General features: G+C 68.5%; 50 protein-coding genes and 1 tRNA gene (2 of these 51 cut by a window edge). 26 read left to right on the top strand and 25 right to left on the bottom strand.

Annotated features, from left to right (window positions below; translation table 11 throughout):
• Window positions 1-202, bottom strand: partial view of a GtrA family protein gene (locus ACQ260_RS15665; protein WP_432560401.1) — the beginning only. 305 nt of this gene lie to the left of the window's left edge; only the first 202 of its 507 coding nucleotides appear in the window; the start codon lies at window positions 200-202; its stop codon lies off the left edge, out of view.
• Between ACQ260_RS15665 and ACQ260_RS15660 the strand changes: the two genes are divergently transcribed.
• Window positions 195-926, top strand: coding sequence for a S41 family peptidase (locus tag ACQ260_RS15660; RefSeq protein WP_432560400.1), 732 nt, complete (start codon window positions 195-197; stop codon window positions 924-926). The two genes, ACQ260_RS15665 and ACQ260_RS15660, sit on opposite strands and share 8 nt — an antisense overlap.
• Before the next feature lie 980 nt (window positions 927-1906).
• Here the strand turns inward: ACQ260_RS15660 and ACQ260_RS15655 are convergent.
• On the bottom strand, window positions 1907-2497 hold the full coding sequence (locus ACQ260_RS15655; RefSeq protein ID WP_432560399.1) for a CDP-alcohol phosphatidyltransferase family protein: 591 nt from the start codon (window positions 2495-2497) through the stop codon (window positions 1907-1909).
• 120 nt (window positions 2498-2617) lie between these two features.
• Between ACQ260_RS15655 and ACQ260_RS15650 the strand changes: the two genes are divergently transcribed.
• From ACQ260_RS15650 to ACQ260_RS15635, 4 genes are read left to right on the top strand one after another with little or no spacing between them, the layout of a single operon-like run.
• Window positions 2618-3589 (top strand): zinc-dependent alcohol dehydrogenase, encoded by a 972-nt coding sequence (locus ACQ260_RS15650; protein ID WP_432560398.1) that lies wholly within the window; start codon window positions 2618-2620, stop codon window positions 3587-3589.
• Window positions 3590-3618: 29 nt separating this feature from the next.
• A complete protein-coding gene (locus ACQ260_RS15645; protein WP_432560397.1) occupies window positions 3619-3996 on the top strand; it encodes a 6-pyruvoyl trahydropterin synthase family protein in 378 nt (125 codons plus the stop codon).
• A gap of 10 nt (window positions 3997-4006) precedes the next feature.
• Window positions 4007-5167 carry a glycosyltransferase family 4 protein gene (locus ACQ260_RS15640; protein ID WP_432560396.1) on the top strand — a complete coding sequence of 387 codons (1161 nt, stop codon included), beginning with the start codon at window positions 4007-4009 and terminating at the stop codon, window positions 5165-5167.
• Window positions 5164-6003 carry a hypothetical protein gene (locus ACQ260_RS15635; protein ID WP_432560395.1) on the top strand — a complete coding sequence of 280 codons (840 nt, stop codon included), beginning with the start codon at window positions 5164-5166 and terminating at the stop codon, window positions 6001-6003. The genes ACQ260_RS15640 and ACQ260_RS15635 overlap by 4 nt, the downstream gene beginning before the upstream one ends.
• On the opposite strand, the gene ribA is transcribed toward ACQ260_RS15635, so the two are convergent.
• The 9 genes from ribA to ACQ260_RS15590 all read right to left on the bottom strand — a co-directional run bounded on the left by ribA (window position 5984) and on the right by ACQ260_RS15590 (window position 16722).
• A complete protein-coding gene (gene ribA, locus ACQ260_RS15630; RefSeq protein ID WP_432560394.1) occupies window positions 5984-7396 on the bottom strand; it encodes a GTP cyclohydrolase II in 1413 nt (470 codons plus the stop codon). The two genes, ACQ260_RS15635 and ribA, sit on opposite strands and share 20 nt — an antisense overlap.
• 62 nt (window positions 7397-7458) lie before the next feature.
• A complete protein-coding gene (locus ACQ260_RS15625; RefSeq protein WP_432560393.1) occupies window positions 7459-8196 on the bottom strand; it encodes an HAD family hydrolase in 738 nt (245 codons plus the stop codon).
• Window positions 8197-8234: 38 nt separating this feature from the next.
• Window positions 8235-9788 carry a SulP family inorganic anion transporter gene (locus ACQ260_RS15620; RefSeq protein ID WP_432560392.1) on the bottom strand — a complete coding sequence of 518 codons (1554 nt, stop codon included), beginning with the start codon at window positions 9786-9788 and terminating at the stop codon, window positions 8235-8237.
• A gap of 345 nt (window positions 9789-10133) precedes the next feature.
• The gene (locus ACQ260_RS15615; RefSeq protein ID WP_432560391.1) at window positions 10134-10754 is read right to left on the bottom strand and encodes a response regulator; all 621 of its coding nucleotides are present in this window, start codon (window positions 10752-10754) and stop codon (window positions 10134-10136) included.
• Window positions 10751-12007: a sensor histidine kinase gene (locus ACQ260_RS15610; protein WP_432560390.1), complete on the bottom strand. Its 1257-nt coding sequence runs from the start codon at window positions 12005-12007 to the stop codon at window positions 10751-10753. Before ACQ260_RS15610 ends, ACQ260_RS15615 begins: the two co-directional genes overlap by 4 nt.
• Before the next feature lie 5 nt (window positions 12008-12012).
• A complete protein-coding gene (locus ACQ260_RS15605; protein WP_432560389.1) occupies window positions 12013-12747 on the bottom strand; it encodes an ABC transporter permease in 735 nt (244 codons plus the stop codon).
• Window positions 12744-13796, bottom strand: coding sequence for an ABC transporter ATP-binding protein (locus tag ACQ260_RS15600; protein WP_432560388.1), 1053 nt, complete (start codon window positions 13794-13796; stop codon window positions 12744-12746). Before ACQ260_RS15600 ends, ACQ260_RS15605 begins: the two co-directional genes overlap by 4 nt.
• Before the next feature lie 1074 nt (window positions 13797-14870).
• Window positions 14871-15260: a thioredoxin family protein gene (locus ACQ260_RS15595; RefSeq protein ID WP_432560387.1), complete on the bottom strand. Its 390-nt coding sequence runs from the start codon at window positions 15258-15260 to the stop codon at window positions 14871-14873.
• Window positions 15261-15348: 88 nt separating this feature from the next.
• Complete coding sequence (locus ACQ260_RS15590) at window positions 15349-16722, bottom strand: rhodanese-like domain-containing protein (protein WP_432560386.1); 1374 nt, start codon at window positions 16720-16722, stop codon at window positions 15349-15351.
• Between the two features lie 169 nt (window positions 16723-16891).
• Here ACQ260_RS15590 and ACQ260_RS15585 point away from each other — a divergent pair, with 169 nt between their 5' ends.
• Window positions 16892-17743 (top strand): sulfite exporter TauE/SafE family protein, encoded by an 852-nt coding sequence (locus ACQ260_RS15585; RefSeq protein ID WP_432560385.1) that lies wholly within the window; start codon window positions 16892-16894, stop codon window positions 17741-17743.
• A 141-nt stretch (window positions 17744-17884) separates the two neighbouring features.
• Here the strand turns inward: ACQ260_RS15585 and ACQ260_RS15580 are convergent, their stop codons facing one another.
• The 4 genes from ACQ260_RS15580 to crcB form a co-directional block, all read right to left on the bottom strand.
• Window positions 17885-20407 (bottom strand): DUF2207 domain-containing protein, encoded by a 2523-nt coding sequence (locus ACQ260_RS15580; RefSeq protein ID WP_432560384.1) that lies wholly within the window; start codon window positions 20405-20407, stop codon window positions 17885-17887.
• Between the two features lie 125 nt (window positions 20408-20532).
• Window positions 20533-20616: transfer RNA gene (locus tag ACQ260_RS15575), tRNA-Leu, on the bottom strand.
• Between the two features lie 140 nt (window positions 20617-20756).
• Window positions 20757-21173, bottom strand: coding sequence for a fluoride efflux transporter FluC (locus ACQ260_RS15570; RefSeq protein ID WP_432560383.1), 417 nt, complete (start codon window positions 21171-21173; stop codon window positions 20757-20759).
• Entirely contained in the window at window positions 21173-21586 is a 414-nt protein-coding gene (gene crcB, locus ACQ260_RS15565; RefSeq protein ID WP_432560382.1) for a fluoride efflux transporter CrcB, read from the bottom strand. The genes ACQ260_RS15570 and crcB overlap by 1 nt, the downstream gene beginning before the upstream one ends.
• Before the next feature lie 245 nt (window positions 21587-21831).
• On the opposite strand from crcB, the gene ACQ260_RS15560 reads away from it, so the two are divergent.
• The 7 genes from ACQ260_RS15560 to ACQ260_RS15530 all read left to right on the top strand — a co-directional run bounded on the left by ACQ260_RS15560 (window position 21832) and on the right by ACQ260_RS15530 (window position 30190).
• On the top strand, window positions 21832-22542 hold the full coding sequence (locus tag ACQ260_RS15560; protein WP_432560381.1) for an FHA domain-containing protein: 711 nt from the start codon (window positions 21832-21834) through the stop codon (window positions 22540-22542).
• Complete coding sequence (locus ACQ260_RS15555) at window positions 22523-23026, top strand: FHA domain-containing protein FhaB/FipA (protein WP_432560380.1); 504 nt, start codon at window positions 22523-22525, stop codon at window positions 23024-23026. Before ACQ260_RS15560 ends, ACQ260_RS15555 begins: the two co-directional genes overlap by 20 nt.
• Before the next feature lie 3 nt (window positions 23027-23029).
• Window positions 23030-24601 carry a PP2C family protein-serine/threonine phosphatase gene (locus ACQ260_RS15550; protein WP_432560379.1) on the top strand — a complete coding sequence of 524 codons (1572 nt, stop codon included), beginning with the start codon at window positions 23030-23032 and terminating at the stop codon, window positions 24599-24601.
• Window positions 24601-25989 carry an FtsW/RodA/SpoVE family cell cycle protein gene (locus ACQ260_RS15545; protein ID WP_432560378.1) on the top strand — a complete coding sequence of 463 codons (1389 nt, stop codon included), beginning with the start codon at window positions 24601-24603 and terminating at the stop codon, window positions 25987-25989. The genes ACQ260_RS15550 and ACQ260_RS15545 overlap by 1 nt, the downstream gene beginning before the upstream one ends.
• Complete coding sequence (locus ACQ260_RS15540; protein ID WP_432560377.1) at window positions 25986-27425, top strand: peptidoglycan D,D-transpeptidase FtsI family protein; 1440 nt, start codon at window positions 25986-25988, stop codon at window positions 27423-27425. Before ACQ260_RS15545 ends, ACQ260_RS15540 begins: the two co-directional genes overlap by 4 nt.
• Window positions 27426-27759: 334 nt before the next feature.
• Window positions 27760-29532, top strand: a complete 1773-nt coding sequence (pknB, locus tag ACQ260_RS15535; protein WP_432560435.1) for a Stk1 family PASTA domain-containing Ser/Thr kinase — start codon at window positions 27760-27762, stop codon at window positions 29530-29532.
• A gap of 10 nt (window positions 29533-29542) precedes the next feature.
• A complete protein-coding gene (locus ACQ260_RS15530) occupies window positions 29543-30190 on the top strand; it encodes an aminodeoxychorismate/anthranilate synthase component II (protein ID WP_432560376.1) in 648 nt (215 codons plus the stop codon).
• Between the two features lie 36 nt (window positions 30191-30226).
• Here the strand turns inward: ACQ260_RS15530 and ACQ260_RS15525 are convergent, their stop codons facing one another.
• Window positions 30227-30988 (bottom strand): DUF881 domain-containing protein, encoded by a 762-nt coding sequence (locus ACQ260_RS15525; RefSeq protein ID WP_432560375.1) that lies wholly within the window; start codon window positions 30986-30988, stop codon window positions 30227-30229.
• A 68-nt stretch (window positions 30989-31056) separates the two neighbouring features.
• Here ACQ260_RS15525 and ACQ260_RS15520 point away from each other — a divergent pair, with 68 nt between their 5' ends.
• Window positions 31057-31389, top strand: coding sequence for a cell division protein CrgA (locus ACQ260_RS15520; protein ID WP_432560374.1), 333 nt, complete (start codon window positions 31057-31059; stop codon window positions 31387-31389).
• Between the two features lie 6 nt (window positions 31390-31395).
• On the opposite strand, the gene ACQ260_RS15515 is transcribed toward ACQ260_RS15520, so the two are convergent.
• Window positions 31396-32898, bottom strand: coding sequence for a glucose-6-phosphate dehydrogenase (locus tag ACQ260_RS15515; RefSeq protein ID WP_432560373.1), 1503 nt, complete (start codon window positions 32896-32898; stop codon window positions 31396-31398).
• Between the two features lie 198 nt (window positions 32899-33096).
• Complete coding sequence (lysS, locus tag ACQ260_RS15510; protein WP_432560434.1) at window positions 33097-34560, bottom strand: lysine--tRNA ligase; 1464 nt, start codon at window positions 34558-34560, stop codon at window positions 33097-33099.
• Window positions 34561-34688: 128 nt separating this feature from the next.
• Between lysS and ACQ260_RS15505 the strand changes: the two genes are divergently transcribed.
• Complete coding sequence (locus ACQ260_RS15505) at window positions 34689-35873, top strand: heavy metal-binding domain-containing protein (RefSeq protein ID WP_432560372.1); 1185 nt, start codon at window positions 34689-34691, stop codon at window positions 35871-35873.
• Between the two features lie 5 nt (window positions 35874-35878).
• Here the strand turns inward: ACQ260_RS15505 and ACQ260_RS15500 are convergent, their stop codons facing one another.
• A complete protein-coding gene (locus ACQ260_RS15500) occupies window positions 35879-36535 on the bottom strand; it encodes an HAD family hydrolase (RefSeq protein ID WP_432560371.1) in 657 nt (218 codons plus the stop codon).
• 163 nt (window positions 36536-36698) lie between these two features.
• Here ACQ260_RS15500 and ACQ260_RS15495 point away from each other — a divergent pair, with 163 nt between their 5' ends.
• From ACQ260_RS15495 to ACQ260_RS15480, 4 genes are all read left to right on the top strand, one after another.
• Window positions 36699-38024: a MinD/ParA family ATP-binding protein gene (locus ACQ260_RS15495; RefSeq protein ID WP_432560370.1), complete on the top strand. Its 1326-nt coding sequence runs from the start codon at window positions 36699-36701 to the stop codon at window positions 38022-38024.
• 69 nt (window positions 38025-38093) lie between these two features.
• Entirely contained in the window at window positions 38094-38726 is a 633-nt protein-coding gene (locus tag ACQ260_RS15490; RefSeq protein WP_432560369.1) for a TetR/AcrR family transcriptional regulator, read from the top strand.
• The gene (locus tag ACQ260_RS15485) at window positions 38711-40447 is read left to right on the top strand and encodes an ABC transporter ATP-binding protein (RefSeq protein WP_432560368.1); all 1737 of its coding nucleotides are present in this window, start codon (window positions 38711-38713) and stop codon (window positions 40445-40447) included. Before ACQ260_RS15490 ends, ACQ260_RS15485 begins: the two co-directional genes overlap by 16 nt.
• Complete coding sequence (locus ACQ260_RS15480) at window positions 40444-42435, top strand: ABC transporter ATP-binding protein (RefSeq protein WP_432560367.1); 1992 nt, start codon at window positions 40444-40446, stop codon at window positions 42433-42435. Before ACQ260_RS15485 ends, ACQ260_RS15480 begins: the two co-directional genes overlap by 4 nt.
• Before the next feature lie 48 nt (window positions 42436-42483).
• Here the strand turns inward: ACQ260_RS15480 and ACQ260_RS15475 are convergent, their stop codons facing one another.
• The gene (locus ACQ260_RS15475) at window positions 42484-42843 is read right to left on the bottom strand and encodes a BlaI/MecI/CopY family transcriptional regulator (protein WP_432560366.1); all 360 of its coding nucleotides are present in this window, start codon (window positions 42841-42843) and stop codon (window positions 42484-42486) included.
• Between the two features lie 116 nt (window positions 42844-42959).
• Here ACQ260_RS15475 and ACQ260_RS15470 point away from each other — a divergent pair, with 116 nt between their 5' ends.
• The 4 genes from ACQ260_RS15470 to cydC all read left to right on the top strand — a co-directional run bounded on the left by ACQ260_RS15470 (window position 42960) and on the right by cydC (window position 48975).
• Entirely contained in the window at window positions 42960-44468 is a 1509-nt protein-coding gene (locus ACQ260_RS15470; protein ID WP_432560365.1) for a cytochrome ubiquinol oxidase subunit I, read from the top strand.
• Between the two features lie 33 nt (window positions 44469-44501).
• Window positions 44502-45536 carry a cytochrome d ubiquinol oxidase subunit II gene (gene cydB / locus ACQ260_RS15465; RefSeq protein ID WP_432560364.1) on the top strand — a complete coding sequence of 345 codons (1035 nt, stop codon included), beginning with the start codon at window positions 44502-44504 and terminating at the stop codon, window positions 45534-45536.
• A gap of 116 nt (window positions 45537-45652) precedes the next feature.
• The gene (cydD, locus tag ACQ260_RS15460) at window positions 45653-47374 is read left to right on the top strand and encodes a thiol reductant ABC exporter subunit CydD (RefSeq protein WP_432560363.1); all 1722 of its coding nucleotides are present in this window, start codon (window positions 45653-45655) and stop codon (window positions 47372-47374) included.
• On the top strand, window positions 47374-48975 hold the full coding sequence (cydC, locus tag ACQ260_RS15455) for a thiol reductant ABC exporter subunit CydC (protein WP_432560362.1): 1602 nt from the start codon (window positions 47374-47376) through the stop codon (window positions 48973-48975). Before cydD ends, cydC begins: the two co-directional genes overlap by 1 nt.
• A 12-nt stretch (window positions 48976-48987) precedes the next feature.
• On the opposite strand, the gene ACQ260_RS15450 is transcribed toward cydC, so the two are convergent.
• Window positions 48988-49878, bottom strand: a complete 891-nt coding sequence (locus ACQ260_RS15450; protein WP_432560361.1) for a hypothetical protein — start codon at window positions 49876-49878, stop codon at window positions 48988-48990.
• A gap of 57 nt (window positions 49879-49935) precedes the next feature.
• Between ACQ260_RS15450 and ACQ260_RS15445 the strand changes: the two genes are divergently transcribed.
• Together ACQ260_RS15445 and ACQ260_RS15440 are read left to right on the top strand one after the other, a co-directional pair.
• Complete coding sequence (locus ACQ260_RS15445) at window positions 49936-50238, top strand: thiamine-binding protein (protein WP_432560360.1); 303 nt, start codon at window positions 49936-49938, stop codon at window positions 50236-50238.
• 53 nt (window positions 50239-50291) lie between these two features.
• On the top strand, window positions 50292-50813 hold the full coding sequence (locus ACQ260_RS15440; RefSeq protein WP_432560359.1) for a GNAT family N-acetyltransferase: 522 nt from the start codon (window positions 50292-50294) through the stop codon (window positions 50811-50813).
• A gap of 141 nt (window positions 50814-50954) precedes the next feature.
• Here ACQ260_RS15440 and ACQ260_RS15435 read toward each other — a convergent pair whose 3' ends face one another.
• The 4 genes from ACQ260_RS15435 to ACQ260_RS15420 form a co-directional block, all read right to left on the bottom strand.
• Window positions 50955-52154: a septal ring lytic transglycosylase RlpA family protein gene (locus ACQ260_RS15435; RefSeq protein WP_432560358.1), complete on the bottom strand. Its 1200-nt coding sequence runs from the start codon at window positions 52152-52154 to the stop codon at window positions 50955-50957.
• 109 nt (window positions 52155-52263) lie between these two features.
• Window positions 52264-54498, bottom strand: coding sequence for a heavy metal translocating P-type ATPase (locus tag ACQ260_RS15430; protein WP_432560357.1), 2235 nt, complete (start codon window positions 54496-54498; stop codon window positions 52264-52266).
• A gap of 178 nt (window positions 54499-54676) precedes the next feature.
• The gene (locus ACQ260_RS15425; RefSeq protein ID WP_432560356.1) at window positions 54677-54889 is read right to left on the bottom strand and encodes a heavy-metal-associated domain-containing protein; all 213 of its coding nucleotides are present in this window, start codon (window positions 54887-54889) and stop codon (window positions 54677-54679) included.
• A gap of 70 nt (window positions 54890-54959) precedes the next feature.
• Window positions 54960-55259, bottom strand: a complete 300-nt coding sequence (locus ACQ260_RS15420; protein ID WP_432560355.1) for a metal-sensitive transcriptional regulator — start codon at window positions 55257-55259, stop codon at window positions 54960-54962.
• Between the two features lie 540 nt (window positions 55260-55799).
• On the opposite strand from ACQ260_RS15420, the gene dnaB reads away from it, so the two are divergent.
• On the top strand, window positions 55800-56936 hold the 5' portion of the coding sequence (gene dnaB, locus ACQ260_RS15415; protein WP_432560433.1) for a replicative DNA helicase. The gene runs 177 nt beyond the window's last position; the window shows 1137 of its 1314 coding nt (coding positions 1-1137); it begins with the start codon at window positions 55800-55802; the stop codon falls past the right edge of the window.

Raw genomic sequence — 56936 nt, 5'->3', positions numbered from 1 at the left:
GCAGCCCGAGCACATCGAATCCGAGCGAGAGCACCAGCAGGTCAACCGAGTACGTGAACAAGCTCAGCGCGCCGAAGCCCACAGCCGTCGGCGGGATGATCCGCCGCAACGGACCCGGCAACACCCCGTGCACACGATCGCGCGCCCACGCGAAACGCAGCGCGGCTTTGCGCGGATGGATGCCAACGCTGGCCTTGCTCATCGGAACCTTCGGGGGTGCGGTCTCGGGACGGATCGATGGTACGCGCCCTGGCCTTGGGCTCAGACACCCCCAGCACGATCGGCCGCTGCGTCAGCACCGGTCACGGAAGATCACCACCCTGCGGCTGCCCGAGTTCGGGGCGCCTGGTGCAGATCTGCAGCAGGAGTATGCCGATGCCCTCGCCCGGGGCATCACCGACGCCGCGCCGCAGACCTGCGGTTGGATCGTGGACCTTCGCGACAACACGGGCGGGAACATGTACCCCATGCTGTCCGGGATCGCCCCGCTCCTGCCCAACGGCCCCGCAATGTCGTTCCGCCCGCGCACCGGGTCCGCCGTTGACGTCATGGTCCACGACAACGGCGCCGGCATGGGTGGCGAAGCCGAAATCAAGATCGACGCCACGACCAAGATCACCGACCAGCCGGTCGCCGTGCTCTTCAACGACATGACGGCCTCCAGTAGGGAGGCTGTCGCCACGGCCTTCCGGGGGCTTCCCAACGCGGCCTCGTTCGGTACGCCGACGGCCGGATACACCTCTGCGAACTCCGTCCACCGCCTGCCCGACGGAGCCGTGCTGGTGCTCACGGGCGCTGTCTATGTCGACCGCGCCGGGGTGGATCTGGCCGAGCAGCCGATGCCACCGGACCACCCGACCACCGCCGAGGAGGCGCCGACTGCGGCCCTGGCCTGGCTCCGCGAGCGGGGCTGCGCCGCGGCCTGAGCAACCCGCCAGCGGATCATGTCCACCGGGGGCGCGAGGCAATGAGCCTGCCCGCCAATTCTTCACCGTGCCTGGCGGCTGACGTCGCGAGGCCGCTCGTCAGCATTCGCCCCTGACAGCACGCTCAAGCGCGTCCGGGACGTGATGCCCGACCGGCTACTCGGCGCACCTGTCACAAACCGCACTTTCAGAGGGGTCCATGGACATAGTCTCCTCGGACCCCTCCGAAAATGCGGTTCGTTACGTGACCGCTCAGTACGGCACGCCCCCAACCCCGAGCACCGGGCGCAGGACCCCGGAGCATCCCCCGACGCCTCCCGTCAGACGGTGGCGCCGCGTCCCTCCAGGGCCGCGATACCCAGATAGCGTGCGTCGACCGGCCGTCACCGACCGCGAAGAGGTCGCCGACGATCCAGCGGAGCTACTTCTATCGCTACGACTCCAACGGGATTCCTAGGGCGGTCTGTTATCGGGACGCGCCCGCCAGCGCGCCACAGTGCCAGCCGTGGACGCCCCCGCCGAACAGCGACTGGCCCGACGACCCCCGCCAGTTGCTGGACCGCAATGGCCGAGTGACGGATCCGAACCCGAAGCGGACGTTCCCGCTGCCGGAGCCAGTGCCTACCCTGGTCCGGCCCACCCCCACCGGCACCTGTCCGCCCGGCACCGGCTTCAACCCCCGCAAGGGACGCTGCGTGACCTACTGCGAGGAGTTCCCCGGCGCACCGGACTGCAACCCACCTACGGGTGACTGATCCGCCGGCGCTGGGCTCCCGTGCGATGCCGTCCAACTGGTTGCGAGTGAATTTGGTGGGGGTATAACCCCACTGAAATCACTCACCAGCGGCGCGCGCTTGCTGGGTCACCCCCCGGAAGAGGCGGGTCAGGCCCCAGGAAGAGGCGGGTCAGGCCCCAGGAAGATCAGCCACGCCCCATGAAGAGGCACACCCCCGAACCGGCGCGGAGTCCTTGCTCCACGCTCACCGGCGCCGCTCCTGGAACAGAATGTCCCGCGCGAACGAGAACACCAGCAACGCAACCGCGACACCGGTGACCACTTGGGCGAGCCAGATCGGCACGAACGGCGCGAGCGCGACGATGAGCGCTACCCCTTGAAGTGCCGCGATCACTCGGCGCGACTGCCGGAACGGCAACTTCGCTCGCCACCACGGCCGCACGAGACCACCCAGACCGAACAGATAACGGGCAAGCCCGATCACGAGCGCCCACGGCGCGAACACCGAGACCGGAAGACAGGCGATCAGCAACACGGCTGCATCCACCTCCATGTCCCAGCGCGCACCCCGAGCCGTCACCGTGCCGGTCCGTCGAGCCACGGCACCGTCCACCGCATCGAGCGCGACAGTGGGCACGAGCAACAGGAACAGGATCCAGGACCTGGGCGGGAGCAGCCCGATCAACGTCAGGACCACCAGCACCGCGCAGACGACCCCCAGCCCCGCGCGAAAGACCGTCACCCAATCCGCGGGCGTGAGCGGCGCACATCGACGCGACGACGGAACGCCACCCTGCGTCCCCCACGCCGCTGGGGCTCCATCGGTCCGTCGCATCCAGCCATCATGCCGCCGGTGCCCAAGACCCCGACGTCAGCAGCGCCGGGAGCCGCCAGGATCCACCCCGTCCTCGACCCGCTCCGGCGCCGCCGGTGACCCGCAGGGAATAATGACGACATGGAGACTCGGGCGTACTGGATCACCGGACCCGGCCAGGGCGAGCTCCGCAGGGAGACCCTCCCGGCCACCGGGCCCGACCAGGCGCTCGTCCGCTCGCTGAAGTCCGGGGTCAGCCGCGGCACGGAGACTCTGATCCACCACGGCGGCGTTCCCACCGAGGTCCACGACCTCATGCGGGCACCGTTCCAGGAGGGGGATTTCCCGTGGCCGGTGAAGTACGGCTATCTCTCCGTCGGCCTCGTCGAACAGGGCCCGAGCCACCTCGAGGGCCGGCGCGTGTTCGCCCTCTATCCGCACCAGGAGCGCTACGTCGCGCCGACCGACGCGCTCACCCCGATCCCCGACGACGTGCCGAGTGACCGCGCCGTCCTCGCCGGCACCGTCGAGACCGCGATCAACGCGATCTGGGAGAGCAGCCCGCACTACGGGGACCGGGTCGCGGTCGTCGGGATGGGGATGGTCGGCGCCTGCATCACCGCGCTGCTGACCGAGTTCCCCCTCAGCCGGCTGCAACTCGTCGAGGTCGACCCGGCGACCCAGGCGCTCTGCGAACGGTTCGGCATCGAGTGGACGGCCCCCGAGGACGCCCTCGATGACTGCGACATCGTCATCCACTGTTCCGCTGCCGAGGCCGGCCTGCGGACCGCACTCCGCCTCGCCGGCGACGACGCGGACGTCGTGGAGGTGTCGTGGTTCGGCGACACCGAGCCCCGCGTACCCCTCGGCAACCACTTCCACGCCCGCCGCCTCAACCTCCGCGCGAGCCAGGTGGGCGGGATCGCGCGGTCGCGTCGCCATCGGCGTACGCACGCCGACCGACTCGCCCTCGCCCTCGAGGCCCTCACGGACCCGCGTTTCGATCTGCTGCTCGGCGAGGGCTGCCGGTTCGATGACCTGCCCGCGTTCATGGCGGACCTGACCGCCGGCGGCGCCGGTTCGGGCATGTGCCAGATTGTCGACTATTCCTAGCTTGATCCGCCCACCGGAAAGGATGACCCGTGTTCACCCTCACCGTCCGTGACCGGATGATGATCGCGCACAGCCTCGACCACCCCGGTTTCGGACCGGCGCGCAACCTGCACGGCTGCACGTACGTCGTCGAGACCACCTGGCACCGCCCCACCCTGGACGACATGGGCGTGGTCATGGACATCGGTGAGGCCACCGAGCAGCTCCACGCCGTGCTCGCCGATCTGGACTACAAGAACCTCGACGAGCTCGACATCTTCGCCGGCCGCCTCACCACCACCGAGTTCCTCGCGCAGCACATCGCCGAGCAACTCCGGACCCGCATCGACACCGGCCCGTTCGCCGCCCTCGAGGTGACCCTGCGCGAGCATCCGGACGCCTGGGCGAGCTATCGCCTGGAGTTCTGAGCGGGTGGGGGTGAGCGGGAGGTACGCCGGCGCCCTGCGCCTCGTCGTCCCCCAGCAGCAACAGATCAGCGGTGGCCGGGTCGTCAACACCGAACTCCGCGACGCTCTCGCCCGCGCCGGCTGGGAGATCGACGAGCGGGAGCTCGCCGGCGCCTGGCCCTGGCCGACCGCGGAGCAGCGCGCGGCCGTTCGGACCGCACTGACCACGCCCGTGGGCGATCCGGCATCCACCGCACCGGCCTCCCCGGCCCCGCTCGTCCTCGTTGACGGCCTCATCGGGTCCGCCTGCCCGGCGGAGATCGAGGCCGCGAGCGCTGCCGGCGTCCGCGTCGCCGTCCTCGTCCATCTCCCGCTCCCCGCGGAGACCGGCCTCTCCCCCGAGCAGCAGGAGAGCCTCGCCGCGCTGGAGCGGCGGGCGCTCGACGCCGCCGCTGCCGTGCTCACCACCAGCCACTGGGCGGCCCAGGATCTCCGGCGGCGCTATGGCCTGCCGGCCGTTCGCGTCCTCACGCCCGGCGCCCGGCGGCAGCCGCTCGCCGACGGCAGCGAGCCGCCGCAACTCCTCCTGCTCGGTGCGCTCACTCCCGTCAAGAACCACGCCACTGCGCTAGCCGCGCTCGGTACCCTGACCGACCTGCCTTGGCGGGCGTTGGTCGTCGGCGCGGGGAGGGTGGCGGGGGTACGCGAGACTCTGCGCCCCTCCGCTCTTGCCGAGCGCGTCACCTTGACCGGCGAGCTCACGGGGAATGCGCTCGACGACGTCTGGCGCGGCACCGATCTGCTCCTGGTGCCGTCGTGGACCGAGACCTTCGGGCTCGTCGTGACAGAAGCCCTGGCGCGTGGCATCCCCGCGGTGGTGTCCCGTGGCACCGGCGCCGTCGAGGCGTTGAGCGGGCATCCGGCAGCGGCCTCCGGCGGGACCGTCGGGGCGCTCGGCAACTCGGATCCGGCGCCGGCCAGACCCGTCGGGGAGTCCGGCAGGTCCGAGCTCGCGGGCGCCGTCGCCGACCCCGGTGATCCATCGGAGTGGACGGCCACCCTGCGCGGTTGGCTGACCGACACCGCTCGGCGTGACCGTTGGCGGCACCGCGCCCTGCGGCGCCGCACCGAGCTGCGCACGTGGGCCGACACGGCGGACGACCTCGTCCGCGTTATGGAGGAACTGACATGACCGAGCCCCGGCCGGGCGCGTCGCTGAACGTCCCCGAGCAGCGCGACGAGAACCGCGCCGATCCGTCCTGGCTGAGCACCCGCCGGGCGGCCGACGTCAGGGCCCGGGAGCCTGCACGGTTGTTGGTCCGCCAACTCGGTCACTATCTGGCGCCCGGTCCCGCGCACGGGATCGACGTGGGCACGGGGACGGGTGCGAATCACCAGTACCTCACCACTCACCTCCCCGTGCCGACCCACTGGACCGTGCTCGATCACGATCGGGACCTGCTCGACCACCCCGCCCATGGCCGTGCGACCAGGCTGGCCGGACAGATCGCAGACCTGGCGGGGCTGATCCCGCAGGCCACCACCGGCGCGGCCTTCCTCACGTGTTCAGCGCTGCTGGACGTGCTCCGCGAGCACGATGTGCAACAGCTCGCGGATGTCGTGCTGGAGTTGGGGATCCCCGCGCTGTTCAGCCTCTCGGTCACCGGCGCGGTGGCGATCCATCCGCACGATCCGCTGGACGACCGCATCACCGACGCGTTCAACGCTCACCAGCGCCGCGACGGCCGGCTCGGCCCGGACGCCCCGCGCTTCCTCGCGAGCCGACTCCCCGAGGGCCGTCTCCGGCAGGTCCGGACACCGTGGCGCCTGAGCGCCGACGGGGCGCGGTCGGATGCGGGGTTGATGCGGCAGTACCTCCGCGAACGCGCCGCCGTCGCCCTCGAGCAGGATCCCGACCTCGCCGACGCGATCCTCGCCTGGCTCCCGAAGCGGCTCGCGGAGGTCGACGCGGGCAGGCTGGCCGTCACCGTCGACCACGTCGATCAGCTCATTGCGCCGCCGCGTTGAGCATCAGCTCGGTGCAGATGTCATCGCCCATCCGGAAGTGCCGCGCGGGCCCGCGCAGGGCGTCCCGCAGCGCATCGGACCCCTCGAACCGCAACCCCGGCACACCGTCGCCGATCAGCACCGGCGCGGTGGTCAGATAGAGCCGCTCGATCAGGCCGGCAAACACGAACGCCGACACCAGCCGTCCCCCACCCTCGACCAGCACCCGGCCCAGCCCCCGCGCCCCCAACACGGCAAGAACCTCCGCCGGGTCGACGGGACCGGCGTGCGGCAGGCGTACCACCTCAACACCCCGCCCCGGACCCTCCGCAACCTCGACCTCCGGCCCGACGAACCACAGGGTCGGTGCCGCACCGTCGGCGAACACGTGCGCATCGAGCGGCACGCGACCCTGCGGGTCGATGACCACGCGCACGGGGTTCGGCCCCTCGCAGTCGCGGACCGTGAGCCGGCAATCATCGGCGAGCACGGTGTTCGCGCCCACCACGACCGCGTCGACGAGCGCCCGCATGCGGTGCAACCGCAGCCGGTCCTCCGGCCCCGTGACGAACTCGGCGTCGCCGGTCCGCGAGGCGATGAACCCGTCGAGGCTCTGCCCCAACTGGGCGATCACGAGCCGGGGGCCGGCGGTGACGAGGGGTCCGTACAACTCCACCAACTCGTTCCCCGGCAACATCGGCACCTCACCGCGCACCAGGTTCGCCCACACGTCGACCGGTTGGTCGTGACTCATCCGCTCGCGCTTGGTGGCGAGATAGCGGGCGTTCTCGGGGCGGTCGGCGATGGGTACGCTGACCCGCTCCAGCACGTCCACGCCCAGCAGCCGCAACGCCGTCTCCTTGGCAGGGTTGTTGGTCAACAGCCGCACGCTGGTGATGCCGAGATCGCGCAGAATCTGGGCGGATTGCTCATAGGTGCGCGCGTCACCCGGGTGGCCCAATTCCAGGTTCGCGTCGAGCGTGTCGCGGCCGAGATCCTGGAGGGCGTACGCACGCAGCTTCTCCACCAGGCCGATCCCCCGCCCCTCGTGGCCGCGGACATAGATCAGCAGCCCGCGACCGACCCGCGCGATCGTCGCGAGCGCGGCTTCCAACTGTTCGCCGCAGTCACACCGATATGACCCCAGCGCATCCCCCGTCAAGCACTCCGAGTGCACCCGCACCAACACGGGGTCCGTGTTCGGTCCGGCGGTCGACCTGCCGCCGTTCTTCCGGGTCGTCCCGGTGCCCGGCGTCACGTCGAGGCCCATGCTGAGGGCGAGATGCGCGGTGCCGAGTTCGTCCTCGAACGACACCAGGTCGAACACCCCGTGCCCGGTGGGGAGTCGCGTCTGGGCAACCCGCCGCACACCGACCACGGCTCGCCTCGATGTCGACAAATCCCTAGGAGTCATGATCGATTATCCCCCGGTCCGGAGCCCGCGACACAGCGGGTGGCCTTTGCCGGGCGGTCGGCTCAGCCGGTGAACGGCGGAGCGTGCAGCAGATCGGCCAGCTGATCGAGCACGGTCACGGCTCCTGCGGCGCGCAGTTCCGCGGCGCGATCGTGGGTCGCCGTCTCCCCCGTGATCCCGATGGCCCGCACGCCCGCCGCGTTCGCGGCCTGCATGTCGCTGATGGTGTCTCCGAGCATCGCGGTATCGGCGCACCCCGCCCCGTGGCCGGCCATCGCGGCCAGCAGCAGGTCCGGTCGCGGTTTGAGTTCCGCGATTCGACCTGGCCGGCGGGCCTGGACCGTGACGCCGGACTCGCGCCCGTCGTGGAGCCCGGCGCCAGCGAGAACCCGGCGTACCGCCTCCTCCGCATTGTTGCTCACCACCGCCAACCGGCCGCCGTGCGCGAGCCAGGTGTGGAGGGTGCGGATGGCGTGGGGGTACGCAGCCCGCACCCCGGCCGCGGCCACCTCCACCTCCGTGGCGAGGGCCTCGGCCTCAGCGGCGAGCTCGGGGTGACGGGCATGGATCTCGCGCAGCACCTGGACGTGGTCCGCGGCAGCCGCGGACCAGGCCACCCCGGTGCGCTCGGAACACCACCCCGCCAGTCGCCGCGCGAGCAGCAGGTGCTCGGGATCGGGCAGCAGGCGGACGAGCGGACCGTCGAAGTCGACCAGAAGCAGGCGGGCGCCATCGAGCGCAGCGTGCCAACGGACGCCGTCGAGCGCAGCGTGCCAACGGATGCCGTCGTGCCGAGCCATGTGACTCCTCTCCGCGCCTCGCGCAGGGGCGGCAGTGGCTAGTCCCCCTCGCCCAGCTTGCCCGCCAGGCGGTCGTAGCGCGAAGTGCTGTCCGGGTTCATCCCGACGATGGTGACGTGCTTGCCACGCGCCCGGTACTTCCGACTCACCGCATCCAACGCGGCCACCGTCGACGCGTCCCACAGGTGCGCGCGGCTCATGTCGATGACGATGTTCTTCGGGTCGCCCGAATAGTCGAACTGATAGACGAGATCGTTGGACGAGGCGAAGAACAACTCGCCCTCGACGGCATAGACCCGTTCGTCGTCGGCGTCGGAGGCGTCGAGCCGGGTGACGCTCGTGAAGTGGGCGACACGGCGCACGAACAGCAGCGCCGCGACCACCACGCCCACCAGAACGCCATAGGCCAGGTTGCCGGTCGCCACGGTGACGATCACCGTGCCTGCCATCACTGCTGTCTCGCTCAGTGGCATCCGACGCAGGGTGCGCGGGTCGACCGAGTGCCAGTCCATCGTGCCGATCGACACCATGATCATGACGGCGACGAGGGCGGCCATCGGGATGAGCCCGACGATGTCCCCGAGGCCGACGACCAGGATGAGCAGGAAGATGCCGGCAAGGAAGGTGGAGATCCGGGTGCGCGCGCCGGAGACCTTCACGTTGATCATCGTCTGACCGATCATCGCGCAGCCACCCATGCCGCCGAAGAAGCCGGTGACCACGTTGGCCACGCCCTGGCCCCAGGTCTCGCGGGTCTTGTTGGAGTGGGTGTCGGTCACGTCGTCCACGAGCTTCGCGGTCAGCAGCGACTCGATGATGCCGACAAGGGCCATCGCGAACGCGTACGGGCCGATCAGCCGCAACGTCTCCCACGTCCAGGGGACGTTCGGGATGAGCAGGCTGGGCAGGCTGTCGGGCAGGTCCCCTTGGTCTCCGACGGTGGGTACGCGGACGCCGGCCACGACCACCACGATCGTGAGGACCACGATGGTGACGAGGGGCGCGGGCACCACCTGGGTCAGCCGCGGCAGGGCGACCAGCAGGATGATGCCGGCCACGGTCAGCGGATAGACCAGCCACGGCACCTCGACGAGGTGCGGGATCTGGGCCAGGAAGATGAGGATCGCGAGCGCGTTGACGAAACCGACCATCACCTGGCGGGGGATGAAGCGCATGAGCTTCGCAACCCCGATGACGCCCAGGACGATCTGCAGCAGCCCCGCGAGGATCACGGTCGCGATCAGATAATCGACGCCGTGCTCCCGGGCAATCGGTGCCACGACGAGAGCGACCGCGCCGGTCGCGGCCGAGATCATCGCCGGCCGACCACCGACGATCGCGATCGTCACCGCCATCGTGACCGAGGCGAACAGCCCGAGCCGCGGGTCGACCCCGGCGATGATCGAGAACGAAATCGCCTCGGGAATCAGCGCGAGGGCGACGACCAGTCCGGCGAGGGCCTCGGTCTTCAGCCGGCGCGGCGACCGCAGGGCGTGCCGGACGCCGTGGGCCTCGTCGGCCTCCGGCGCGCCGGGGGACGGCACCGGTGTCGGCGCGGGATCGTTGGGTGCCGGCACCCTGGGTTCGGTCACAACGCTCCTGGGCTCGGGCGGGGCCGACTCGTGGGCGGCCGGAGGACAAGGGCTTCGAGGTTAGGCCTACCCACCCCGTGCCCAGCCCGCGTCCGCCATGCGGCCCCGGGATCCCTCGTCCTGGAGTGCGTGCGCGTCCTCGCGATCTGACCCGCTCCACGGGTCAAAGTCGGAGCGCCCGGCCCCCTCCAGATAGAAGGGCTCGCGTCCTCGCGATCTGACCCGCGCCACGGGTCAAAGTCGGAGCGCCCGACCCCCTCCAGATAGACGGGCCCGCGTCCTCGCGATCTGACCCGCCCCACGGGTCAAAGTGGGAGGCGCCCGAACCCCACAGCCAGAGAGGACTCAGAGGAGCCCGCGGTCATAGGCCACCCGCACCGCGGCCGCACGATCATTCACGCCGAGTTTGTCGAACACTCGCGACAGATGGGTCTTGAACGTGGTCTCGCTGATGAACAGTCGCCCCGCGGCGTCGCGGTTGGTGCCGCCGGCGGCGACCTCGCGCAGCACGTCCCTTTCCCGCGGGGTGAGCGGCACCTCCGGGTCCTGGACCGCGGGCACCGCCATCACCCGGAGCACCTCGGGGCTCACAACCGGTCGGCCGGCTGCTAAGTGCCGCACCGCAGCCACGAGTTCGGTGCGTGGCGTGTCCTTCAGGAGATAACCGTCAGCGCCGGCCGCGAGGGCGTGGCGGATGTCGCTGTCGGTGTCGTACGTGGTCAGCACCAGGATCCGCGGCGTCTCCCTGGAGATCTCCCGCAAAGCATGGATCGCCTCGACGCCATCGCCGTCCGGCATCCGGAGATCCATGAGCACGACGTCGGGCAACTCCCGAGCGACCACCGCCACGGCCTCGCGGCCGCCGCTCGCCTCGGCGACCACCGTGATGTCATCCTGCCGCTCGAGGATCGCGACGATCCCGTCCCGCACGATCGGATGGTCGTCGGCGATCACTACGCGGATCATGCCCACCTCCCGGGGAGTCGTGCAGTGACGAGGGTGCCCTCAACCGACCGCAGCTCGAGCTCCCCATCGGCTGCGCGGACTCGCTCCATCATCCCGGCGATCCCGCGCCCGGTGCGCGGGGCATCGACATCGAAGCCGATCCCATCGTCGTTGATTTCGACAGTGAGAGTCGTGAGGGCGTACGCCAGCCTGACGGTCACCGACTTCGCCTCCGCGTGCCGCGCCACGTTCGCCAGTGATTCCTGCACGATGCGCAGTGCGACGCCGTCGTTGCCGCTCGGCCGGATCTGCCCGGTCACGGTCAGGCGTGCGCTCGATCCCGTGGCCCCCTCCCACGCAGCGAGCACGCGCTGCAGGGCGGCAGGCAGGTCATCGGAGTCGAGGCGCGGCGACGCGAGGGCCCGCACCGACCGGCGGGCTTCGGCGAGCGCGTCGCGGGCGAGGGTGTCGACCTGGCCGAGCCGCCGACGGAGGTCGTCGATAGCGGGATCCCCGCCGACGGCGACGGCCGCGGGGCCGCGTACGCCGTCCACCGCATCCGTTGCCGCGCCGAGCTGCGCGATGATCCCGACGAGATCCTGCGCGATGGTGTCGTGAATCTCGCGGGCCAGCCTGCTGCGCTCCTCGTTCATGCCGGCGTCCCGGGCCTGCTCGATGAGCTGTGCCTGCAACTCGTCGTTGTGAGCGATGGCCCTCCGCAGCTCGGCGTTAGCCACTTCGACCGCCTCAGCCTGTCGCTGCCGCTGGCGGTCGAACGCGGCCATCAGGCCCGCGATCACGAGATTCACCAGCACGAACAGTCCCCAGATGGCGGGGGTGAAGATCGGGGATCGCACGCCGCCCGTCTGGGCCACCGCGACCACGGCAGCCACCGCGACCATGCCGACCACGCTCGTGCGGCCGGTGAACTGTCGCGTGGCGTCGGGATACCCGAGGAACGCGTACAGCCCGAACGCCGGATTCAGCACGACCAAGCCGGCGGTCAGCACGAGGCCGACCCAGAAGGCTGCTCGGGCTCGCCGCGTGCGATCGGCCGCCCGCCTGCTCCATACCCGCACGACCGCCACCGCAACAGTGAGGAGGACGAACCACGGGATGTTCGCGGCCGGGAACAGGTCCGGCGAAAGGGCGACGAGGATAAAGGCGGCGGTGAGCGAGACAGCGAGCATGGCCAACGGGGCCACGATGTTCCCCCGAGCCCGTGCCGTCTCCACTCCCCCATGCTCGCGCATCGACGGCGGTTCGGTGGCCACGAGCGTCACTCCCACCGGAAGGTGCGCACCGCGACCACCGTGCCCAGCACCGCCCACGCGAGGCACACCGCGACCGCCTGCCACGAGATCGGCGCCCCGACCATCGCATCGGTCATGAGGGTGGCGGCCGCGCCGCCGGGGAGAAGATCACTGAGGGTCAGCAGCCAGTCCGGGAACTGCGCCCGTGGGAACCACATGCCGGCGACGAACCACATGACCGCGGCCACGACGTTGCCGATCCCGGCGGCCGCCTTCGGATTGGGGATGATCGCGCACAGCATGAGCCCGAGCGCCAGGAACGGGAGCAGCGCAACGATCACGGCGGCGGCGAAGCTCAGGGGCCGCTGGATCGCGGGAGCCCCGAACAGCCGTGGCCCGGCGGCGATGACGACGGACACGATGCTGCTGAGGACGGCCGTGACGATGACGTATGCGGCCAGGAGAGCCGCCGGCGACGTCGGCGTCGTCCGGAGCCGCCGGAGGAACCCCAGTTCTCGATAGCTGCCCAGCATCTGCGGCAGCACGACGAGCGCGGCCATGGTCATGGCGAAGAGGATGAGCGTGGGGGTGTACGCCGCGGAGACGCTCAGCCCACCCATCACGTCGACCGGGCGGCGGGCGGCCGGGATCGCCGCGATGATCAGGGCCGCGAGCACCGGCAGGAAGACGGGGATCACCCCGCCCGGCGTACGGGCGAAGAGACGGGCTTCGTTGCGGAGAAGGGCCGCGGTGGCGTTCATCGGTGCTCCTGGGTGATGCGGTGCTCTTGGGTGATGCGGTGCTCTTGGGTGATGCGGCGCTCTTGGGTGATGCGGCGCTCTTGGGTGATGCGGCGCTCTTGGGTGATGCGGAGATAGGCATCGTCGAGAGTGGGTTGGGTCACGCGCAGCCGGTGGGGCCGAATGCCTTCCTTGAGGAGCGCGGACAGAATCGTCTGCGGGCTGTCCGCATCACCGTCGACGACGAGACGCCCCTCGACCAGGCGTGCGGTGTGCACACCGGGCAGCGCGCGCAGCAGCGCGAGCAGGCGCTCGACAGCCTGCGAATCGTTCGGTTGGTTCGGATGGTTCGGATCGGCCGGGGCATCCGGGGCGGCCGGGGCGGCCTCGAACGAGGTCTGCTGCTGGACCGTGGTGGCGGCGAGCTCGCTCGGATTGCCCTCGGCAACCACCAGCCCGTCGTCGATGATCACGACACGGTCGCAGAGGAACTGGGCCTCCTCCATCGAATGGGTGACGAGCAGCATCGTGGTGCCGGCGGCCTTGAGGTCGCGCAGGTACTCCCAGATCTCGCGCCGGGCGGCCGGGTCTAAGCCGGTGGTGAGTTCGTCGAGAATCGCGATGCGCGGCCGACCGACGAGCGCGAGCGCGACGGACAGGCGCTGCTGCTGGCCACCGGAGAGTTTCTCGAATCGGGTGGCAGCCTGCGCGGTCAGGCCGAATCGATCGAGCAGTTCGTTGGTCGGCACCGGGTCGGGATAGAAGCTGCCGAACAGCTCGAGCGCCTCCGCGGTGGTGATTTTCGCGGGCAGGCGGCACTGCTGGAGCTGCATGCCGAGCAGCTCACGGAAACCCGGTGGTTCGGTCGCCGGGTCGACGCCGGCCACAGTGATGGTGCCCCCGTCACGGGTGCGGAGGCCGCCGATGCACTCGACCGCGGTGGTCTTGCCGGCGCCGTTGGGTCCGAGGATGCCGACGATCTCCCCGGCATCCACGGTCAGGTCGATGCCGCGGAGGACTTGCTTGGTGGCGTATGCCTTGGTGAGCCCGGAAACCTCGATCAACCTCATGCATCCAGGCTCGCGGAAACAGCGGCCCGCAGGATCGGACGATCAGGCCGAGCCGGCCTCATCCGATCGGATGAGGCCGCGCCCGGCACCGACGGAACGGCATGATCTCGACGTTCTTCATCATGCTCTCGAAAGAGTCTTGGCGGTGACCCGATGCCAGCGGCCGACTGATGTACTCACTCGACCGATCCCGTCGATGCTCAGGAGTTCTGCGTTGCTCGGATCGGGGGGGGTACTCGCGCAACGTGCAACTACCCGGCCAAGGTCACCGCGAATGGGTGGCGTTCGACCTTGTCGGTCACTGCAGATCCGGTGAGGTTGACCGGATAGTTGCATATCCTCCGGATATCGGCGTCTCCCGGCGCGGGTACAGCGCAAACCCCGGACAACTCCCGGTGAGGCCAGACGCGCCTCGGCAACCACGCGGGACGTGATTGTCGCCGACTTTGCCCACCGCCAATGACTTTGCACCCGGCCCTTTCGGGTGCAGAGTCATTGGCGGTGCGCATAGTCGACGGGCTGGCCGGACTCCCCGGCGATCGTCGGAATTTTGGGCAGTCGGGCCGGGACCGCCGAGATCGACTCACTGCCGTCCAGGCTGTGAAGAAACTCCAGGTTCAGCTCGCAGATCGGGCATTCGCCTCGCCCTGGTGACGGATGATCTGCGCAGCCGACTCGCCCCCAGGCAAGGTTCATCGAGCGTGTCGGGGAGGAGTTCAACTTCCCGGAGCTGCCGACGGCTCTGCGGTTACCGGTCGCGTCACAAACCGCATTCTCAGCGGGGTTCATCGAAATGATCTCCTCGAACCCCGCTGAGAATGCGGTTTGTGACCGAGCACCCGACATCAGCGCAGTCGCCGCTCCGGCCGAGGCCACCTTGTCTCGGGCAACCACGTCAGATCCGCTGCAGACGTCTCCAACGCATCGGTAACGAAGTCCAGCGCCAGCGTGGCGACCGGGTGCGACGGATGCGTTGCCTCCCACGCCGATGTCGCGATCATGGCGGCGCGCGCTTGCTGCGGTCTGCGGACCACGTGCGCTGGCGGCGTTCCAGGAGTTCGCCGCCAGCCGTGATCACTCGGCAGCCGGCGCCGCCCCGTCCTGCTGGGCCGCGATCTCCCGGCGCACCATGTCCATGTCGAGGCCCTTGACGCCTTGGATGACCTGCTCCAGCGCGGGAGCGGGCAGGGCACCGGCCTGGCGGAAAACCATGATCCCGTCGCGGAACGCCATCAGGGTCGGGATCGACTGGATCTGGAGCCCGACCGCCAACTCAGGCTGGGCCTCGGTGTCGATCTTGGCGAAGACGACATCGTCGTGCTGCGCGGCGGCCGCGTCATAGACCGGCGCGAACTGGCGGCACGGGCCGCACCAAGCGGCCCAGGCGTCAACGAGGACGATCGGCTTCTCTGCGTCCTTGATCGTGCTCTCGAAGGTCTCGATGGTGATATCAACGGTGGACATAAGTCTCCCTGCTTGTCTGTGTGTCGGCCCCGGGTCAGCTCCGGGATCCGTTCGGCCGTGCGCGCTCGAACGAGGAACGCGGCCCCTTTCAGTGTGCCGGAGCGTGCTCGGCGCTCCATGCGTTGTAGCCCCCGAGCAGATCCGAAACATCCGAGAAACCACGGCTCCGGAGGAAGCTCGCGCCCACGGCCGACCGCCATCCGCCGGCGCAGTAGAGCACGACCGGCTTGTCCGACTCGAGCTCGGATGCCCGGGCCGGCAACTGCGGCAGCGGGATGTGCCGGGCGCCGTCGATCATTCCCTCGGCGACCTCGCCGGGGTTGCGGATGTCGATCAGCTGCACGTCCTCCTGGACTCGCTCGAGCTGGTCGAGGCGCAGCCGGCTGGCCGGCTCGACCTGATCCTGGTGGCGGACGAGATAGTCCTCCGGCTCGGGGATATAGCCGATGACGTTGTCATAGCCGATGCGGGCAAGCCGGGTCGCGACCTCCTGCTCGCCTCCCCGGGGCGCCATGATCACGATGCGCTGCTCGGGGGTGAACACCATGCCCGCGGTCTCCGCCATCCGCCCGTCGGCCGGGACGCTGACCGAGCCACGCAGATAACCGGCCGCATACTCATCTCCCGCCCGCGCGTCATGCACCACCGCGCCCGCACCGAGGGCGTCGGCGACCTCCTCGTCGGACAGCGCCGGCACGGTCGCATCGACGTCGCGGAGCTCGCGTTCCTGCTTGTTGAGGGTGGCGTTGAACAGGAAATATCCGGGAGCGGTCGGCTGCCCCTCGGTCACGACCTCGAGGAACTGCTCCTCGGTCATCGGCTGGCAGGCGTAGTTGAAGCGTCGCTGCTCGCCGATCGTCGACTGCTTCTCCGTCGACAGGTTCTTGCCGCAGGCAGACCCGGCTCCGTGGGCCGGGAACACCCGGACCTCGTCCTTCAGGCCCATCAGCTTGGTCTGGACCGAGTGATAGAGCTGCTTGCCGAGCTCCTCGGCGGTCGTTCCGACGGATGCGAGCAGGTCCGGACGGCCGACATCACCGATGAACAGCGCGTCTCCGGTGAGCACGCCATAGGGCACCTCGTCATCGGCCTTTTCGAACACGAGCACGCTGATCGACTCGGGGGTGTGCCCCGGTGTCTCCATGATCTCCAGGCGGACTCCGCCGAGATCGATCGCGTCGCCGTCGGCAAGCGGCCGGAACTCGAACTCCGGGTTCGCCGCACGGCCGTATCCGATCCACGCGCCGGTCTCCTTGGCCAACTCGAGATGGCCCGACAGGAAGTCGGCATGGAAGTGCGTATTGATCACCCCGACAATCTTCAGCCCCTTGTCGTTCGCATCGTCGAGGTATTCCGCAATGTCACGGCGTGGGTCGACAACCACGGCCCGGCCGGTCGATTCGTCGCCAACCAGATAGGAGGCCTGGGAGAGGCAATCCAAGTAGTACTGCGTGAAGATCATGGCCCTGTCCTTCGTGCTCGGTGGTCCTTCGCCTGGAAGAACTATACCCCATGGGGTATTATTCCCCCAGGGGCATACGAGGAGGAGCCGTGTCGGCGAAGGTACGCAAGGTCCGCACAGGTGGGGATTCACCGCAGCGACAGCGCAGGCGGCCGGCAGGGGGCCCGCAATGAGCCTCCTGTTCGTGGCCCCACTCGCGACCGTGGTCGGCCTGAGCCTCGGCGCCCTCGGCGGCGGGGGCGCGATTCTGATGGTGCCGATCCTCGTGTACTTGCTGAACCAGCCACCTTCCGCCGCCACCACCGGGTCACTCGTGATCGTCGGGTTGTCGTCCCTCGCAGGGATCGCGAGTCATTGGAAGTCGGGGAACGTACGCCTCAAGGACGGCCTGGTCTTCGGCGCCGCCGGAGTCATGGGCTCCCTCATCGGCTCCCGCCTGTCCGTGCTGACGCAACCCGAGATCCTGATGACCGCCTTTGCGGTGCTCATGCTGGTCGTGGCCATCCTGATGTTCCGCAAGTCCCGGCGTCCCGCCGCCGGTGCGGGAAAGCCCGCTGCGGGCAGTGCGACATCGCCGCCCATTGCGGACAGTGCGACATCGCCGCGATCCACGGGCCGACCGGCCGATCGGGCGGCCTTCACCAAGAAGCTCGCCATCTTCATCGTCACGGCGACCGGGGTCGGGCTGCTGACCGGCTTCTTCGGCGTCGGCGGTGGGTTCGCGGTCGTGCCGGCGCTGGTGCTTGCCCTCGGGTTCTCCATGCCGACCGCCGTGGCCACGTCACTGGTCGTGATCGTGATCAACAGCGCGACGGCCCTCGCCGGGCGCGCGGCCACGGGGCTCGAGATCGACTGGGTCGTGATCGGTGTCTTCAGCGTGCTTGCTGCGATCGGCAGCGTCATCGGCAGCCGCATCGGTCAGCGTGTCGCGCCCCAGCACCTCAGCCTCGCGTTCTCGGCGATGATGGTGCTCGTGGCCTGCTATGTGCTCGCGATGAACGTGCCGCTCCTGTTCGCCTGAGGACGTGCCGCTTGTTCGCCTGAGGACGTGCCGCTTGTTCGCCTGAGGACGTGCCGCTTGTTCGCCTGAGCCACCCTCGGGCTGACGTGTGTGGGCGCTTGTGTTCTGACCCGCCCCACGGGTCAGAACGCGAGGACTCGCCTACCAACTGCTGGTGCTGGTGCCTCCGCCGCCACCGCCGGAGCTGAAACCCCTGCTGGAGAACGCCGACCGTCCGCCCGTTCCCGACGACGACCCACTGCGCCGGCCCGCTGCGGCCGCTGCGGCCCGGACTGCCTGCTCGGACCGGGAGAGCTCGCGATCCATAATGAGCGTCATGGACCCCAGCGCCCGGACGGGCTGGTCGGTCCAGGCGGTGCGCAACGGCGGGATCGCCCCCTGGGCTGCGAGCTGCTGGCAGGTGGCTGTCCACTTGTCCACGATGTCGAACAGCACCGCCCACGGCAGATAGCGCGAATAGATGTCCTCGCCGGCCTCGAAGCGGAGTTGGTGGGCTTCGGCGGTGGTGAGATAGGTCCGAAAGCCCACGACCTGGTCCAGCAACGCGGTGCCGTCAGCTGACGTCGGGATCCGACCCGTGCGCCGGCGCCACAGCGAGGTCGCCACGGCGGCTGCGACGATCCCGAAGAGCAGCAGGCCATTCACCCACCCGCCGAGGATCGGCATGAGCGCCCACCGGAGCCCGATCAGCAGCACGACCAGCACACCGAAGGCCAGCCAGGCCCTCCCCCAGCGCTTGCGACGCAGCTGGTTGACCTCCTCCGGCGAACGGAGCAGTCCTCGCGGAGCCTGCGGTGTCGGCTGATGCTGTCGCACGGCGGCGGTCATGGCCACCAGGTCCGCCGGCGTGGTCCCGGACAGACCGGCAGGAAGCGGCGTCATCCCGCCGCCCGCGCCGCGCACGAACCGCTTCACGACCGGATCGAACCACGTCGACCACTGCGGCGGCAGCTGCTGATTGCGCCCCGCCCAGAGGGTGAACGGCTTCATCTGAATCCGCACGACCCCGCGCACAGCGGCATCGACGATCTCCGCGGTGGTGTGCCGATCGTGATAGGCACCGTCCAGAAGGCGCCCGGCGGTCGCCAAATCTGTCTCCGGCGGCTCGAACCGCACGGGCACCTGGAGTTTCTCGTCGACCTCCACCGCGCCGCCGCGGTTGAGCACCCCGGGCGGCACGCCGGCGTACCTCAAATTCGCAAACGCCTGCCGCCTCGACAGCACGACCCCACCCGTGATCAGCGCGCCCATCAGCCCTACCGTCGTGAGAAAGCTCGCCCCCATCCGTCGGGCCTCGCGGCGGTCGATGCTCTCGCCGAGCACCGGCTGCGGGTTGCCGACGGCTGCGACCGGCACCGTGACGACAACCTGTTGGCGGTCCGGGTCGAGTTCGGCGGCCACATCCCGTGGGAGGCGGAAGACGCCCGTCCCATCGACAACCTCCGCTGCCGGGATGTCGCACTGCTCCCGGGTGCCGCCGATCTCGCAGCCGAGGCTGGCGAGCGTGCCGGCAGACCGGTATTCCGCCGTCACCTCCGTGAACCGGGCCGCCCTCTCGAGCACCAGCGGCCACCGGAACTGCAACTGCTGCGCGTTGTCCTGGTCGGCGCGGAACGCGTTGCGAACCTCGTAGTCGAGCGTGAGCGTCGTGACTCCTTCCGCCGACAGAGTGCCCGGATCGGGAGCAGCGGTGACGAGCAATGCCTGCGTGCTTCTCCCCTCCCCCCGCACCCGCTCCCGCGTCGCGATCCGCGCACCGGTCTCGTCCGTCACGACGATCCGGTCGACCTCGAACAGTTGGTCCGCGGTGTCGCTGAACGGGCGGCGGGTCGGGATGGCATAGGTGACCTCGCCGCCCGTGGCCGGGAATCGATAGCGAGTCGCCTGCCGGACCGTGACGACACCGTCCGGTCGGAGGGTGGTCGTGGCGGCGACCGCGAGGGTACGCGGAGTGTCGATCGACTGCAGTTCCAGGTGCGGGTGCGCATTGGCCACCCGGGCCGGATCCACCTTCGCGGCGATGGTGAGCTGCTCACCGGGTGCGAGATTGCTGCCGCCATAGCGCGCCGTGCCCTGCTCGATCGCGGTTGTGCACTCGGTGGAACCGGCGGCACAGCGGGTTTCGGCGACGCCGCCGGGGGCGCTGACCTCCACGGAATAGCGCTCCACCAGCGGATAGTCGGTCGTCACGTCGCGATAGAGCTCCGCATAGTCATCGTGGGTCTCGAGCCCGCCGGACATGTCATAGGTGATCACATAACTCGCGGTGCGTGTCGACAGCGGCTTGTCCGCGTCACCGACGCGCAGCGAGATCTCCTCGGTGTCTCCCTTGGTCTGGACGGTCTGTTCGAACGTGTCCGGCGCGCCGGAGGGGCTGTCGACCGCGACGTTGCGGATGTCATAGCGGGCGTTGTGGAGGCCGTCCCCGAACGGCTCCTTTGCGATGATCGCGAACAGGATCCCCCGCCGCCCGGTTTCACCGAAGCGATAGTCGAGCCGGTAGGTGACGCCGACCGACCCGTCGGGGCGAATCTCGTACCGCACGCCCAAGTTGGTGATCACGTCCTCCGCCGCGGCGTGCGCGGGGACGACGGCAATCGGCAGGCCGAAGCCCACCAGCAGCAGGAGCGCCACGAGGGTGGCGTGCAGGACCGTTCGACGCACCTTCAGAGCGTGGCACGCATCGGGCTCAGCGGAGGCTCCGCCAGTTGCGGAGACCGCGGAACCTGAACCCCTGCGAATGCGAAAAACCCCGCTCCGACCTAGGCCGGAGCGGGGTTTTCGGTTTGTGCGCGAGAGAGGACTTGAACCTCCACGCCCCAAGGGGCACTGGCACCTGAAGCCAGCGCGTCTGCCAATTCCGCCACTCGCGCTCGCCGGACTCTCGCCCGGCAACCAGAGGACCCTAACACCCCCGTTGGCCGGGCGCCAAATCGGTTTCTGGTGCTCGGCTGCCGGTCCCAACTCGCACCTGTGCCACATCGGCGCATGCCGGTCAGCCCCACACGGGGGTTCACCCCGCCAGAGCCCAACCGAGCCAGAAGGCGCCGATGCCGGCGACGAGGGTGCCGACGACATAAACGAGCACGCCGACCCAGGCGCGGCGGGTCAACAGGAGCCAGGTGTCATAGGAGAAGGTCGAGAACGTTGTCAGCGCCCCGCAGACTCCGGTCCCGAGCAACGCCATCACCCACACCGTGTCAGAGCCGGACTCGAGGCCGCTCCCACCCCCAACCCCCGCAGCGCCAACGTCACCAACAGCAGCGACATACCGCGCAACGAGCCCCAGCAGCAGGGCCCCGACCACGTTCACCGCTACGGTCCCGCCGGGCCAGCGGTCGCCGAGGAGCCGTCGCACCTCGCCGTCAACCACGAACCGCAGCGACGCCCCGACCGCGCCACCGAGGGCCACGAGAACAACTGTCAGCATCACGCGCCCCGCTCACACAGAATGCGTCGGGCGGCGATCATCCCGAGCGCCACGGCGAGAACACCGGCGAGCACCGAGCCGACCGCGTACGCCACCGCCAGTCCCGCCCGCCCCGCGACGAGGAGGTGGTGCACCTCGAGCGCATACGCGGAGAAGGTCGTGTATCCCCCACACACGCCCACACCCCAAAAGGGCCGGGCGAAGCGGGACAGGGGGCGCACCTCCAACACCAGCACCATCACCACCCCCAACGCGAACGATCCCGTGACGTTGACGAGGAACGTGCCCCAGGGCCAGCCCGCGTACCCCCAGAAGACGCAACCAACACCCCACCGCGCCAGACTGCCCAGCGCGCCCCCGAGGGCGACCGCGGCGAGCACGGACCACGAGGGCCGGGCGGGCACGCTGGTCATCGGGGCTCTTTTCGACGGGCGGGCGGGTTCGACAGGAGGGTACGCGGCAGTCGCCCCGTCCCCTTGCACAGCCGCGATTGCCGCGGCCCTGGCGCACGGGACGCTGAACCTGAGTAAGGCCTTAGGCGGCTCGCCGGAGTTCAAAACGGGACTGTGGCTGTTGTCCCCCGACAATAGGATTTAGGGTGGCGAACCGGGGCCCAGTGAACTGGTGCGCCTCCCCGAGCAGAGCAGAGGTGGGTTTAGTGGGGTTCCTGGACCGTCTGGAGAAGGCGATCGAGAGCGTCGTCAGCGGCGTTTTCGCGCGCGCCTTCAAAGGCGACGTGGAGCCGATGGAGATCGCTGCGCGCCTTCAGAAGGAGCTCGACGCCGAGGCCAAGTTGCTCTCCCGCGACCGCAAGCTCGCGCCGAACGAGTTCTTCATCAACCTGTCGGAGCACGATTACAACGCGCTGGAGCCCTATGGGCGCAAGACCACCGACCTGATCGTCCCCGAGTTGCGGTCGCACGCCCAGAACATGGGCTATATCTTCAACGGGCCGCTGGAGATCCATTACGAGTTGGTGCCGGAGCTGCCGACGGGAAAGTTCACCGTCGAGTCCCGCGCAGTGGCTGGGGTGGACCGCGACGAGCTGGACAGTCGCGTGGCCTCCCGCCGGGCCCGCATGGTGATCGAGGTGAACGGGGTGCGGCATCCGCTCGTGCCCCCGGGCATCGTCATCGGCCGCGGCACCGAGGCGGACCTGCGGATCCACGATCCCGGGGTGTCCCGCAAGCACGCGCAGATCAAGGTGACGGGGCTCGGCTTCGACCTGGAATACGAGATCATCGACCTCGGCGCCCGCAACGGCATGACGGTCGATGGCCGCAAGGTCAAGCATGCGGTGCTCGCCGACGGCAGCCGGATCGAGATCGGGTCCACCAAGATGTTGGTGCATGCCCCCGCGGGGCGCTGATCGCCTGATGTCCGCCATCGCCGTCACCCTGCTCAAGGTCCTGTTCCTCGCGTTGCTGTGGGCCTTCGTGTTGTCGTGCGCGGGCATCATCAAGACAGACCTCTTCGGCCGGACCGTGCCGGCGTCCGAGCTGCCGCACGAGCTCGAGAAGCCACGGAAGAAGAAGCGCCTCCAGCGACGCAAGAAAGGCCAGGCCAGACGGCTGGCGATCATCGCGGGCGAACAGCAGGGCATATCGGCGGACCTGAATGAGGTGCCGATCCGCATCGGCCGCAGTGCGGACGCCCAGATCATCCTCGACGACGACTACGTGTCCACCCGGCACGCACAGGTGCTGCAGGACGACGCGGGTGGGTGGTATATCGAGGATCTCGGCTCCACCAACGGCACCTATGTCAACGGGCAGCGCATCACGATGCCGACGACCATCACCCTGGCGGACACGGTCCGGATCGGGCGCACCCAACTGAAGCTGGAACCCTGACCCATGACCCTGCAGCTCCGTTATGCGGCGCACTCCGAGATCGGCCTGGTTCGCAAGAACAACCAGGACTCGGGGTATGCCTCGCCCCGCCTCCTCGTCGTCGCCGACGGCATGGGCGGCGCGGCAGCCGGTGATCTCGCCTCGGCGGTGGCAATCCAGCAGTTGCGCCGCGCGGACCGGGGCGCCGACGTCGAGCTCGCGCGCGGTGAGGAGATGTTGGAGCTGCTGGCGGGCGCGCTGCACAACGCCAACGAGAAGATCGCCGATCTCGTCGCCGACGATCACCTGCTCGAGGGCATGGGCACGACGGTCAGCGCCGCGCTGTTCGACGGCGCGCAGCTGGGGCTCGTCCACATCGGCGACTCGCGGGCGTACCTTCAGCGCGACGACGAAATCATCCGCCTCACGCACGACCACTCCTGGGTTCAGTCGCTGGTCGACGATGGGAAGCTGACCGTCGAGGAGGCGGCGTACCATCCGCACCGCTCCCTCCTGCTCAAGGTGCTCAACGGGCAGCCACAGGCCGACCCGGACACCGCGCTGATCGATCTCGCCGCCGGTGACCGGCTGCTGCTGTGTTCCGATGGGCTGTGCGGGCTGGTCGAGGACGACGAGTTGTTGAGCGCGCTCACGGGGTCCACCGATCTCCAGGACGTCCTGGACGTCCTCATCGACGCCGCCCACCGCGAGGGCGGGGTCGACAACATCACGATCATCCTGGCCGACGTGGTCGAGGAGCCCGCGCCCGCTGGCGCCGCCGAAGAGGACGCGGAGGGCTCGCCCGACGAGGACACCGCCGACCGCAGCGAGACAGAAACCCCGACCGCGGTCATCCACTTCCAGGAGGACCCGAAGATCGTCGGGGCAGCGCTGGAACGTTCGGTGCCGATGGTCCCGCCCCGTGAGGACGACGAACCCACCATCCGACGCGACCGCGCCGAGCTGGCGTCCCACGCGGCCGCGACCGAGCCGGTCGAGGAGCCGGTTGCCGCGGTTGAGGAGGCGGATGAGGAGGAGATTCGGTACGCCCCTCGCCTGCGTCCCAGACGCCGGGGCGCGCTCCGTGTCGTCATCGCGCTCGTGCTCATCGGTGCCTTGTTGGGGGCGGGCCTGGGGGCCGGTTATGCGTGGTCGCGGACGCAGTATTACGTGGGACCCGCAGCCGAGAACGTCGCCATCCATCGTGGACTCGCACAGAACGTGCTCGGCGTGCACCTTTCCGAGGTTTATGAAGTGCAGGACATCAAACTCGCGGATCTGCCTCGGGTTTATCGCGACCGGGTGATCCGGACCATCCCCCTGCACTCGCTCGAGCAGGCGCGCGAGACGACGAATCAGCTCAAGGCCGAGGCCGACCGCTGCATCGCCCGACGACAGGCCCGCGCCGAGGCGGCGGCCACTCCCGCGCCGCAGCCGCCCGGCGAACCTGCACCCGGCGAACCTGCACCGCCCGGCGAACCTGCACCCGGCGAACCTGCACCGGGTGAACCTGCACCGCCCGGTGAGGCACCGACACTGCAGGCACCCGCCACCCCGACCGACCCCACGACCTTGGGCCCGGACGAGGATTGCTGATGGCCGAGACCGACCAGAACGTGGTCATCGTCTATCGCAAGCGACGCAACGTCGAGCTCGCGATGGTGGTGTTCGCCGCTGCCATCGGGGTCTCGTCCTATCTGCTCGTCGAGCAGAACCTGTTCGGGGAGCTCCCGGCGAACTGGTTGCTCGTCGCCGGCCTCTGGCTGGGCATCGGTCTGGCCGCCCACGCGGCGGTCCGCTGGCGGGCGCCCTATGCGGACCCGCTGATCCTGCCCGCGGTCCTGACGCTCAACGGCGTGGGGCTGGCGATGATCCACCGGATCGACAAGATCCCCGACCCGGTGCGGACCGACGCCAGCAGTCAGCTGATGTGGACGGTGCTCGGGGTCATCCTGTTCTCCCTCGTGCTCATCGTCGTGCGTGACCATCGGCCGCTGCAGGGCTACACCTATACGCTTTTCGTGTTCGGTCTGATCCTGATGTTGCTGCCGGCGCTGCCGTTCATCGGCCAAGAGGTCTATGGCGCCCGGATCTGGATCTCGATCGGACCGTTCTCGTTCCAGCCGGCCGAGGTCGCGAAGCTGGCGTTGACGGTGGCCTTCGCGTCCTACATGGTCGAAAAACGCGAGGCGCTGGCGATCGCCGGCCGCCGGATTGCCGGCATCGACCTGCCACGTCCGCGGGATCTCGGCCCGATCCTCATGATGTGGGGCGCGAGCGTTTTGGTGCTGGTGTTCCAGACCGACCTGGGCACCTCGCTGCTGTTCTTCGGGCTGTTCGTGATGATGCTCTATGTCGCGACCGAGCGGCCCAGTTGGCCGATCCTGGGGACCGTGATGTTCGCGGGGCTCGCGTACGTCGGTTATCTCACCTTCGGCCACGTCCAACGCCGGGTGAACGCCTGGCTCGACCCGTTCTCCGACATCGACCGCAACGGGCAGATCATCAATGCCCAGTTCGGGTTCGCCTGGGGCGGCCTGCTCGGGCGTGGCTGGGGCGAGGGCCGCCCCGGGCTCACCACGTTCGCCAAGTCGGACTTCATCGCCGCCGCGATCGGTGAGGAACTCGGCACGGTGGGGCTGATGGCGATCATCATGATCTATGCCTTCATCGTGGCCCGCGGACTGCGGACCGCCCTGGCGTCCAAGGATCCATTCGGCAAACTCCTCGCCAGCGGACTGAGCTTCGTCTTCGCGCTGCAGGTGTTCCTGATCATCGGCGGCGTGACCCGCCTGCTGCCATTGACCGGCCTGACCACCCCGTTCATGTCGCAGGGCGGATCGTCGCTGATAGCGAACTGGGTGCTGATGGGCTTGTTGATGATCATTTCCCACCAAGCCCGCAAACCGGTGGCGCAGGTCGCCGAGGACAGCGGCGGGCTCGCGAACGAGGCGACCCAGGTGATCCGGGGAGTCGGCCGATGAACAAGCCCATCCGTCGCGTCGCGATCCTCGCGCTGATCATGTTCGGTCTGCTGCTGGGCAATCAGACCTACACGATCGTCATGCGCCAGGACTCCCTCAACAACCAGCCGACGAACCGGCGAACCCGCGACGAGGAGTTCGCCCAGGACCGCGGCCCGATCATGGTCGGGCAGACCGAGATCGCCCAGACCGTGTCGGCCGACGACCAGTTCAAGTTCCAGCGGACCTATCCCGAGGGCCGGCTGTACGCACAGATCACCGGCTACTACTCCTATGACCAGGGCCGCGCCGGGCTGGAGGCCAGCTACAACCGCGAAATGGCCGGCACCGCCGACTCCCAGTTCGTGAACCGGTTCATCGATTCCTTGACCGGCCAGGTGCCCACCGGCGCGTCGATCGAGACCACGATCAATGCACGCGCCCAGCGCGCCGCGTTCGAGGGCCTGGGGAATCGCAAGGGCGGCGTCGTCGCCATCGATCCCCGGACCGGGGCGATCCTGGCGCTCGCCAGCACCCCCAGCTACGACCCCAACCAGATCGCGAATCACGACCTGACCGCGGCTCGGCAGACGTACATCGAGCTCAACGAGGACTCCGACCGGCCCATGGCCAACCGGGCGGCGCGAGAGATCTATCCGCCCGGCTCGGTGTTCAAACTGGTCACCGCCGCGGCCGCGCTCGAAAACGGGATGACACCCGAGACGCTCGTCGAGTCACCGACCCAGCTGCGGCTCCCCCAGACCAACACGGACCTGGGCAACCAGGTCGACTGCGGCGGCGATCGCATCACCATCGGCCAAGCCCTGAAGGTTTCGTGCAACACAGCCTTCGCCAACATCGCGCTGACGCTCGGCGACGACGTGATGCGCGCCGAGGCGGAAAAGTTCGGCTTCGGCTCGCGGCCCCTGCCGGAGCTGAACGCCGTGGCGAGCCGCTATCCGGACAATCCCGACCGACCGTCGACAGCCCTCACCGGCATCGGCCAGCACGATGTCGCCACGACACCGCTGCAGATGGCAATGGTGACCGCGGCCATCGCCAACGAGGGCCAGCTCTTCGAACCCCACCTGGTGGCTCGCGTCCGGTCGGCCAACCTGAACGTCCTCTCGACGACCCGGCCCCGCCTGCAGTCGCAGCCGATGCAGCGGCAGAACGCCCGCGCGCTCGCGCAGATGATGGTCGGCGTCGTGGAGGACGGCACGGGCACCAACGCCCGCATCTCGGGCCACACGGTCGGCGGCAAGACCGGCACCGCCCAGTCAGCGCCCGACCGTCCGCCCTATGCCTGGTTCACCAGCTATGCGCTGGACAAGTCCGGGCAGCCGGTCGTGGCCGTCGCCGTCTTCGTGGAGGACGCCGACGTGCCCCGCAGTGAGGTCGGGGGCAACCGTGTGGCCGCCCCGATCGCCCGAGCTGTGATGGAGGCGGTGTTGTGAGCGGACGAAACACTGATTCTGAGAAACTCCTCAGCCATTGGACGATGGATGACGCCGGCCGGACGTGCCAGCGAACTGCGAACAGACTGCGAGGTGGCGAGTGATGGACCAGCACGAGGACCGGCCCGAGCGCCGCGCCCCGGGCTCAGCCGACGGCCCGCCCACGACGCCACGGCGCGCCATGTCGCGCGACGAGGACGCGGTCGACGCGACGAGCGTGCGCCCGCAGGAGGAGCCACCGCTCTATCCGGGCCCCCCGCCCCACGACCCCGACGACGACCACGCGACCCGGGTGAACGAGAAGGTGCCGGCCGAGGACGACGAGCCGGGCCGGATGCTGGGTGAGCGTTATGAGCTCGGCAGGGTGATCGGTCGGGGTGGCATGGCGGAAGTACGCCGCGCGTACGACACCAGGCTCGGCCGGTGGGTCGCCATCAAGGAACTTCGTCCCGACCTGGCGTCCGACGACACCTTCCAGGCCCGCTTCCGCCGTGAGGCGCAGTCGGCGGCCGGACTGAACCACCCGAACATCGTGGCGGTCTATGACACGGGCGAGGAATACGACCCCGTCAGCAAGCTGCACATCCCCTACATCGTCATGGAGCTCGTCGAGGGCCACACGCTCCGCGAGATCCTCAAGGACGGCCGCAAGATCCTGCCCGAGCGCGCACTCGAGTTGACCGTGGGCGTGCTCGACGCCCTGTCGTATTCCCACCGCGCCGGCATCGTGCACCGCGACATCAAACCCGCCAACGTGATGCTCACCCCGCAGGGCAACGTGAAGGTGATGGATTTCGGCATCGCCCGCGCGGTGTCCGACGTGTCGTCGTCGATGACCCAGACCGCGGCCGTGATCGGCACCGCTCAGTATCTGTCGCCCGAGCAGGCCCGCGGGGAGACCGTCGATGCCCGGTCCGACATCTATTCCGCCGGTTGCCTGCTCTATGAGCTGCTGATCGGGCGGCCGCCGTTCGTCGGCGATTCGCCCGTCTCGGTCGCCTATCAGCACGTGCGCGAGCTCCCGGTTCCGCCCAGTCAGCTCGACAGTCACATCGGCCCTGGAGTCGACGCCGTCGTGCTGACCGCGCTGGCGAAGGATCCCGCCGACCGTTATCAGACCGCCCGCGGGATGGCCGACGACATCAACCGCGTGCTCTCCGGGCTCGAGGTCACCACGACCACACCGGCGTCGGCACCCAGCGCTCCCGAGCCGACCGCCGCGCTCAACACCATCGCCGTCAGCGAGGAACTGGTCGTGCCCGAGGACGACGAGCCGGAACGCCGAAGTGCGTTGCCGATCGTCCTGACGATCCTCTCGCTCGTCCTGGTGGTGCTCCTCGGCGCAGTGCTGTGGTGGTGGCTCCGGCCCAACACCCCCGAAGCACCGCTGCAGGTGGCTGTCCCGCCGGTCGTGGGACAGACCCAGGCCGAGGCGGAAACCACGATCCGCAATGCCCGGCTCCTGCCGGAGATCGACCAGGTCGAGGGGCCGGACGACCACACGGTGGGCACCGTGGTCCGTCAGAACCCGATCGCAGGGTCCATGATCGACCCGGGCAAGACCGTGGTGCTGGAGATCAATACCGGCCCGAAGAGAGCGGCGATCCCGACCGGCCTGACCGGCGCGTCGGTGAGCGAGGCCCGCCGGCTGCTGGACGATGCCGGCTTCCAGAACGTCCGGGTCGTCGACGCCACGCAGGAGCCACCGGATGCGGTCAAGGACACCGTCCTGAGCGTGCGTCCCAGCGAAGGGACAACGGTGCCCGTCAGCCAGGAGATCGTGCTCGAGGTCGCGACCGGCCTGTCCCGGGTGCCGAACTGGGTCGGCTGGAACCAGGCTTCGGTCGAACAGGACCGTGAGGCCCGGGGCTTCACGAACGTGACGTTCGAGATGACCGATACGGACGACTCCGAGCAGGCCGGCACCGTGCTGAGCACGGACCCCGCGGCCGGCACGCAGGTCGAACGCGATGACCCCATCGTCGTCCGGATCGCCCGCTTCGTCGCCCCGACGCCCACCCCAGCGCCGACCACGACGCCGACCGATACCGAGCCGACACCGACCGGTGTGTCGCCCACCTCTTCACCCACTCCGACCGAGCAGTGATGACACCGCCATGACCGAACCTCCCGCTCCCCGCATCCTCGTCGTCGACAACTACGACTCCTTCGTCTGGAACCTCGTGCACTACCTCGCCCAGCTGGGGGCCGAGATCGAGGTCTGGCGCAATGACGACGAGCGCTTCGGGGACCTGTCGCCGGCACGGTTCGCGGAGTTCGACGGGATCCTGCTCTCCCCTGGTCCCGGGGCGCCCGAGTCCGCCGGAGTCTGCGTCGAACTCGTGCGGAAGATCGCAGGCGACCTGCCGATCTTCGGTGTGTGCTTGGGGTTGCAGTCCATCGCGGTGGCCTTCGGCGGCGAGGTGGGCCGCGCGCCCGAGCTGTTGCACGGCAAGGTCTCCGCGGTCCGGCACCGCGGCGTCGGAGTCATGGCCGGCCTGCCGAATCCCTTCACCGCGACCCGTTATCACTCGCTGGCGATCACGAGGCTGCCCCAGCCGTTGGAGGTCACGGCGGAAACCGAAGCGGGGGTCGTGATGGCGGTCCGGCATCGCGAGCTGCCCGTGGAAGCCGTGCAGTTCCATCCCGAGTCGGTCCTCACCGAGGGTGGCTATCAGATGCTCGCGAACTGGCTGCTCACCTGTGGGGATGCCGAGGCGCCCGGACGCGCCGTCGGTCTAGCACCGTTGATGTCGCTCGGCTGACGGCTGTCGACACCTGCCCGCCGTCCTGCGGACCGGTCAGGCCGCGCGCGCGTACTGCAACTCCACCGCACCCTCGAACCCGGGGAACCGGAGGTTGCCCTCGCGCTTCTGCTGATAACCCAGGTTGTACGCCTCCGCGTGCTGGCGATAGACCTTCAGATAGGAAGACGTCGCGAGCGCGTGCGAGAGCTGCTCGGGGTCACCGATCGCGGAGATCACATAGGGCGGCGCATAGGGTGTGCCGTGGAGAACGACGGAGTTGCCGACGCATTTGATGCCGGTGGTCGCGACCACGCGCTGGCCCTGGATGGTCATCGCCTCCGCCCCGGCCCCCCAGAACACGTTGGCCACCGCCTGGATGTCCTGCTGGTGGACGACAAGCAGATCCTCATCGATGCCGGCGACCGTCACCGACGTGGGCGCGTCCGTCAGGATGACCGTATAACCGGGGCCCTGCACCGGCTCGGTGCCCGTGTAGCCGCCCGTCTCCGCGACCCGCCCGCTCATGTCGGGCTCGTCACCTGCCCGACTGGCCAACTCATCGACCTCTGCCCGCAACGCGGCGACGTCCCGCGTGAGGTCGGCGTTGCGACGGGTGCCGTCGCGGATGACGTCGATGAGCTGCGTGTTGCGGCCCGGGCGCAGATCGAAACCCCGCGCGTTCAGGCTGCTCACGCTGATCATCAGGCCGATCACGACACACACGAGGGCCGTCATGATGCGGGCGCGCGGGCGCTTCGGGCGGTCCCGCAGGATGAGCAGCCACCGCTCCCATCCCGTCCGCAGCCACCGAACCATCCCTCGTCCTCACCGTGAGATCCGCCTGTTCACCCATTACGCTAGCGGGCGACACGAAGGAGGGACCGTTGTCGGAACCTAAAGGCCGAAAGCCAACGGACAGGAAGCGCCGCGGCGAGCCGGACGACCCCGCTCCCAAGGAGGTCACCAAGAAGGTTGACGCCTTCGGCGCCGAGATCGAGGAAGAGGAAGCTCCCGACCGTCGGATCACCGGTCCCGGCACGAGCCGCTGGGTTGCTCCCGCCTTCATCACCATCGGTCTGCTGGGCGTGATCTGGCTGGTCGTCTATTACATCGCCGGCCGCGACGTCCCGGTCATGAGCAGGCTCGGCGACTGGAACATCCTGATCGGCATGGGGCTGATGGCGGCAGCCCTCGGCCTGTCGATGATGTGGAAGTGAGCGGCGTCACACCACTCCCCAGGTGAGGGGGCCCATCGTGCCGGCGGCGTACTCATCCATCGGCACCTCCCCCGCCCGCCACGCCGCGATGACCGGCGCCACGATCCGCCAGCATTCCTCGGCCACATCGCCGCGCACGGACAGCAGCGGGTTGCCGTCGAGGATGCCCGCGAGAATCTCGCCGTAGGGACGAACAGGGCTGTCCCCCAACTCGGCCTCGAAGACGGTCTCCTCGAGGCTGAGCTTGTCCCCTTCGCCGTTGGTGGCGATCCGCAGGCCGAGGCGCCCTTCCCCCAGGTCGAACAACAGGACGTTCTGGTTGACCTCACCGGTGAAGCCCTCCGGCATGTGGGCGACGGGCCGGAAATAGATGATCGCGAGTCGGCGGGCGTCGCCGAGTCCTTTGCCGGAGCGGAGCCGGAAGGGTACGCCGGCCCAGCGCCGGGAACGGATCTCGAGCGTCACCTGCGCGAGCGTGTCGGTCTCCCGGGCCGGGTCCACACCGGGCTCGTCCACGTAGCTGGGGACGTCCGTGTCGTTGACGCGGCCCGCGGTATAGCGCGCCCGGCGCGAGCCGATCTCCGGGTGACAGTAGGTCGCGCGGAGAACGTGCATCATGAGGTCGCGGAGCTCGACGTGATCGACCCGGTTGGGCTCCTCCATCGCGAGAATGGCCATGACGAGCAGCAGGTGGGACTGGATCATGTCGATCAGGGCACCGGCTTTGTCGTAGTAGCCGGCCCTCCCCTCCAGCGCCAGGGTTTCGTCGAACACGATGTCGACTCGCTCGATGTCGTTGGCACTCCACACGGGCTCGAACATGCGGTTGGCGAAGCGGACGCCGAGGATGTTGAGGACTGTGTCCTTGCCGAGGAAGTGGTCCACCCGGAAGATCTGTTTCTCGTGGACCAGCCCGGCGAGCAGCCGGTTGAACTCGCGGGCCGATTCGAGATCCGAACCGAATGGCTTCTCCAGTCCGAGACGGACCCCCTCGGGCAGGTCTGCCGCCGTCAGCAGTTTGCAGGCCGCCATGGTGACCGCCGGCGGGAGCGCGAAATAGAGCACGGAGTTCGGCGGCAGTGCCCGCACGAACTCGGGCCAGGCCTGGGGGTCCATCACGTCCAGCTGCTGATAGCGCGAATCGCCCGCGAGGCCGTTTGCGACCTCGGGACGCGCACCGCCGCGGCACATGGACTCGTGCACCTGCTCGTGCCACTCGCCGTGGGACCATTCCTTGCGGTCAGCGCCGACGAGGATGATCCGCCGGTCGGGCTCCTGCGCCATCAGCGTGCCCAGCCCGGGCAGAAGCAGACGTGAGGTGAGGTCGCCGGAGGCGCCGAGGATCACGAGCGTCGGCGCATCGGGATGCTCGGCGGCGGAGTCAGGCGCCTCCACCGCATCGACAGCCGGCGCGCGATCACCCTGGGGACCCGAGGGCTCCGAAGGCACCTGACCGGCCGATCCCTCGTTAGGCTGCGGCGATCCCTGCCCGGCGGTGTCGTTCGACATGAGGCTTCCTCTCCCGTGAGCGGTGCGCCCGACTGCGGCCGCCGGACTCGATGGCGAGCGTACGCCGATCGTCCTCCCAGCGCTCGACCGCACTCTGCACCCCGTGGCTGACTTCGCACACGTCCCTTTCGGATGCGACGTCGATGACCGGGTGCAAAGTGCGCTGCCGGGATCGAGAACGCCAGCCGCGCAGATGGCTCAGTGCGGCTTGAGCAACGGGAACAGGATCGTCTCGCGGATCCCGACGCCGGTGAACAGCATCACCAGACGATCGATGCCCAGACCCATGCCGCCCATCGGCGGGGCGCCGAACTCGAGCGCCGCGAGGAAGTCCTCGTCGAGCTGCATAGCCTCGGGATCACCCGCGGCTGCCGCGAGAGACTGCTCGGTGAGCACCTCGCGCTGGATCACCGGGTCGATCAGCTCGGAGAACCCCGTGGCCCGTTCCATGCCGCCGATGATGAGGTCCCACGCCTCGATCAGCCGCGGTTCGTCGGGATGGCGGCGCGCGAGCGGCTGGGCGATCGCCGGATAGTCGCAGACGAACGTCGGCTGGATCAGGCTGGGCTCGACGAGCGCCTCGAACAGCTCGATCACCACCTTGCCGTCAGACCAACCGGCATCGAGCTCCACGTCGTGCTTGGCCGCGATCTCCACCAACCTGGACATGGGGGTGTCGACCGTGACCTCTTCGCCCACCGCAGCGGAGACGCCCTCGTGCACACCCAGCCAGCGCCACTCACCGTCGAGGTCGATCGTGTGCTCACCGCTCTGGACCTGCCGCGAGCCCAACAGATCGGCACACGCCACGATGATGTGCTGGGTCAGTGCGGCAATGGATTTCTGGTCGCCCCACGACTGATAGGCCTCCAGCATCGTGAACTCCGGAGCATGCGAGGAGTCGATGCCTTCGTTGCGGAAGATGCGGCCCATCTCATAAACACGGTCCGCGCCGCCGACCATGGCGCGCTTGAGGAACAGCTCGAGCGCGATCCGCATGGTCATGCCGATGTCGAAGGCGTTGAGGTGGGTCCGGAACGGGCGGGCCGCGGCACCGCCATGGATGAGCTGCAGCACGGGGGTCTCGACCTCGAGATAGCCCTCGGCGTGCAGCGTCTCACGAATCGCACGGGTGATGGCGGCGCGCGTGCGCACCATCGCTCGCGCCTCGTCGCGGACGGTCATGTCGGCATAGCGCTGACGAACCCGCGCCTCCTCACTCATCTCCGAATGCAGGTTCGGCATCGGACGCAGCGCCTTCGATGCCATCCGCCACTCGGTCGCCATCACCGACAACTCACCGCGGCGCGAAGCGATCACTCGACCGGTCACCGCGACGTGGTCGCCGAGATCGACATCGGCTTTCCAGGCCGCGAGCGCCTCGTCACCGACCTCGGCCAGCGACAGCATCACCTGCAGCCGCTCGGAATCGGCCTGAGTGGTGAACCCGTCCTGAAGGGTCCCGAAGCAGAGCTTGCCGGTGTTGCGCACGAACACCACCCGACCGGCCACCGTGACAACGTCCTGCGTCTCCTCCCCGGCCTGGAGGTGGCCCCACCGGGCGCGGACCTCGGCCAGGGAGTGGGTCCGCCCCACGCGCACCGGATAGGGCTCATGCCCGGCCTCCAGCAGACGAGCCCGCTTGTCACGGCGGATCTGCATCTGCTCCGGAAGGTCGGCGGCGGGGTCGGTCAACTGCTGCGGTTCGGTCACGGCCGACAGCCTAACGATCGCCGCAGCCGACCCGCTCCACTCCCGAGGGTTGCCCTTGCGCCATTACGCTGTTGCCCATGAGCTATGGTCAAAATCCTTACGGCCAGAACCCCTATGGTGGACAGCCGCAGCAGCAGCCCTATGGCCAGCGGCCGTATGGCGGCCAGCCTCAACAGCCCAACCCCTATGGACAGCCGGGCCAGAATCCGTACGGTCAACCTCAGCAGGGCCAACCGAATCCCTATGGCCAGCCGGGCCAGAACCCCTATGGCCAGCCGCAACAGAATCCCTATGGCGGCCGTCCCGGTCAGCAGGGCCAGAATCCTTATGGCCAGCAGCCGCAGGGCCAGCCCCAGAATCCGTACGCCCAGCCTCCCCAACGGCCCCAGTCTGCGCCCTCGGCGACCGGGCCCGAGAGTTGGCAGGCCAACCAGCCTCCTGCGGCTCCCGAGTCGCTCGCGCCGAGCACCCCGCTGACGATCGCGGAGCATGCGGTTCCGGTGCACACGCTGGGCGACGACCCCGAGTCCTTCATCGCCCGTTCACTGGGCGAAGTCGTCGGCGTCGCCCTGCGCCCGCAGACCAAGGATCCGGTGTCGCTGACCAAAGCCCGCCAGGACGCGGTGAGCCGGATGGCGGAGATGGCGAAGGCCGCGGATGCCGACGCGGTGGTCGGGCTGCGGTTCGACTCCAACACCGAGGAGATCGTCGCCTATGGCACAGCGGTGATCATGGCCGAGGAACTCGAGCTCACCGACTCCGACGATGAGGCCGAGGACGACTCGGACGGTGCGGACGCCGGCAACGGCGCCCATGACCTGATGGCCGCCGCCGCGTCCGTCGGCGAGTCCGGCGACAACAGCCACACGGACTTCTCGGGGCCGCTCGGCAGCGACGAGGACGACGAGGACGGGACATCCCCCGACACCGATCACGGTCAGGAGACGCCATTCTCCGACGCCGATGCCACCCGCTTGGCCAAGGCAGAGGACTTCGCGCCCGCCTCCCAGAGCAGCGCCGCCTCCCACAGCTCCCCGGCTCCGGCCGCCGACGAGGAGTCCAAGGATCCCTGGCAATCGGCCGGCTACGGGTCGTCCCCCTACGGGCAGGGCAGCAACCCGTACGCCAAGCCCAATCCCTACGCCCACCCCGGCGAGCAGAGCGGACAGGGCCAAAGCGGACAGGGCCAAAGCGGACAGGGCCAAGGCGGACAGGGCAACCAGGGCGGCCAACAGTCCAGCCAGGGCTGGCCGTTCTCCTGACCCGGCTAGGCCGGTTCGGTGGCGGGGAACACGCGGACCCCGTCACCGGTGAACTCGAAGCGCACCGCCGACAGATCGGGCACGACCGCGTCGGCCAGCAGGTCCTCCGCCGGGGTGGTGGTCGTCACGGCGAGCGTACGCATGCCCGCAGCCGCTGCCGCCGCGAGACCATGCACCGCATCCTCGACCACGAGACAGTCGGCGGGATCCACCCCGAGCCGCTCTGCCGCCAGCAGAAAGATGTCCGGGGCCGGCTTGCCGCGCTCCACGTCATCGACCGTGATCACCAGATCCGGGGCTGCGACCCCGCCCGCCGCCAATCGCGCGCGGGCCAGGGGCTCACTGCACGAGGTCGCGATGGCGGCCCGACCGGCGGGCAAGGCGGCGAGTGCGGCCGCGCTGCCGGGCACGGGCACGATGCCGTCGGTCTCGGCGAGTTCGAGGGCATTGATCCGCTCGATCGCCGCCGGCGCCCGGTCCGTACCGAGCACCGCACGCACCACATCGGCGGTCGGCACACCGTGAAATCCGCGCAGTTGGTCTGCCGTCACCCCATGCTCGATCGCCCAGGTAGTCCAAGCGCGGATGATCGCGGGCTCGGAAAGAATCAGCGTGCCGTCCATGTCGAAGACGACTGCGGCGAACGTTTCATCGAACGGCATATCCGGAACGACCCTTCATCTTTGGCGCCTATTCTGCTGAACGTGGGGAAATCCCTGACCGCCGCGTCGCGCCGACGACGGCCGGGGCACCCCGTCAGCATCCCCCGACCGGGAAACGCTGACCCATCAGTTCGACAAGCGAGCAGAGATTTCGGAGGGACCCATGAGCGAACTCCTTGAGGACGCAGCCCAGGACGCATCGGACGCCGCCGCACCCGCCGGCAACGAGGGCCCGAACGTGCAGCGCCGCAGGCAGGACTCGACCGACCGCCGCACTTATGCGGCGCGCGCCGCCAAGCGGGCGCCCGGCTCCGCCGCCGACGATGACACCGCTGAACAGCAGCCCCGCCGCGGCCGCTGGAAGGACAGCAACGAGGGAGACGACATGGCCACGGCCCAGAACACCGATCGGGACGACGCCGTCACCGGTGAGCGCCCGGACGAAACCCGCACCGCTCGCCGAGCCGGCGGGCGCACCGAGCAGGACCGCAGGTTCGCAAGGCCGGAGAGCGACACCCGCCCGACCCCGCGCGTCGTGTCCAATTCGGGGACCTATGTCGAACCCGAGGACGAGCGCCCCTCCGCCGGCGACCTCATCCAACAGCTCACCCCGGAGACGCCGCAGAAGGCGACGCGCGGCTGGCGGGCCTTCTTCGGCCTGAAGCCGTCCCAGCGGGAGGCTGACGAGCTGCGCGACCTGGCCACGGTGAAGACCGCGTTCCGGCGCCCGGTGACCGTCATGGTGGCGAACCCCAAGGGTGGCTCCGGCAAGACGCCCGTCAGCGTGCTGCTCGCGGCCGCGTTCGGCACCAGCCGTGGTGGCGGCGTCGTCGCGTGGGACAACAACGAGCTGCGCGGCACGATGCCGGACCGCACGACCTCGCCGCATCGCCGCAATGTCCACGACATGCTCGCGAAGCTCGAACAGCTCCGATGGTCGACATCGCAGTTCACGGATTTGGCGTACTTCCTGAACCACCAGGACAGCGGCAACCACTACACGCTCGGGTCGGCCCAGAACGCCGGCCACGTCGTGACGGGCCAGAACTTCCGCCAGGTCCACGAGCTCTTCTCTCGCTATTTCCAGGTGATCGTCGTCGACACCGGCAACAACGAGGCCGCCCCCAACTGGACCGCGGCCGCGGCAGAGGCCGACTGCCTCGTCGTCCCGACCAAGTGGCGCAAGGACAGCCTGATCCCGGCCGCCCGCATGCTGGAGTCACTGCAGGACACCAACCCCGGCCTGTTGGAGCGCACGGTCATCGCAGCCACCAACGGCCCCCAGGACTCCCAGCAGGTCGTGAAGGACAACGGAGCTTCCTGGTTCGGCTCCAACCATCCGATCGTCGAGATCCCGACCGACCCGCACATCGCCGAGGGCGGGGTCATCAACTTCGGTCAGCTGCGCCCGGCGACGCGACGCGCTGCGCTCCGCCTCGCGGCCGAGGTGTCACTTCGTCTCGTGGGCGCCGGCCTCGTGCAGGAGTGAGGATCGCGCCACCCCGCTGAGGAGCGAAGCGTTTTGTGAGTGAGTGCTCACTCACATACGCTTTCCCTCGTGCCACCACGCGCTCCCGCTCTGCCGCCAGACGAACGGCGGCGTTCGATCGTCGCCGCCGCGCTCCCGCTTCTGCGGGTCAAGGGCGTGCAGGTCAGCACGACTGAGATTGCGCAGGCTGCCGGCGTCGCCGAGGGAACCCTGTTCCGGGTGTTCGACAACAAGGACGAGATCATCCACGCGGTGATCGACGACGTCATGGATCCCGCTCACACGATCGAGGACCTCGCGGCCATCGACCGCACAGACCCGCTGCCCGATCGCATGACGGCGATCGTCCGCATCCTGCACGCCAGGATCGCCGACGTCGCGTTCCTCATGGGGGTCCTGCACGCCAGCGGCGTTGCCCACAGCCGACCCAGACACACCCACGCGCAGCACAAGGCCCACAGCGAGACCCTGCGGGACGCGATCGTCGGCGTGCTCTCCTCCGACGCCCCCCGCCTCCGCCAGTCCCCCGAGGCGACGGCGTCCCTCCTGCGCTCGGTCTCGTTCGCCACCGCCCATCCCCTGCTGTCCGACGGTGTCGTCACCGACCCCGAGGCCGTCGTCGACTTCCTTCTGCACGGGCTGCTCACCGATGCCCCGGTCACACCTGCCACCGAAGGAGACCGGACATGCTGCTCCGGCTGACCAGTCGCTATCTCAAGCCCTATTCCGGGCTGCTCGCCGCGGTGGTCGTGCTGCAGCTGACCGGCACCCTGGCTTCCCTGTGGCTGCCCACCCTCAACGCGCGGATCATCGACGACGGCGTGTCCCGCGGCGACATCGGGGCGATCTGGCGATTCGGGCTCATCATGCTGGGCGTCAGCCTGGTCCAGGTGGTTTGCGCGATCGCCGCCGTGCGGTGCGGCGCGATGGCCGCGATGGGGTTCGGTCGCGACGTCCGGGCGGATCTGTTCGGCCGGGTGCTGTCGTTCTCCAGCCGCGAGCTCAACCAGTTCGGCGCGCCCAGCCTGATCACCCGGAACACCAACGACGTGCAGCAGATCCAGATGCTCGTGGTCATGATGGCGACCATGGTCGTCGCCGCCCCGATCACGATGGTCGGCGGCGTCATCATGGCGTTGCGGGAGGACCCCGGCCTGACGCTCCTGTTGGCCGTCGTCGTGCCTCTGCTCGCCGCGTTCATGGTGGTGCTGGTGACCCGGATGGGCCCGTTGTTCCGGCTGATGCAGACGCGGATCGACGCGCTCAACCGTGTGCTGCGGGAGCAGATCACCGGCATTCGCGTGGTGCGCGCGTTCACGCGCGAGGAGCACGAGTCGGCCCGGTTCGATGTCGCGAACAGTGACCTGACACGGACCGCCACGTCCGTCGGCCGGGTCATGGCGCTGATGTTCCCGACGGTCATGTTCGTCATGAACGCATCGTCGGTCGCCGTGGTGTGGTTCGGCGGTCACCGGATTGCGTCGGGTGACCTGATGGTGGGTCAGTTGACGGCGTTCCTCGCGTACCTCATCCAAATCCTCATGTCCGTCATGATGGCCTCCTTCATGCTGTTCATGGCGCCGCGGGCAGCGGTGTCGGCCGAGCGGATCGGTGAGGTGCTCGACACGCGTTCGTCGGTGGTGCCGCCGGCCGAGGAGGTACGCCCGGCTGTCGCGGATGGTCGCGTCTCGTTCAGCGGCGTCGCGTTCACCTATCCCGGGGCCGAGGCGTGCGTGCTCGAGGACATCGACCTGCTCGCGGAGCCCGGCCGGACGACCGCGATCATCGGCTCGACCGGCGCCGGCAAGACGACCCTGCTCAACCTCATCCCGCGGCTGTTCGACGTGACCGACGGCCGGGTGAGTGTGGACGGCGTCGACGTGCGGGACTTCGCGCCCGAGGACCTCTGGGACCGCATCGGCCTGGTGCCGCAGAAACCGTTCCTGTTCTCGGGAACGGTGGCGTCGAACCTGCGCTACGGAAAGCCGTCCGCGACCGACGAAGAACTGTGGGAGGCACTGCGGATCGCGCAGGCGGAGGACTTCGTGCGGGCGATGGACGGCGGGCTCGAGGCGCCCATCAGCCAGGGCGGCACCAACGTGTCCGGCGGCCAGCGCCAGCGCCTGTCGATCGCGCGGGCGCTGGTGAAGAAGCCGGAGATCTATCTGTTCGACGACTCGTTCTCCGCGCTCGACGTCAGCACCGATGCGCGTCTGCGGGCAGCGTTGCAGCCGGTCACCCGGGAGTCCGCGGTGATCGTGGTCGCCCAGCGGGTCGCCACCATCCGGCACGCGGACCAGATCGTCGTGCTCGAGCACGGCCGGATCGTCGGCCGCGGGCGGCACGAGGAACTGCTGGAGACCTGCCCGACCTATGCCGAGATCGTCGATTCCCAGCTCTCCGCCGAGGAGGCCGCAGCATGACCACCGAGGCGCAGCCGGCACCGGAGGGGCAGGCTCCCCGCAAGTCCGCCGAACGGCCGAAGCACCGGCCGACCGGTCCCCAGATGGGCGGACCGCACGGGCCCAAGCCCGTGGAGAAGGCGATCAACTTCGTGCCGTCCCTGAAGCGTCTCGTGCGCCAGTTGCGCCACGAGCGGGGCCTCGTGCTGTTCGTCCTGGCTCTCGCAGTGCTCGGCGTCGGGCTGGGCGTGCTGGGCCCGAAGGTCCTGGGCTGGGGCACCGACGTGCTGTTCTCCGGCGTGCTCGGGCTGATGATGGCGACAATGGCCCCCGGCGCATCGAAGGAACAGATCGTCGCCGGGCTCCGGGCCCGCGGGGACGACTCGCTGGCCGACCTGCTCGCGAACTCCGCGGCCGTGCCCGGTGTGGGCATCGACTTCGACAGGCTCGGCGCGGTGCTGCTGCTGGCGCTCGGCCTCTATGTGGTGTCGGCGGTGATGGGGTGGTTGCAGGCGTACCTGCTGAACAACGTCGTTCAGCGCACCGTCTATCGCATGCGCCGCGACGTCGAGGCCAAGCTCAACCGCCTGCCGCTGCGCTATTTCGACAACCAGCCCCGCGGCGAACTGCTGAGCCGGGTGACCAACGACATCGACAACGTGTCGCAGAGCATGCAGCAGACGATGTCGCAGCTCATCAACTCGGTGCTCATGGTCATCGGCGTCATCGTGATGATGCTGTGGATCTCGCCGATCCTGACCGTGGTGGCGCTGGTGACGATCCCGGTGTCGATGGCGCTCACCGTGGCGATCGGCAAGCGCTCGCAGGTGCTGTTCGCCGACACGTGGAAGACCACCGGCGAGCTGAACGCGCACGTGGAGGAGGCCTACACCGGGCACGCGCTGGTGAAGGTGTTCGGCCGTCAGCGCGAGGTCGAGGCGGTGTTCGCCGAGCGGAACGAGCGGCTCTATCGGGCCTCGTTCGGTTCGCAGTTCGTGAGCGGCATCATCATGCCGTCGATGATGTTCATCGGAAACCTCAACTATGTGGCGATCGCCGTGCTCGGCGGCCTGAGGGTGCTGAGCGGGGCCATGTCGGTGGGCGACGTGCAGGCGTTCATCCAGTACTCACGGCAGTTCACCCAACCGCTCACCCAGGTCGCCTCGATGGCGAACCTGCTGCAGTCCGGGGTTGCCTCTGCCGAGCGGGTGTTCGAAGTCCTCGACGAGGAGGAGCAGGTGCCCGAGGGCGGCAGCGCGCTCGAGCCGACGCGGGGGCGGGTGCGGTTCGAGAACGTCGACTTCGCGTACGACCCCGCCAGGCCCCTCATCACCGATCTCTCGCTCGAGGTCCAGCCCGGCCAGACGGTCGCGATCGTCGGCCCCACCGGCGCGGGCAAGACCACGCTGGTCAACCTGGTCATGCGGTTCTATGAGCTGGATGCCGGCCGGATCACCCTCGACGGCGTCGACATCTCGACCGTGCCGCGCCGGGCGCTCCGCGCGAACATCGGGATGGTGCTCCAGGACACGTGGCTGTTCGGCGGCACGATTCGCGACAACATCGCGTACGGGCGGCCGGAGGCGACCGAGGAGGAGATCGTGGCCGCAGCGACGGCGACGTACGTCGATCGGTTCGTCCACGCCCTGCCCGACGGCTACGACACCGTCATCGACGAGGAAGGCTCGAACATCTCCGCCGGCGAGAAGCAGCTCATCACGATCGCCCGCGCGTTCCTGTCCGACCCCGCGCTGTTGATCCTCGACGAGGCGACATCGTCGGTGGACACCCGGACCGAGGCGCTGGTCCAGCACGCGATGTCCGCGCTGCGCAAGGACCGCACGTCGTTCGTGATCGCGCACCGGTTGTCGACGATCCGGGATGCCGATGTGATTCTGGTGATGGAGGACGGCCGCATCGTGGAACAGGGGACGCACGCGGATTTGTTGGCCGCAGAGGGCGCGTACGCACGCCTCTATCAGTCCCAGTTCACCGCCCCCGTGAGCTGACGCGCCCCAACGGGGCCGCCCGTCCGACTGCCCGCCCTGCCGGGCCGCCTAACTGGCGGCGCGCCGCAAAAGGCTCTTCAGCACGATCCGGTCCTCGGCGGGCAGCCGGTGGATGATTTCCGCCAATGCCGCGCGCCGGGCCTGGGGTTCTGGGCCGAGCAGTTCGAGGACCTCGCCCGCCACGAGATCTTCGCGGGTCTGCAGCGGGGAATAGAGCCACTGGCGCCCTTGCCGGACGCGGGAGACCAAGCCTTTTTTCTCAAGTCGGTCGAGCACGGTCATGACCGTCGTGTACGCCAAGTCACGCTCCTGCGCCAACTCGGTGTGCACCGCACGCACCGACGAGGGAGCGGGGACGCGCCACAGCACGTCCATGACCCTGCTCTCCAGCTCGCCCAGAACAGCCATGCGCCAATGTTCGCACGGGTTCTACTACAGCGTGTAATAATACGCGATTGTCTCGGCTGGCTCACATTACGTCCGGGGAGTACCGTTCTCCTACAGCGAGTAGTACGTTGGCCGCCATGAGCTCGGAAACCATCGCACGCTGGCAGTTCGGCGTCACCACGGTTTATCACTTCCTCTTCGTCCCGATCACGCTCGCATTGTCCTGGCTGGTCGCGATCCTGCAGACCCTGTGGGTGCGCACCGGCAACCAGAACTATCTGCGGCTGACGAAGTTCTACGGGAAGTTGTTCTTGATCAACTTCGCGATGGGCTTGGTCACCGGCATCGTGCAGGAGTTCCAGTTCGGCATGAACTGGTCTGAATACTCCCGCTTTGTCGGCGACATCTTCGGCGCTCCGCTCGCCCTGGAAGCGCTCCTCGCGTTCTTCATGGAGTCGACCTTCCTCGGGCTGTGGATCTTCGGCTGGGACCGGCTCAACAAGCACCTGCACCTGGGCTGCATCTGGCTGGTCGCCATCGGCACCAACCTCTCCGCGGTGTTCATCCTGGCCGCGAACTCCTTCATGCAGAACCCGGTCGGCTATCGGTTCAACCCCGAGACCAACCGTGCCGAGCTCACCGATTTCGTGGCCGTGCTGACCAACAAGGTGTTCCTCGCGACCTTCCCGCACCAGATGGCTGCCGCCTGGCTCGTGTCCGCGGCGTTCATGGCGGCGGTGGCCGGCTGGCACCTGCACCGGCTCAACAAGACCCTGCCGAAGGCCGCCGACCTCAACGACGTCGAGGGCATGCAGCAGATCGCCGACCACGACCACGAGGTCATCCCCTATCGCTTCGCTGCCCGGTTCGGTGCCATCGCGCTGATCATCGCCGGCATGGCGGTCATGCTGACCGGCGACTTCCAGGGCAAGGCGATGTATGAGAAGCAACCGATGAAGATGGCCGCCGCCGAGGGCGCATTCGAGGACACGAAGGACTTCTCGATCCTCACCATCGGCAACCGTGAGGCGAACGAGGAGGTCTTCGCCATCCACCTGCCGGGCCTGCTCTCGTTCCTGTCCTATGGCAACTTCGACACGGACGTCCCCGGCATCCGCCCGCTCGAGGCCCGCTATCAGGAAGAGTTCACGCCGATGCTGCGGGAGCGCTATGGCGATGAGGTCGCGGACCACTTCGCCCAGAACGGCTACCACCCGAACATCATCGTGACCTATTGGACCTTCCGGATCATGATCACGCTCGGCATGATCGCCATGGCCATCGGCGCCTGGATGCTCTGGGTGCTCCGCGGGGACCGGCTGCCACGCGGCAAGCTGTGGGTCTGGCTGATGGTGGCGCTGCCGCTGGCGCCGTTGTTCGGCAACTCGTTCGGATGGATCTTCACCGAGATGGGCCGTCAGCCGTGGGTCGTCTTCGGCCTGATGCCGACGATGTCCGGGGTCTCCCCCGGCGTCACCGCCGGCCAGATGCTGTTCTCCCTGATCGGATTCACCGTGGTCTATGGCGTGCTGGCGGTGATCGAAGTGAAGCTGCTGCTCCACTACATCAAGCTGGGCATGCCCGAATATGTCGAGGAGCCGAAGGTCCTGGAGGACGAAGACGCTCCGCTGACCTTCGCCTACTGATCGCGACACGGAAGCTGAACGGGGAAATCTGACATGACTCTCGCTGAGATCTGGTTCGTCGCGATCGCGATCCTGTGGATCGGATTCTTCGTCCTCGAAGGATTCGACTTCGGGGTCGGCATGCTGCTGCCCGTCCTGGGCAAGAAGGAAGAAGACCGCCGGGTGATGATCAACACCATCGGCCCGGTCTGGGACGGCAACGAGGTGTGGCTGCTGACCGCCGGCGGCGCCATGTTCGCGGCTTTTCCGGAGTGGTATGCGACGGTGTTCTCCGGCCTCTACATCCCACTCTTCCTCGTGCTCCTCGGCCTGATCGTTCGTGGCGTGTCCTTCGAATATCGGCACAAGCACGACCGGGACGACTGGCGGAAACTGTTCGACTCCTTCATCATCTTCGGCTCGATCGTCGTCCCGCTGGTTTTGGGCGTCGGGTTCGCCAACTTCGTCCGGGGCCTGCCGATCATCGCCGACCCGGCGCAGCGGAACTGGGTGATGGACGGCACGTTCGCCAACATCCTCGGGTTGTTCAACCCGTTCGCGTTGGTGGGCGGCCTCACCTTCCTCGCGGTCTTCATGTTCCACGGTGCGCTGTTCATCGCCCTCAAGACCAAGGGTGACATCCGGGAACGTGCCCGCAGCTTCGCCGCCAAGGTCGGCATCGCCGCGATCGTGCTCATCGCCGCGCTGACGATCTGGATGACGGTGGCGTTCGGCAAGGGCGTGATCAGCTGGATCCTGGCTCTCCTGGCCATCGCCGGTGTGGGTCTGGGCCTGTTCATGAACAACAAGGGCCGCGAGGGCTGGGCGTTCATCGGCACGGTCGTGAGCATCCTGACCACTGTGGCCGGCATGTTCATCGCGATGTGGCCGAACGTGGTGCCGGCGCTCACCCCGGGCAACGATCTGTCGCTCTATGACGCGGCGTCGACGTCCTACACCCTCACCATCATGACGGTCGCGACCGCGATCTTCCTGCCGATGGTGCTGGGTTATCAGGCGTGGACGTTCTGGGTGTTCCGCAAGCGGATCAGCACCAAGAACCTCCCCACCGCTTCGGCCGTGCACTGATCCTGCGTCCACCCGCCGGCTCCTCTGCCGGCGGTGGGGCGGGGCCGGGTCAGTGTGTGCGGGAGCCCCGTGGGCAAACTCGGACCGCTGTTGAGTGATGGGGCAGACTCTCAGGCATGGCCGGAGCGATTGATCACAGACTGCTGACCCGCGCGAAGGCGACCAGGACCTATCTGATCGCCGGCGTCGCGGTCGGCAGCGCAACGGCGGTGCTGGTCGTCTGCCAAGCCTGGATCCTTTCCCGCATGATCGCCCGCGTCTTTGACTCGCGCGGTCCGGAGGGAACACAGCCCGGCAGCATCGACGCGATGCCGTTCGGCGGCTTGTGGGCAGCGATCGGAGTCCTGGCCGCCATCATCGCCGGGCGGGCCCTGCTGGCCTGGCTCAACTCCTGGCTCGCCCACCGGTCGGCGGCCGCTGTGAAGTCGCAACTGCGGTCGGACATCATCGCTGCCCGACTCCGCGCGCCGGGGCGCACGGACACGTCGACGGGTTCCCTCATCGCTCTCCTGACCCACGGGCTGGACGCGTTGGACGGATATTTCGCCCGATATCTCCCCCAGCTCGCCCTCGCGTTCACCGTCCCCCTTATCGTCGGCGTGGCGATTTTCACCACGCACGTGACCTCGGCCCTGATCGTCGCGGTCTCGCTGCCGTTGATCCCGGTCTTCATGGTCCTGATCGGGCTGGCGACCAAGGTGAGGATGGCGAAGAGCTGGCGTACGCAGCGCCGCCTCGCCAACCACTTCGGCGATCTGGTCACGGGCCTCCCCACGCTCCAGGCGTTCGGTCGGGCCAAGAACCAGACGATCGGTCTGGAGATCACGGAGAAGAAGCACCGCTCGGAGACGATGTCGACGCTGCGGGTCTCATTCCTGTCGGGGTTCGCGCTGGAGCTGTTGGCGACCTATTCGGTGGCGCTCGTCGCCGTGCCCGTCGGCCTGCTGATCGTCGACAACCGCATGGACTTGGTGACCGGCCTGTTCGTGCTGATCCTGGTCCCGGAGGTCTATCTGCCGGTCCGCCAGGTCGGCGTCCACTATCACGACTCGGTCGACGGAATCGCCGCCGCGGACGATGCGTTCGCGGTGATCGAACGCGCTGGTGGCAAACCGGGCATCGTGCCGGCGCCGTCGCTGGTCGACGCGCCGATCCGGCTCGATCGCGTCTCGTTCACCTATCCCGAGGCGAAGAGTCCGGCCCTGGTGGACTTCTCTGCGGAGGTGCGACCGGGTGAGGTGGTGGCGTTCGCCGGGCCGTCCGGTTGTGGCAAGTCGACCGCGTTGGCGCTGCTCATGGGCTTCTGGACCCCGAGCGAGGGGTCGATCGCGGTTGGTGATCGGCTGCTGTTCGAGTTGGACATCGCCTCGTGGCGGGAGCAGCTGGCCTATGTGGCGCAAGAGCCGGGGCTGGTCTCCGGGACGATCGCGGACAACGTCCGACTCGGTGACCCCACCGCCGATGACGCGGCCGTCGCGGATGCGCTCCGGCGCGCCGGCGGGGCAGGTCTGGCTCCGGAACGGGACGTGGACGACGCCGGGGAGAACCTGTCGGCCGGGGAGATCCGGCGGATCGCGATGGCGCGGGCGCTCTTGCGGATCGACGCCGGTGCCCGGCTGCTCGTGCTTGACGAGCCGACGGCCGGATTGGACAGCGACACAGAGGCGCAGGTGCTGGCGGGAGTGCGGCGCAGCGGTGTGGGTGCTCTCGTTGTCACGCACCGACCGGCCGTGCTGGCTGCGGCCGATCGGGTGATCGAACTCCCCGCCCCGCACGCTGACGAGCCCGAACCCACGCCATCGAGCGATCACGCACTGCAGGGCTCGGAGGCCCACTGATGAGCCGCACCGACGTGGCTGCCGAACAGCAGCGCTCCCCCTTCACCCTGGCCCGTGACCTCATGCCAGAGGTGCCGCGCTCGCGGACCCTGTTCTGGGTCTCACTGTTCCTCCAGTTCATGACCTCACTCACGGCCGTCACGCTGATGGGTGCATCCGCGTGGCTGCTTTCCCGTGCAGCCGAGCATCCCCCTGTGCTCTATTTGATGGTGATCATCGTCATCGTCCGGGCCTGCGGCCTGTTCCGGGCTGTGTTCCGTTATGCGGAGCGGATCACCTCCCACACCCTCGCCCTGCGGATGCAGTCGCTGCTCCGGATCCGCACCTATGCCCGACTTGCCGCCACAACCCTGCTCGGGCGCCGACGCGGCGATCTGCTCGTGCGCGTGGTCAAGGACGTGGAGGCCATCCAGGACCTGATCGTGCGGGTCGCACTGCCCTTCGCCTCCGCCGGGTTGATCGCCTTGGTCGCCTCGACCGCGATGGCGGTCCTCTCCCCCATCGCCGGGATCGCCCTGTTCGCCTCGGCGGTGGTCGCGGGCGTGGTCGTGCCACGGCTCGCCCAGTTGGCCTCCCGGCGCGCCGACGCCGCGACCGTGCCGGCCCGCGGCGAACTGGCCGACCGGGTCCGGGAGATCAACCGCGCCTCCTATGACTTGGCCGCCTATGGCGACTCGGCCCGGACCGACGCCCTGCTGGCGGTCGATGACCGGTTGCGGGTCGCCGAGGAGCGGGCCTCCGTCGTGCGGGGCCTGGCCGCTGGGGTCCAGGTGCTGGCAGCCGGTTTCGCGGTGCTGGTGGCACTGGCGGTCGGCGTGCCCGCCGTCGCCGACGGCGACCTCAACCGCGTCGCGCTCGGCACGCTGGTCCTCGTCCCCCTCGCGCTGCACGAGGTGCTGTCGACGTTGACGCAGGCTGCGCAGACCTATACGCGGGCGACTGCGGGCCTCGCCCGGGTCGCCCAAGTCCTCGAAGCCCCCGCGCTCGGCCGCGGAGACCGCGCAGCCGGTGCGGAGGCGAGCGTGCCGCGCATCGAGCTGAGCGGTGCCGACGTCGGGTGGCCCGGCGCCGCGCCTGTGCTGACCGGCGTGAGCCTGCAGGTGCGCGAGGGGGAACGGGTTGCGCTGGTGGGTCCGTCCGGGGTGGGCAAGACCACGATCGCGGCGACGTTGATGGGGCTCATCCCACCGATGGGCGGTGCGGTCCGCGTGGACGGGACGATCGGCTATCTGGCCCAGGATGCGCACATCTTCAACACCTCGGTCGCCGAGAACGTCAAGATCGGCAACAAGGACGCCACCGAGGCCGAACTCGCGGACGCACTCCTGCGCTCGGGCCTCCGCATGGACCCGAACCGGATCGTCGGTGAGGAGGGCGCGATGCTGTCCGGCGGCGAGGCCCGACGGGTGGCGCTCGCGCGGGTGCTCCTCGGGAATCACCAGTGCTGGATCCTCGACGAGCCGACCGAACACCTCGACGCCGAGACCGCCGACGCACTCATGGCAGACATCTGGGCCGTCTCCGCCGGCGACCCGGTCCTCGTGATCACCCACGACCCTCGCGTGATCGAGCGCTGCGACCGCGTGGTGAAACTGGGCTGAGTCGGGCTCGGATCAGGACGCGAGTGACTCGAGCAGCGCGCGCGACTCCGGCGACGGACGCCACTCCAACGATCGCCCACTGCGCAGTCCGGGACCAGCCTCCCAGATCGTCACCGAGTCGGCGATCCACCGCAGTTGGAGAGGCTGCCCCAGCTGGTCCGTCGCCAACAAGATCCGCTCAGGACCGGAATCGGTGGACGCCTCGGCAGGCGCCACATTCGCCAGCAGGTCCGGCTTGAGCACCGCCCACTGCTCGGCGCTGGCGACGGAACGGGTGAGAAGGCTGCCATCGGGTTGTCGCTCGCACGCACTCAGGGTGGTCAGGTCGTCCAGCCGCACCGGGATCCAGGACAGCGCGGGCCCCTCGCACGCCTGACCCGGCGGGACCGGTGCCGGTGGGGTGGCCGCGCGCTGAGCATTGAGCAGCTCGACGAACGTCGCCAGCAGTTCCTGACCGCCGAAGCGGCCGCCCACCTCCCGGCAGCCGCCCATCATCGAGGTGACCGTCACCGGATCGCGGTCGGGATAGCGAAACACCATCGCATAGGCCGGCCCCGCATCCGCCGTGCACAGGATCTCAGCCGCGGGGAAGCGCTCGGCGCCGTTGAACTGCGCCACGAGCCGGTCGCTGCCGGTCACGAGTTCGTCCGCCGGCGCTTTGGCATCGAGGTCGAGCGCGCAGAGGCGTACGCCCACCACGCCACCCGGCAGCTCCGTGACCCCGTGGCTGGGACTGAATTCGGGCTCGGGACACATCGCCTCCGGCGCCGAGGCGGGCGGCTGATGCGGAGTCGACTCCGGTCCCGCGGCAATGGTGTCACCGCCACAGGCCGACAGCGTCAGCAGCAAGCCGGCAGTGACGCCACCGGCGAGTCGCTGGCGGATGGTTGCAGGACGGTGCATGGCGAAACCGTACGTCGGCCGCGGGCCGCGCCGAGCCCACCTGCGAGAATGGGCCTCATGTTGGTTGCCTTCTCTGTTGCCCCCAGCGGCCCCGAATCCGTGCACGATGCCGTCGCGGCCGCCGTCAAGGTCGTCCGCGAGTCCGGCCTGCCGAACCGCACCGACGCCATGTTCACCACGATCGAGGGTGATTGGGACGAGTGCATGGATGTCGTCCGGCGAGCCACCGAGGCCGTCGGCCAGTTCGGGAACCGTGTGTCCTTGGTGCTCAAGGCGGACATCCGCCCCGGGCATACCGGCGAGTTGACCGGCAAGCTCGACCGTCTCGAGGCGGCCCTCGATTCTCTTGACCGGGAGTGAACCGTCCGGACCTTCGGATCCGCCCTGCTGAGCCTGATGACGCCCACGACTATGTGAGAGCGCATGTCGCCGCGCAGATCGCCACCTATGCGCCGATCATGCCGCGGGACTATGCGGCAACACGCCACGCGGAGGCGCCCGCCGCGGCCAAGGCGCTCGAGACCGAGCTGACCGAGATGCATGCCGTGCTCGCGGGCGGTCACGAGCCCTTTCGACGGCACTGGGTCGCCGAACGCGGCCTGGCCGAGCACACCCGGATCATCGGAATTGCTTGCGCGGGCACCGGGCCGAACTGGTGGGAGGCGGGGTTCGATCCACCCCCGGCCGATGTCACCTTCATGCTGGACCGGCTCTATGTCCTGCCAGCGGAACACGGGACGGGCGCCGGTCAGGCGCTGTTCGATGTGGCAGTGGGGGCGCGGTCGGCGTACCTCTGGATTCTCCGCAACAACCCCCGCGCCGAGCGGTTCTATCGCCGCAACGGATTCGTGCCCGACGGATCCGTCGGGCCGGCGGGCGGGCCCTGGCTGGGTCGGCCGATGTTCCGGATGATCAGGCGGCTGCCCATCGCGTGAGAAACGCCTCCGGCCAGGCCGCGATTGCAACTCCCGATGCCTGAAACCCCCGATGGATGCCTGAAACCCCTGTTGCAGCGGGTGTTTCACCGAGGCAACAGGGGTTTCAGCAGGTGTCACGGGGCCACCGGACGGCTCAGATCAGAGGACCTCGTAGTTCACGGTCATGATGCCCTGACCCGGGTCACCGATCTGCGCGAACGCAGCGCGGGAGAGGTCGAGACAGCGGCCGGCGATGAACGGCCCGCGGTCATTGACCCGCACGATCACGGTCTTGCCGTTGCGCGGATTGGTGACCTTGACGCGGGTGTTGAACGGCAGCGTCTTGTGCGCCGTGGTCATCGCGTTCGGGTTGAAGACCTCACCGTTGGCAGTCATCTGCCCCTGCCAATAGTTGGAGGCGACACAGCTGGCGCCGTTGGCCGGGCTCAGATCCTGGGCCGGCGCGGGTGCGGGTGCCGAGGTGCGCGGGGCGGCGGAGTTGTTCCGCGCGCTCGGTGACGGGCTGGCCGAGTTGGAGCGGGTGCCCACGAGCACAACCTTGTTCACCGGCTCCTTCTCCACGCGAGTGGAGGTGCGCTCGTTGCTCACGGACTTGCCGTTCTCGAAGCGCTCGACCCAGACCTCGACGGCCTTGCCAGGCACGCCCTCGGTCTCGACCTTCTGGGTGCCGGCCGGGAGCTTCGAGGTGTTCTTGCGGACCGTCTTGAACGGGACATCGACCGTCTTGGTGGTCTCGCGGTTCTCGTTCTTGTTGACGGTGACCGTCAGATCCTCGACGATCGGCGCGTCCAGCGCGGGATCGGTCGTGTCATCCGGCGTCAGCTCGACCTGAGCGTCCTTGAGGAGTTCCTCGACGGTGGGTGCGGGGCTGATGAACTCGCGGGACTCGCCGGCCACGACGAGCGTGGTCTTCTTGGCGGTCTGGATGTCGACCGTCAGGCCCTCGCGGCCGATGGCCGCGTTCCGTGAGGTCGACATGCGGCTTTCGTCGCGGATCGAGCGCTCGGCGAGCACCTCGTCCAGCGTCAGGGCGGTGGTCCAGAGGGTCTCGGACTGCCCATCGATGTTCAGGCGAACCTCGCGGCCATAACGCACCGAGATCTGCTGACCATCGGTGATCTTCGTGGCCGGGCTCGGCGCGACCAGATCGCGCTCACCAACGGTGATGCCCTGCTTGTCCAGGACGTCCCCGACGGTGGAATCCCAGGTGCGGACCTTCACAGGCACGCCGTCCTGGCTCACTTCGATGTCCTTGGCCAGTGCCTGAGCGGCACCGAAGACACCACCCGACGCGACCAGGACGCCACCGGCGACTGCCAGAGGAATGACCTTGCGCACTCGTTTCTCCCAACAGGTTTCGTTTCCCAGGTGGCCCAAGAACGAACACACCGGGTAAATCGTCACGAAACGGTAACGCCGCGATGTGGCAAAGCCCTAATCAGTTGGTTCATCTGGCGGCACGCACGCGGAAGCCCCTGAGGCGCAAACTGTTGCTGACAACGAATACGGAGCTGAACGCCATCGCCGCACCCGCGATCATCGGATTCAGCAAACCAAGTGCAGCGATGGGAAGCGCTGCGACGTTGTAGGCGAAAGCCCAGAACAGATTGCCCTTGATCGTACGCAGCGTGCGGCGGGACAACCGGATCGCGTCGGCGGCCAGTCGGACATCGCCCCGGACCAGCGTGAGATCGGCAGCTTCAATGGCGGCATCCGTGCCGGTGCCCATGGCGATGCCCAGGTCGGCGGTCGCCAGCGCGGCCGCGTCGTTGACCCCGTCACCCACCATTGCGACCCGACGACCCCGCGCCTGGAGCGCGGTCACCGCGGTGACCTTGTCCTCGGGCAGGACCTCGGCGGTGACGTGCTGAATGCCGAGCTCCCGCGCGACGCGCTGGGCGGCAGCCGTCGAGTCCCCGGTCAGCAGATGCGGCTCGAGCCCCAGCTCACGGAACCAACGGATGGCCTCGGCGGCGCCCGGTTTGACGGTGTCGGAGAGATCGAGCAGACCGGCGGGCTCGTCATCGACCAGCACGAGAATGCTCGAACGGCCCTCAGCCCGCGCCTCCGCTGCGGCGGTTGCCAGCGCCGGCGGCAGGGTCTCGACCAGGTTGAGGCGCCCGACACGCACCCGCCGCCCATCGACGGTCGCATCGACACCGACCCCCGGTGTGTTGCGGAACTCGTCGAAGGTGAACGGCGCGAGACCGCGGGACTCCGCGTACGCCACCACCGCCCTCGCCACCGGATGCTCCGACCCCGACTCGGCGGAGGCCGCCAGGCGGATCCACTCCGGGTCACCCGCGGCCGGATGGGCGGCGACGACCTGGATTAGCCCCGTGGTGACCGTGCCGGTCTTGTCGAGCACGATGGTATCGACGGAGCGCGTGGACTCGAGGGCTTCGGGGCCCTTGATCAGGATGCCCGCGCTGGCGCCCCGGCCGGTCCCGACGAGGAGGGCGGTCGGCGTCGCGAGGCCCAGCGCGCACGGGCAGGCGATGATCAGCACCGCGACCGCGGCGGTGAACGCAAACCCTGCGCCGGCCCCGGCGACGAGCCAGCCGATCAGGGTGACGAGGGCCAGGCCGATGACAATCGGGACGAACACCGCGGAGATGCGGTCGGCGATTCGCTGGGCCTGGGACTTGCCGGTCTGCGCATCGGAGACCAGCCGAGCGATCTGGGCGAGTTGGGTTTCCTCCCCCACCCGCGTCGCCTGGACGATCAGACGGCCATCGGTGTTGAGCGTGCCGCCGATGACGGTGTCACCGGGGGCGACGTCGACCGGGAGGGACTCGCCGGTGATCATGGCGGTGTCGATCCCGGAGGTGCCGGAAACGACTTGGCCGTCGGTGGCGATCTTCTCCCCGGGGCGGACGACGAACTGGTCGCCTACTTCGAGCTGTTCGATGGGGATGCGGGTCTCGCGACCCTCGCGTACGACCGCCACATCCGCCGCGCCCAACGTCAGCAGCGCGCGAACCGCCTCACCCGCCGAACGACGGGAGCGAGCTTCGAAATAGCGCCCGGTCAGGATGAACGTGATGATCGCGGCGGCGGCCTCGAAATAGATGTTGCCGAGCCCGTCGCTCCGGGCCAGCGTGAACGAGAACTCGTGCTTCATCCCGATCGTGCCGGCGTGGCCGAAGAACATGGCGAAGACGGACCAGAGGTACGCAGCCAGGCTGCCCATCGAGATCAGCGTGTCCATGGTCGTCGCGCCATGGCGGAGGTTGACCAGCGCCGAACGATGGAATCGCAGCCCGCCGAAGAGGACGACCGGTGTGGTCAGGATCATCACGAGCCATTGCCAACCGGGGAACTGGAACGCCGGGACCATGGAAATCGCCACGACCGGCACCGTCAGCACGGCGGACATGATGAGGTCGCGGCGCAATTGGACGACCGGGTCGGGTCGCTCGGGGTCATCCGGCTGCGGGACCGCGGCCTTGTATCCGGTCTTCTCCACTACCGCGATCAGATCCTCCACCGGGACCGGCTCGAGGAGGTCGATGCGGGCCTTCTCGGTCGCATAGTTGACCGAGGCGTTCACGCCCTCGACCTTGTTGAGCTTCTTCTCCACGCGGACGGCGCACGAGGCGCACGTCATGCCTTCGATGTCGAGTTCGAGTGAGTGTGGTTTCTTGGGCGCGGCGAGGCGAGTGGTGACGGGGTCAGTCATGATCGGCTTTCTGAAGGGCTGGTGACCGGCACTCCGGGGCTTGGCGGCATCGGAGGGCCGGTGGAACAGGCGCGGTGACCGACCACCCGAGGCGCTGGGCGTCGGGTTGGTCGGCGTCGCTTGTGCGATAGGACGCGGGAGGTGTGGGCGGCAGCACGCCCCACCGGGAGGGTCGGGCTCAGGCCTCGACGACGGTGTAGTCGCCCGCCTCCGAAACCGCCTCGGCGATCGAGGACAGCGGCAGCCGCTCGGCGGACTCGACGACCATCGTGCCGCTGTCGAGCTGGACGTTCACGTCGGTGACGCCCTCGAGCTCGGACACCTCTTCGGTGACGGCGTTCACGCAGTGGCCGCAGGTCATGCCGGTGACGGTGTAGTTCGTGGTGGCCATGGCGCCTCCTGGGGTATGGGTTCCGGACAGAATCATGATGACGGACGTGGCCGGCGGATCGCCGGGCGGATCAGGACCGGACGAGCCGTGCAATCGCGTCGCTGGCCTCGGTGATCTTCAGGTCGGCTTCCTCCCCGCCCGCTTCGATGGCGTGCGCGACGCAGTGGTGGAGGTGCTCATCGAGCAGATTGAGGGCGACGGACTCCAGAGCCTTGGTCGCGGCGGAGATCTGCGTGAGGACGTCGATGCAGTATTTGTCCGCCTCCACCATGCGCTGCAGACCGCGGATCTGCCCCTCGATGCGGCGGAGCCGCGTGAGATGGGCCTGCTTCGTCTCGTGATAACCGGGATCGTGGGCCGTGTTCGTCATGGAATCCATGGTACCCCTAGGGGGTACTGGTATCAAACGGTCGGGGGCGCAACACGACGGCTCGGAGCCCTCTACCACGAGATTCGGACAACTGTCCACAGGAACGCAAGTTATGCACAAGCGATCGGCCTTAGTGCCGATCGATTGCGGCTGTCAAGTCCGCAAAACTATGCAATCCGCCCTGCGGACAGGGCCCAAAATTCTTTTCATCCCCAGGGTGTGCAGAGCGAAACACCTAGTGAAAGCCAAGTTACTGCCTCGTCAATATGACTATCCACAGCACTGTGCCCAGCTGGCCCACAAGCCGACTGGCTTCTTCCCCAACTCATCCACAAGCCCTGTGGATAACTGCCCTTGGCGTGTCGCCCGGACCGGGCCTAACGTGGCGGCGCCAGCCGAGCCCGGGCCGTTCGTCATTGTTGTCGGACCCGCCCCCTAGCGTCGGATCAAGCCAGCGAGGGACAGGAGGGTGCGCACGTGACCACCGACTTCAAGGACTTCACCGACGAACTGACCGCCGATGAGCCCCGCGGTGGCGGGATGGACCGCATGCCGCCCCAGGACAACGACGCAGAGCAGGCCGTCCTCGGCTCGATGCTGACCAGCAAGGACGCGATCGCGGACGTCCTGGAGACGGTGAAGGCCGCGGACTTCTATCACCCGGCGCACGAATACATCTTCTCGGCGATCCTCGATCTCTACGGGCGCGGCGAGCCCGCCGACCCCATCACGGTCGCGAACGAACTCAACCGGACGGGCATGCTCCAGCGCGCACGGGGGCCGCTCTATCTCCATGACCTGTACGCCAAGGTGTCCGTGGCAGCCAACGCCGGCTACTACGCGCGGATCGTGCGGGAGAAGGCGATTCTGCGGCGCTTGGTGGAAGCGTCGTTGAAGATCGCGCAGTTGGGATACGCCGGAGAGGGCGATGTCGCCGACATCGTTGATCGGGCCCAGGCGGCCGTCTATTCGGTGACCGACGGGAATACCGCCGAGGACTACCAGCCGCTGTCGGAGCTGCTGGAGGCCACCCTCGACGAGATGGAGGCCATCAGCTCACGCTCGGGCGAGATGGCGGGCGTGCCCACGGGATTCATCGAGCTCGACGAGCTCACCAACGGCCTCCACGGGGGCCAGATGGTGATCCTGGCCGCGCGGCCCGCGGTGGGGAAATCGACGCTCGGCCTCGACTTTGCCCGCGCCTGCTCGATCAAGAACGGCATGACCTCGGCGATCTTCTCGCTCGAGATGAGCAAGGTGGAGATCACCATGCGTCTGCTCTCCGCCGAGGCACAGATCCCGCTCAACCACATCCGCAAGGGCACGATGAGCGAGGAGGACTGGCAGCGCGTGGCGAACAAGATGGCCACGATCTCGTCCGCCCCGCTCTATATCGACGACTCGCCGAACCTGACGATGATGGAGATCCGCGCCAAGGCCCGGCGGTTGAAGCAGAAGCACGATCTCAAGCTGATCGTCATCGACTATCTCCAGCTGATGACGTCGGGCAAGAAGGTCGAATCGCGTCAGCTCGAGGTGTCGGAGTTCTCGCGGCAGATCAAGTTGTTGGCCAAGGAACTCGACGTGCCGGTCGTGGCGATGTCCCAGCTCAACCGTGGCCCCGAGCAGCGCACCGACAAGAAGCCGATGGTCTCCGACCTTCGCGAATCAGGCTCG

Origin of the sequence: Ammonicoccus luteus, from assembly GCF_050880385.1 — a bacterium.
Classification (GTDB): domain Bacteria; phylum Actinomycetota; class Actinomycetes; order Propionibacteriales; family Propionibacteriaceae; genus Enemella.
This window is presented reverse-complemented; position numbering and strand designations above follow the sequence as displayed.

What these genes read in the sequence shown, in the direction of transcription:
- ACQ260_RS15625 (WP_432560393.1), bottom strand. Translation starts at nt 8,196, where the DNA reads ATGGCTCGGCACGACGGCATCCGTTGGCACGCTGCGCTCGACGGCGTC.
- ACQ260_RS15595 (WP_432560387.1), bottom strand. Translation starts at nt 15,260, where the DNA reads ATGTCCACCGTTGATATCACCATCGAGACCTTCGAGAGCACGATCAAG.
- pknB (WP_432560435.1), top strand. Translation starts at nt 27,760, where the DNA reads ATGCTGGGTGAGCGTTATGAGCTCGGCAGGGTGATCGGTCGGGGTGGC.
- ACQ260_RS15545 (WP_432560378.1), top strand. Translation starts at nt 24,601, where the DNA reads ATGGCCGAGACCGACCAGAACGTGGTCATCGTCTATCGCAAGCGACGC.
- ACQ260_RS15530 (WP_432560376.1), top strand. Translation starts at nt 29,543, where the DNA reads ATGACCGAACCTCCCGCTCCCCGCATCCTCGTCGTCGACAACTACGAC.
- ACQ260_RS15590 (WP_432560386.1), bottom strand. Translation starts at nt 16,722, where the DNA reads ATGATCTTCACGCAGTACTACTTGGATTGCCTCTCCCAGGCCTCCTAT.
- ACQ260_RS15655 (WP_432560399.1), bottom strand. Translation starts at nt 2,497, where the DNA reads ATGCGACGGACCGATGGAGCCCCAGCGGCGTGGGGGACGCAGGGTGGC.
- ACQ260_RS15420 (WP_432560355.1), bottom strand. Translation starts at nt 55,259, where the DNA reads ATGACGAACACGGCCCACGATCCCGGTTATCACGAGACGAAGCAGGCC.
- ACQ260_RS15485 (WP_432560368.1), top strand. Translation starts at nt 38,711, where the DNA reads ATGCTGCTCCGGCTGACCAGTCGCTATCTCAAGCCCTATTCCGGGCTG.
- cydB (WP_432560364.1), top strand. Translation starts at nt 44,502, where the DNA reads ATGACTCTCGCTGAGATCTGGTTCGTCGCGATCGCGATCCTGTGGATC.
- cydC (WP_432560362.1), top strand. Translation starts at nt 47,374, where the DNA reads ATGAGCCGCACCGACGTGGCTGCCGAACAGCAGCGCTCCCCCTTCACC.
- ribA (WP_432560394.1), bottom strand. Translation starts at nt 7,396, where the DNA reads ATGACTCCTAGGGATTTGTCGACATCGAGGCGAGCCGTGGTCGGTGTG.
- lysS (WP_432560434.1), bottom strand. Translation starts at nt 34,560, where the DNA reads ATGCAGATCCGCCGTGACAAGCGGGCTCGTCTGCTGGAGGCCGGGCAT.
- ACQ260_RS15555 (WP_432560380.1), top strand. Translation starts at nt 22,523, where the DNA reads ATGCCCCCGCGGGGCGCTGATCGCCTGATGTCCGCCATCGCCGTCACC.
- ACQ260_RS15505 (WP_432560372.1), top strand. Translation starts at nt 34,689, where the DNA reads ATGAGCTATGGTCAAAATCCTTACGGCCAGAACCCCTATGGTGGACAG.
- ACQ260_RS15445 (WP_432560360.1), top strand. Translation starts at nt 49,936, where the DNA reads ATGTTGGTTGCCTTCTCTGTTGCCCCCAGCGGCCCCGAATCCGTGCAC.
- ACQ260_RS15525 (WP_432560375.1), bottom strand. Translation starts at nt 30,988, where the DNA reads ATGGTTCGGTGGCTGCGGACGGGATGGGAGCGGTGGCTGCTCATCCTG.
- ACQ260_RS15470 (WP_432560365.1), top strand. Translation starts at nt 42,960, where the DNA reads ATGAGCTCGGAAACCATCGCACGCTGGCAGTTCGGCGTCACCACGGTT.
- ACQ260_RS15450 (WP_432560361.1), bottom strand. Translation starts at nt 49,878, where the DNA reads ATGCACCGTCCTGCAACCATCCGCCAGCGACTCGCCGGTGGCGTCACT.
- ACQ260_RS15480 (WP_432560367.1), top strand. Translation starts at nt 40,444, where the DNA reads ATGACCACCGAGGCGCAGCCGGCACCGGAGGGGCAGGCTCCCCGCAAG.
- ACQ260_RS15585 (WP_432560385.1), top strand. Translation starts at nt 16,892, where the DNA reads ATGAGCCTCCTGTTCGTGGCCCCACTCGCGACCGTGGTCGGCCTGAGC.
- crcB (WP_432560382.1), bottom strand. Translation starts at nt 21,586, where the DNA reads ATGACCAGCGTGCCCGCCCGGCCCTCGTGGTCCGTGCTCGCCGCGGTC.
- cydD (WP_432560363.1), top strand. Translation starts at nt 45,653, where the DNA reads ATGGCCGGAGCGATTGATCACAGACTGCTGACCCGCGCGAAGGCGACC.
- ACQ260_RS15570 (WP_432560383.1), bottom strand. Translation starts at nt 21,173, where the DNA reads ATGCTGACAGTTGTTCTCGTGGCCCTCGGTGGCGCGGTCGGGGCGTCG.
- ACQ260_RS15635 (WP_432560395.1), top strand. Translation starts at nt 5,164, where the DNA reads ATGACCGAGCCCCGGCCGGGCGCGTCGCTGAACGTCCCCGAGCAGCGC.
- ACQ260_RS15550 (WP_432560379.1), top strand. Translation starts at nt 23,030, where the DNA reads ATGACCCTGCAGCTCCGTTATGCGGCGCACTCCGAGATCGGCCTGGTT.
- ACQ260_RS15540 (WP_432560377.1), top strand. Translation starts at nt 25,986, where the DNA reads ATGAACAAGCCCATCCGTCGCGTCGCGATCCTCGCGCTGATCATGTTC.
- ACQ260_RS15425 (WP_432560356.1), bottom strand. Translation starts at nt 54,889, where the DNA reads ATGGCCACCACGAACTACACCGTCACCGGCATGACCTGCGGCCACTGC.
- ACQ260_RS15500 (WP_432560371.1), bottom strand. Translation starts at nt 36,535, where the DNA reads ATGCCGTTCGATGAAACGTTCGCCGCAGTCGTCTTCGACATGGACGGC.
- ACQ260_RS15650 (WP_432560398.1), top strand. Translation starts at nt 2,618, where the DNA reads ATGGAGACTCGGGCGTACTGGATCACCGGACCCGGCCAGGGCGAGCTC.
- ACQ260_RS15515 (WP_432560373.1), bottom strand. Translation starts at nt 32,898, where the DNA reads ATGTCGAACGACACCGCCGGGCAGGGATCGCCGCAGCCTAACGAGGGA.
- ACQ260_RS15475 (WP_432560366.1), bottom strand. Translation starts at nt 42,843, where the DNA reads ATGGCTGTTCTGGGCGAGCTGGAGAGCAGGGTCATGGACGTGCTGTGG.
- ACQ260_RS15605 (WP_432560389.1), bottom strand. Translation starts at nt 12,747, where the DNA reads ATGAACGCCACCGCGGCCCTTCTCCGCAACGAAGCCCGTCTCTTCGCC.
- ACQ260_RS15430 (WP_432560357.1), bottom strand. Translation starts at nt 54,498, where the DNA reads ATGACTGACCCCGTCACCACTCGCCTCGCCGCGCCCAAGAAACCACAC.
- ACQ260_RS15600 (WP_432560388.1), bottom strand. Translation starts at nt 13,796, where the DNA reads ATGAGGTTGATCGAGGTTTCCGGGCTCACCAAGGCATACGCCACCAAG.
- ACQ260_RS15615 (WP_432560391.1), bottom strand. Translation starts at nt 10,754, where the DNA reads ATGATCCGCGTAGTGATCGCCGACGACCATCCGATCGTGCGGGACGGG.
- ACQ260_RS15495 (WP_432560370.1), top strand. Translation starts at nt 36,699, where the DNA reads ATGAGCGAACTCCTTGAGGACGCAGCCCAGGACGCATCGGACGCCGCC.